We start from the raw sequence: 56,634 nt of genomic DNA, 5'->3' as shown, positions 1-56,634 counted from the left end.
CCGGCTCCTCCACCCGCGGCACGCCCACAGAACGGACCCGCATGCCTTCAGCACAGGCCCGCATGCCTGCCGCCGTGCGCTTCGGCGTCAACTACACACCCGGCCAGGGGTGGTTCCACCACTGGCTCGACTTCGACCTCGACGCCGTACGCGCCGACCTCGACGCGATAGCGGCGCTCGGCCTCGACCACATCCGGGTCTTCCCGGTGTGGCCGTACTTCCAGCCCAACCGCACCCTGATACGGCCGCGCGCGGTCGAACAGCTGGTCCAGCTCGCCGACGCGGCGGGCGAACGCGGCCTCGACGTCAACGTCGACGGCCTCCAGGGCCATCTGTCCAGCTTCGACTTCCTGCCCGCCTGGACGCAGACCTGGCACCGGCGCAACATCTTCACCGACCCCGACGTGCTCGACGGGCAGGCGGCGCTGCTGCGCACCCTCGCCGGGGCCCTCGCGGACCGGCCCAACTTCATCGGGATGACACTGGGCAACGAGATCAACCAGTTCGCGTCCGGCCCGCACCCCGACCCCGACCGCATCACCCCCGCGCAGGCCGGGGCGTGGCTGGGGCGGATGCTCGCCGCCTGCGAGGAGGGCGCCCCCGGCAGGCCCCATGTGCACGCCGGGTACGACGCGGCCTGGTACCAGGACGACCAGCCCTTCACGCCCGCGCACGCCGCCCGGCTCGGCGCCATGACCACCGTGCACTCCTGGGTGTTCAACGGTACGGCCCAGGCACACGGACGCACCGGCACGGCCACCGAGCACCACGCCGCGTACCTGACCGAGTTGTCGAAGGCCTGGGCCGACGATCCGCACCGGCCGGTGTGGCTCCAGGAGGTCGGCGCGCCTGCGCCGCTGATCCCCGCCGCCCACGCCGCCGCGTTCACCGAGGCGACCGTGGTCAACGCGCTGGACTGCGCGGATCTGTGGGGGATCACCTGGTGGTGCTCCCACGACGTGGACCGGTCGCTGGCGGACTTCCCCGAACTGGAGTACAGCCTGGGGCTGTTGACCACGGACGGGCGCGTCAAACCGGCGGGGTCCATGGTGGCCCTGCTCGCCCGGGAGTGGCGCGGAAGGGTACACGCGCCCGCGCCCCGGACCACGGCGCTCGTCGTGGACGTGGGAGACGAGGTCCTGGCACCGCGCCGTTCCGTGTGCGCGCCGAGGGGGCCGGTCTTCGAGGCGTACGCCCGGCTCGTCGCGGACGGGGTGCGGCCGGCCGTCGTGCTGGCCGGCCGGGCGGAGGACGAGGAGTACCTGGCGCTGCGGGGGATCAAGGAGGTGGTGAGGCCCGGTGCGGTGCGCTAGGGCGAGCGCGGTCGTCCGGCTGCGGGCCGGTCAGGGGCTGGTCGCCCGGTTCCCCGCGCCCCTTCGGGCCGACCGGTGTGTGCCCCTCCCACTATCCCTCGACCTGAAACGGAGTCACCCATGCGTCAGCTTCCCACCCGTCGTTCCGTCGTCCTCACCGGCGTCGGGACCGCCGCCGCCCTCGCGCTGCCGTCCGTCGCCGCCCGCGCCGCCGAAGGCCCGGCCCCCGAGCTCCAGCCCCACGCCTCCTACTGGTACCCCGACTCCCTGCCCTCCGGTACGCCCGGCCCCGGGATCACCTGGCGCAGTCTGAAGGACTGGCGGGCCGAGGACGACGAGGACCTCGCCTTCAACACCGCCTCCGTGCCGCTCGCCGCACGGTTCACCCCGGTCCCGGTGAACCGGACCGCGCGCGGCGGCCAGGCCCGTGTCCAGGCGCTCGTCTCCTTCGAGCACACCGCGGGCAACCCCTCCCAGGGCGCGCCCACCGCCGACTACTACGCGCTCAGCCACTGGGCCTACCTCGACGAACTGGTCTTCTGGGGCGGTTCGGCGGGGGAGGGGCTGATCCTCGCGCCCAACGCGCCGATCGTCGACGCGGCCCACCGCAACGGTGTGCCCGTGCTCGGCACCGTCTTCCTGCCGCCGACCGCCTGGGGCGGCGAACTGAGGTGGACCCGCGATCTGGTGCGGCGCGACGCGCTCGGCCGCTTCCCGCTGGCCGCGAAGCTGGTCGAGGTCGCCACCGTCCACCGCTTCGACGGCTGGTTCGTCAACGCCGAGACCGACGGCGGCGACGCTGCCCTCGGCGCCGAGATGCTCGCCTTCGTCACCGACCTCAAGAAGCGCGCCGAGACCGCCGGGCTGCGGATCACCTGGTACGACGCGATGACCATCGACGGCTCGGTCGGCTGGCAGGGCGCGCTCGACGGCCGCAACCAGGACTTCTTCCGCACCGCCGACGCGATGTTCGTGGACTTCCGCTGGTCGCCGCGGAGCCTGGCGGCCTCGGGCGACCTGGCGCGGCGGCTGGGCCGCGACCGCTACGAGCTGTGGGCCGGGGTCGATGTGGAGGCCCGGGGATGGAACACCCCGGTGGACTGGGACGCCATCGTGCCCCGGGACCGGCCGCACACCGTCTCCTACGGCCTCTACCGGCCCGAGTGGACGCGGAACCAACTGCCGCCCGAGAGCCGTACGCCCGGGCAGTTCCACGCGGCCGACGACCGCTTCTGGACGGGCCGTTCACTCGACCCCTCCCAGCCCGACACGGACGGCTGGCGCGCCCCGGCGACGGTCGTCGCGGACCGCTCGACGGTCGACCGGCTGCCGTTCGCGACCTCCTTCAACACCGGGCACGGGCTGCGCTGGTACCAGGACGGCGAGGTGGTCTCGGCCGCCGAGTGGAACCACCTCGGCCTCCAGGACCGGCTGCCGGGCCGCCGCTGGGTGGTCCGCTCGGCCGGACGCCGGCCGGCCGTCACCCTCGACTTCGCCGACGCCTGGCGCGGCGGCTCCAGTCTGCTGGTCGACGGTGACTTCGACGCCCCCGCCTCGGTCGAACTCCACGCGACCCGGCTGCCGCTGTCCCGCTCCACGGTCGTCGAGCTCACCCACCGGGCCGACGCGGGCACGGTCACGGTCGAGCTCGCCATAGCCCTGCGCGAGCCCGCCGGACCGGGCGAACCGGTCCCGTACGTCTACCTCCCCGCGGGCCGGCTGACGGCGGGCGGCGCCGGATGGACCACCACGGCCCTGCGGCTGAACACCCTGCCCCCGAACCTGCCGGCGCATGCCGTCCCACGCGTGAACGGACGCCTGGGCACCGTGCGTTCACTCGGCGTCCGCCTCACCGCGCACGGCCGGGCCACCTGGCGCCTGGGCGCGCTGGCGGTACGCGACCGGGCCGCCGCACCCGTGCCCGCGCCCACCCGGGCACGCGTCACCGGCTCGGCGACCGGCGCCGGGGGCACCTCGCTGCGCTTCGCGTGGCACCCGTCGCCCGGCGCGGTGCGCCACTACGAACTGCACCGGGTGCTCCAGGGAGGAAACCGCCGCTTCCTCGGGGGAACGTGCGGGAATGCCTTCTTCGTTCCCGCACTGGAGCCGGAAGGAGGCGAACGCTCGGCACGGTTCGAGATTCGGGCCGTCGACGAGCTCTACACCGCCTCCGCACCGGCCACCACCGTCCACTCCTGGTGACATCCGCCCCCGCCGCACCCGCACCCCCCGCTCGGCCCCCGACCCACGGAGCAGACCCTCATGCATGACGACCGCAGCCTGGTCGAGGCCCGCCTCAGGCGCGTCCTCGACGAGCGCATCCGCCCCGCCGTGTACCCCGAATCCGTCCCGCTGGAAGTGGCGGTGTGGCATGCGCCGGACGAGCCCGTCCCGGTCGCCGAGGGGCTGGCCCAGGACCCCGCGCCGATCGCGGTCGGGGACGCCTGGGGCGCTCCCTGGGGCACCAGCTGGTTCCGGGTGACCGGGACCGTACCGGCCGAGTGGGCCGGGAGGACCGTGGAGGCGCTCCTCGACCTCGGCTTCGACGAGAACATGCCGGGCTTCCAGTGCGAAGGCCTGGTCTACCGCCCCGACGGCACCCCGGTGAAGGGGCTCAACCCGCGCAACCAGTGGGTGCGGATCGGCGCGCCCGCGGTGGGCGGCGAGGAGGTGCGGCTGCACATCGAGGCCGCGTCCAACCCGGTCGTCCTCGACTACCACCCCTTCGTGCCGACCCCCCTCGGCGACAAGGAGACGGCGGGCACCGAGCCGCAGTACCGGCTGGCCCGCATGGACCTCGCCGTCTTCGACGAGACCGTCTGGGAGCTGGTCCTCGACCTGGAGGTCCTGGGCGAGCTGATGCACGAGCTGCCGGTGGAGGGCGCCCGGCGCTGGGACATCCTGCGGGCCGTGGGGCGCGCGCTGGACGCGGTGGACCTCCAGGACGTGGGCGGCAGCGCCGCCGCCGCCCGCGCCGAGCTGGCGGACGTCCTCGCCGTGCCCGCCGGGCCGACCGCCCACCGCATCAGCGCGGTGGGGCACGCCCACATCGACTCGGCGTGGCTGTGGCCGCTGCGCGAGACCGTGCGGAAGGTGGCCCGTACGACCTCCAACATGACGGCGCTCCTGGAGGACGAGCCGGACTTCGTCTTCACGATGTCCCAGGCGCAACAGTTCGCGTGGATCAAGGAGCACCGGCCGGAGGTCTACGCGCGCGTGAAGAAGGCCGTGTCCGACGGCCGGTTCGTGCCCGCGGGCGGCATGTGGGTGGAGTCGGACACCAACATGCCGGGCTCGGAGGCGATGGCCCGTCAGTTCGTGCACGGCAAACGCTTCTTCCTGGAGGAGTTCGGCGTCGAGAACGACGAGGCCTGGCTGCCGGACACCTTCGGCTTCGCCGCCGGGCTGCCCCAGATCATCAGGGCGGCGGGCGCCAAGTGGCTGCTCACCCAGAAGATCTCCTGGAGCCAGACCAACAAGTTCCCCCATCACACCTTCCAGTGGGAGGGCATCGACGGCACCCGGATCTTCACCCACTTCCCGCCCGTCGACACCTACAACTGCTCGATGAAGGGCAGCGAGATCGCCCACGCCGCCCGCAACTTCAAGGACAAGGGCGCGGCGAGGCACTCGCTGGCCCCCACCGGCTGGGGCGACGGGGGCGGCGGCACCACCCGGGAGATGGTCGCCAAGGCGGCCCGGCTGCGGAGTCTGGAGGGCTCGGCGACCGTCGAGTGGGAGAGCCCGGCGGAGTTCTTCACCAAGGCGCAGGCGGAGTACCCGAACGCGCCGGTGTGGGTGGGCGAGCTCTATCTGGAGCTGCACCGCGCCACCCTGACCAGCCAGGCGAAGACCAAGCAGGGCAACCGGCGCAGCGAACACCTGCTGCGCGAGGCCGAGCTGTGGGCCGCGACGGCGGCCGTGCGCACCGGTTTCCCGTACCCGTACGAGCGGCTGGACCGCGTCTGGAAGACCGTCCTGCTGCACCAGTTCCACGACATCCTGCCCGGCTCCTCCATCGCCTGGGTGCACCGCGAGGCGGAGAAGACGTACGCGGCGGTCGCCGAGGAGCTGAACGAGATCATCGAGGGCGCGCAGCGGGCACTCGCCGGTGACGGCGCCCCGGGCACCACCCTGGTCTTCAACTCCGCCCCCCACGCGCGCGACGGCGTGGCCGCGGGCGGCGCCGCGCCCGCCGCGCGCACCGGCGTGAGCCGCGTAGTCCCGCGCGAGCACGGCGGCTTCGTCCTGGACAACGGGCTGCTGTCGGTGGAGATCGACGCCCGGGGGCTCGTGGTGTCCGCGTACGACATCGGCGCCGGGCGCGAGTCGATCGCCCCCGGCAAGGCTGCCAACCTCCTCCAGATCCACCCCGACTTCCCGAACATGTGGGACGCGTGGGACGTGGACGCCTTCTACCGCAACACGGTGACGGATCTGACGGACCTCGACGAGCTCGTGGCGGTGGAGGACGCCGACGCGGCCACCGTCAGGGTCGTCCGCACCTTCGGCAGCTCCCGGGTCACCCAGCTGCTCACCCTCGCCCCCGGCGCCAAGCGCCTGGACATCGACACCGAGGTCGACTGGCACGAGACCGAGAAGTTCCTCAAGGCCGCGTTCCCGCTGGACATCCACGCCGAGCGGTACGCGTCGGAGACCCAGTTCGGCCATGTCCACCGGCCGACCCACACCAACACCAGCTGGGAGGCGGCCAAGTTCGAGGCGTGCAACCACCGCTTCGTCCATCTGGAGGAGCCGGGCTGGGGCGTCGCCCTCGTCAACGACTCCACCTACGGGCACGACGTGACCCGGACCGTGCGCGACGCCGCCGAGGGCGCGGGCACGACCACCACGGTCCGTGTCTCGCTGCTGCGCGCCCCCCGCTTCCCCGACCCCGAGACCGACCAGGGGCCGCACCGCTTCCGGCACGCGCTGGTGCCGGGGGCCGGCATCGGGGAGGCGGTGCGCGAGGGCTACCGCGTCAATCTGCCCGAGCGGCGGGTCGCGGGCGGCGCGGAGGTGGCGCCGCTGGTGTCGGTCGACGAGGACGCGGTGGTGGTGAGCGCCGTGAAGCTGGCCGACGACGGGAGCGGCGACGTGGTCGTACGGCTCTACGAGTCGAGGGGCGGCCGGGCGTCGGCCCGGCTCACCCCGGGGTTCGAGGCGGACGCGGTGGTGGCTACGGACCTGCTGGAACGCCCCTTGGCCGAGGGGCCGCGCCATGAACTGGCGGAGGGGGCGGTGCGGTTGGCGCTGCGCCCCTTCGAGCTGGTCACTCTTCGGCTGCGGCGGAGCCGGCCGGCGGCCTGACGGAGTCCAGGGCCTGTTCCAGCGTGGGAGCAGGCCCCAGGGCGGGCGCGAGGGCGGTGATCCGCAGGATCCGCAGCGTCAGCGGATGGTCGCAGACGAGCGCCCAGGAGCCGCCCCGCTCGGTCACCCGGCGGTGGGCGCGCACCAGCAGGGCGAGACCGGAGCAGTCCAGGAACCGGACGGGGCGCAGATCCAGGGCCAGCGTGCCCACCCCGTCCCCGGTGAGGGTGTCCAGGCACGGTCGCAGGGACTGGACGGCCTGGATGTCGATCTCGCCGTGCAGCTCGGCGACGGTCACTCCGGCCTGCGTGCGGACCCGGAGGAGCGGCTTCTCGTGGTGCCGAGGGGAGGCCGGCACCAGTTCGCGCGGGCTTTCCTCGACGTGTTCATTGCGGCGCACTGCCCCTCCCCCACAGGCAACGGTGGACGTGGCGACCGGGGGCTGAGGCCGCCGGGGGGAACGTTAGACGCTGCCCAGAGTGCCGGAAGTGCAGAAACAATTCACACGACCGTTTCAACACTCGATCGAGTGAAGTGAGCTGTTCGCGCTTGCCAGTTGGCCGTCCGGTACACGGGCCGACATGAACCGCGTGGTACGGCGGAGCCGGAAGCCCAGGGCCTCGTAGAGACGGATGGCGCCGGTGTTGCGCGCACCGGTGTGCAGGAAGGGGCGCTCACCGCGGTCCCTGATGTTCGCGGCGACCGCCAGGATCAGCCGGGTGCCCAGGCCCTGGCCCCGGAAGGCGTCGTCGGTGCAGACCGCGCTGATCTCCGTCCAGCCCGGCGGGTGCAGCCGTTCCCCGGCCATCGCCACCAGAACGCCGTTCCTGCGTACGCCCAGATAGGCGCCCAGTTCGATGGTGCGCGGCAGGAAGGGGCCCGGCCGGGTCCGCTCCACCAGGTCCATCATCTCCGGCACATCGGCGGCGGTCAGCGTGACCGCCTCGGGGAACGGCCGGGCGGCGACCGTGTCGTCCACGAGCTGCACACCGTCGGCCTCGAACGTCAACTCCCAGCCCGGGGGCGGCAGCAGGCTCGTCCCGAGCAACGGCACCTCCCCGTCCGGCCCGGCCAGGGCGGCGACATCGGTCCAGTCCTCGGGCCCGGGGTCGTCCGGGAGCGCCAGCCACGGCGTCACCTCGGGCGGATAGCGCAGCACCCGCCCCCGCCGCTCGGCGAAGTGGGCGTGCGGGCCGGTGAGGGAGGAACGGGCGGGGTTGTCGAGGGGATGCGGTGCGCTCACGCCGCCGCCCCGATCGGGGCCGGCGCCGGGCCGGGGTCCGGGCTCGGCCGTTCCCGCTCGATGAACGCCTCGGTCCCCGGACCGGACATCCCGGTCCAGGGACCGCCGCGGCGGGTGTACGCGTACGCCTTGGGCATCTGCCGACTCCTCGTTCTCTCAGCAGCTCCAAGGCGGCTCCCGGTGTCGCTATTCCCGGGAGCGCACACGGTTCGCTCCACACGGTCCACCCGCCCCGCCGCGAGGCTCCTCCCCCCGGCGGGGTCCGTACGGCTAGCAGTCCGGCACGTCGCCGCTCGCCCGGACGAACGCGGCGCTGGCCCAGCCGTGGGCATGGCTCAGCCAGTACCAGGTGGAGGTCCCGTCGACGTTCGAGCCATGGGTCTTGCACTCGATACGGTCCTTGCTGCCCGGGCTGAGGGCGACGGTGACGCCGGCGTTCAGGCTCGGGTTGTCTCGGACGTTCAGCTCGATGCGCGAGGTGACCGTGCCCCAGACCCGGCCGCCGTCGTGGTGGTCCCGGGAGTGACCGCCGTGGTGGTCGTCCCAGTTCCCGTCGGAGCGGTGGTCGTCCCAGCGCCATCCGCCGCCGTGGTCCTCACGGATCCAGCCGCTGATGCGGGTGTCCCAGGACCAGCCGTTGCCCTGGCCGTGATCGTGGCCGTCGCCCGGGTCGTGGGCCGGGGCCGCCGCCGCCGCGGTGGCGAAGCCGCCCAGGGCCAGACCGCACGACAACAGGGCCGCGGTGGCCGCTCGACGTATCCGTCCGGTGTCCATACCGGCTCCTTTCGTCGCTCCCGCCCCTCGTGACCAACCCTTCCATCACACACCCGGGTCGCGAGGGACGCGATGTGGGCAGGTGAGAGCCCATGAGCGGCGGCCGGGAGCCGGTTCTTCGGTCAACGTTCAACCTTTGCGGGACCGTAGAAGACCGTTCCCGTACGCGACCGACTCACAGGCCCGACAGGCGCGCCGCCTCGCGGAACACGTCGACGAGCATGGGGAGGGTGAGCCGTCCCGTGGAGGTGTTGCGCCGGCTGGGGTGGTAGCAGCCGAGCAGCCGCAGCGGCGGGTGGCCCTCCTCGGCGGCGTCCAGCACCACCTGGACGCCGTGGCCGAACCGGGGCCGGGGGCGCGGCACTTGCCAGCCGGCCGAGCTCAGCACCGGCAGCAGCGCCTGCCAGCCGAACGCGCCGAGCACCACGACCGTACGCAGCCCCGGTCCCAGCAGTTCCAGTTCGGCCGCCAGCCAGGGGCGGCAGTTGTCGCGCTCCTGGGGAGTCGGCTTGTTGTCCGGCGGCGCGCAGTGCACCGGGGCCGCCAGCCGTACGCCCCGCAGTTCGAGGCCGTCCCCGGCGTGGGTGGCCTCGGCCTGGTTGGCCAGCCCCACCTCGTGCAGCGCGGCGAAGAGGAAGTCGCCGGAGGCGTCGCCCGTGAACATCCGGCCGGTCCGGTTGCCGCCGTGCGCGGCCGGGGCGAGGCCGACGACCGCGATCGTCGCGTCGGGGGGCCCGAAGCCGGGCACCGGCCGCCCCCAGTACTCCCACTCCCGGAAGGCCGCCCGCCTGGTCGCGGCGACCTCCTCGCGCCAGGCGACCAGCCGTGGACAGGCCCGGCAGCGGATCACCTGCGCGTCCAGCGCGTCGAGACTGCGGCAGCGCGGTGCCCGGTGCGCGGGGAACGCCGCGTCGTCCGGTCCCACCGCCGCCGCCCTCGCCCCATCCGGCCCCGTCGTCCCGCGCGTCTTGTCCATGACCCCACGCTAGGGGACCGGGCCCGCGCCCGCCGTCTCGCCGGGGCGCGGAGAAGCCGCCGCAAGAAGGAGTGACAACCGGCCGAGTTTTTCGCCTGCGGTGAACCGCCGGACGCGCGGGGCCGCGGGTGCAAATTCCGTTTGCGCTGGCGGACGCCCGTAGACGCCCGGCACCCCCGCGCCGGGGCCCCCGCGACGCGGACGCAGATGCCGTTGGCAGGTACCGGGGGCCTCCTGCGCCCGGCCCCGGCGCGCACTACTGTGAAGGTCCGGCTGCAGGGGAGTGTGGTTGGGACGTGGACAGTTCGTGGAAGATCCTCGTGGTGGACGACCGTGAGGACAACCTCTTCGCCATGGAGAGTGTGCTGCGTCCCGTGGGTCGCCCGATAGTGTGCGCCCGCAGCGGGGACGAGGCGCTGAAGACCGTGCTGCGCGGTGGGATAGCGGTGATCCTGCTCGATGTGCTGATGCCGCGGATGGACGGCCTCGAAGTGGTCGAGTACCTCAAACGCCTGGACCACACCCGGAGTCTGCCGGTCATCCTGGTCACCGGCATCGGCCGCGACGACGACCTCGCGGCCCGCGCCTACCACCTCGGCGTCGCGGACTTCCTGGTGAAGCCGGTGGAGCCGTGGGCGGTGCGTTCCAAGGTCCGTGTCCTGGCCGATCTGTATGCGGAGAACCAGCTGCTGCGGCGCCGTCTCGACTCGCTGGGCGCTCCCGCGCCGCCCCTGCCGACCGTCCCGCCGCAGGCGCACCGTCCGCCGTGGCGGGCGGTGCGGGTGAGGGGGGATGGGATCAAGGGGGTGACGGACGACAGACGTTGATGTCTGCCGTCCGGTCGGCCCACGCGCCCGACGGCTCTCAGCCGGACGTCTGTTGGAGCCGGTGCAGCGAAGCCACCAGCCGGTCCACCTCCTCCGACGTGTTGTAGAGCGCCAGTGAGGCCCGGGCCGCCGACTCCAGCCCGTAGTGGGCCAGCGCCGGCTGGGCGCAGTGGTGGCCCGCGCGGATCGCGATCCCGTCGCGGTCCAGCCAGTCGGCGACGGCCGCCGGGTCATGGCCCGCCAGCGTGAACGTCAGCACCGCGATCCGCTCGGGCGCGGCGCCCACCAGGTCCAGACCGGGCACGGTGGCCATGGCTTGCTGCGCGTAAGCCATCAGCCCCTCCTCGTACGCCGTGACGGCGTCGCGGTCGAAGGAGCCGAGCCAGTCCAGCGCGGCCAGCAGCCCGATCACACCGCCGATGTTCCCGGTGCCGGCCTCCATGCGGTGCGGGACGGGGGCGAAGGTGGTGAGGCCGAAGTCCACCGAGTCGATCATGTTGCCGCCGCCCTGCCAGGGCCGCATGTCCGCCAGGACCTCCGGCTTGGCGTAGAGGGCGCCGATGCCGGTCGGGGCGAACAGCTTGTGACCGGAGAACGCGTAGAAGTCCGCGTCCAGTTCCGTCACGTCCACGGGGAAGTGAGCCACCGCCTGCGCCCCGTCCACCAGCACCTTCGCCCCGTACCGATGGGCGAGCGCGGTCATCTCCCGCACCGGCGGGACGGTGCCCAGGACGTTGGAGGCATGGCTGAGCGCGACCAGCCGGGTCCGCGAGGAGAGCAGGTCCTCGTACGCGAACCGGTCGATCTCCCCCTCGGGCGTCAGCGGGACCGGCACCACCCGGGCCCGTGTCCGCCTGGCCGCCATCTGCCAGGGGACGATGTTGGAGTGGTGCTCCAGGACCGGTACGAGGATGTCGTCGCCGGGCCCGAGGTTGTCGTGGCCCCAGCTCTGGGCGACCAGGTTGACCGCCTCCGTGGTGCCGCGGACGAACACGATGCTCGCCGGGTCCGGCGCCCCCAGGAACCGGGCGACCGCCGCCCGCCCCGCCTCGTACGCCTCGGTGGCCTCGCGGGCCATGGTGTGGGCGCCGCGGTGGATGTTGGAGTTGGCGGTGCCGTAGTACGCGGCGAGCGCCTCGATGACCTGGCGGGGCTTCTGGGTCGTCGCCCCGTTGTCCAGCCACACCAGCGGGTGGCCGTTGACCGTGCGGTGCAGGACGGGGAAGTCCTGGCGGGCGGTCTCGGCGGAGTAGGCGCCCTGCGGCCGGGGCGCGGCGGCCGACTGCCGGGACATCGCGGGCGGGCCCGCCGCCGGCGCCTCGGGCAGCTGCCGGGTGAGGTCAGGAATAGTCATGGTAGTTGGACACCTCGACGTTCTGGAGGACGGCGACGGCGTCCTCCACCAGCACGGCCGTGTTGAAGTAGGCGGTCATCAGATACGAGGTGATGCCCTTCTGGTCGGTGCCCATGTTCCGCATCCCCAGGCCCGGTTCGATCTCGTCCTGGACGTGGGAGGGGCGCAGGCCGACCACGCCCTGCTCCGCCTCGCCCATCCGCATCAGCAGGATCTCGGTCGTCCCGGAGCCCGGCCCGCCGTGGAAGCGGACCTTGTCGGAGGGCAGCAGCGGCACCCCTCGCCAGGTGAGCAGCGGGCTGCCGAACCGGGTGTCGGTGACCGGCGGCACACCCCGCCGGGTGCACTCACGGCCGAACGCGGCGATCGCCCGCGGGTGCGCGAGGAAGTACCCCGGCTGCTTCCACACCTTGGCGAGCAGCTCGTCGAGGTCGTCCGGAGTGGGCGAGCCGGTGCGGGACTGGACGCGCTGGCCCGCCGGGACGTTGTTGAACAGACCGAACTCGGGGTGGTTCAGCAGCGCCGCCTCCTGCCGCTCGCGCAGCGCCTGGACGGTGAGGTTGGACTGCGCCCGGGTCTGGTCGATGGGCCCGTTGTAGAGGTCCGCGACCCGGGTGTGGACGCGCAGCACGGTCTGCGCGAGCGTCATGTGGTACTCGCGCGGCGCGTCCTCGTAGTCGACGAACGTGCCCGGCAGATCCGGCTCGCCCACATGGCCGGAGGACAGGTCCACCGGCACCTCGGCGCCCGGCACCAGGTGGTTCCCCGCGGAGTAGTCGTCCATCGCGGCGCGGACGCCCGCGTCCCGGTCGGTCAGGGCCGCGAGCGCCCCGCGCTCGGCGACCAGGGCCACGCCCGGGGTGAGCGCCTGCACGCGGTACGGCATCGGCTCGGAGCGGGTCCAGCTGCCGAGGTCGAAGAACTGGCCGTCGCCGATGACCTCCAGGAGTGCCTCCTCGCCGTACCGTCCGGTCATACGCTTCTCGGCACGGCCGCGCACGATCACCCACAGCCGGTCGGCGGGGTCGCCGCTCTGCACCAGGACCTGCCCGGCCTCGAAGGTGACCTCGGTGAACGCACCGGCCAGCTCGGTCAGGAGGGCCTCGTCGGCGTCGGCCAAGTACGGCATCTCGCGCAGATCGCCCGGGACGACCCGGTGGGCGCCGTCGTCGTCCGCGTAGGTGGTGATCCGGTCGTCGCCCAGCACGAAGGTGCGGCGGCGGTTGACGCGGTAGACCCCGGACTCGACGTCCACCCAGGGCAGCGCGCGCAGCAGATAGCGCGGGGTGATGCCGCGCATCTGCGGCGCGGTCTTGGTGGCGGTGGCGAGTTGCCGTGCCGCGTCGGGACTGAGGGACATCCGGTCGTTCACCACGGGATACCTCCTGGAGGACAGGTGGTGCGGCGGCCGGGAGGGGCCGCCGCACAGGAACGAGGACCGATCGTCCGCTCGCCGCGGGCAGGCCGACAAGGCGCCATTCGACGGCGTGCGGAGCCCCCCGGCCGGAATCCGTTCCCTCGGTCAACGAAGCCCGGAAGAGGAAGGACGGGTTCTCCCGGGGGTCCTCCTGGTGGTTCCGGTAGGAGCGGGAACGGAACGCCATTTCCGGATTCGTTGAAATATAGTCAACTCCCCCGGAAAAGGCGGGATATGCCCCGATCGGGACTCTTTGAGCTCCTGAAAGTCCCCCTTATGCCGACTGGATCGGGTAGGGGAGCCGACGGGAACCGGACAGGTGAGACGAGTGATGTGGGGGACCGCTGCTCGGCCGTGGGACGGGAGCGGTACTGTGCGCGCACCGCCAATGGGGCGGTACGGAACAGTGGAGGATTCTGTGACCGTGATCAGAGGAACGGCGCGTCGTCGTGGAGCGCTGATAGGGGCAGCCGCCGCGGGGCTCCTCGGCGTCGGCCTCAGCGCGCTGCCCGCACAGGCGCACACCCCCGTCTGGAAGGTGACCTGCTCGGCCGTGTCGGTCGACCTCACCAGCTACTCCCGCCAGGCCACCAACACCGTGACCATCAAGACGGCGGACGGCAAGGACCTGCTCCCGACCGAGCAGTTCAAGGGCGAGTTCCACAAGGACCTCAAGCTCCCCGCCCACGACAAGGAGCTCACGCTCCGGCTCATCGTGAAGGCGGGCGACGGCGACCAGTACTCGCGCGACGAGACCAAGACGTCCCCCGTCTGCGACACCGTGCCCCCGACCAAACCCACCCCGTCGGGCAAGCCGTCCAAGCCGTCGAAGCCGACCCCGACCCCGTCGGCCAAGCCCAGCAAGCCGGCCCCGGCGCCCAGCACGTCCGCGCCGGCGGCCCCCGCGCCCCAGCCGAGCCCCAACCTCGCGGAGACCGGCTCGTCGAGCTCCACCCCGCTCGTCGCCGGTATGGGCGGCGCCGTGCTCATCGCGGGCGGCGGCATCGTCTGGGCCGCGCGCCGTCGGCGCCCGGCCCGGCACTGACCCGCTCACCCCGTGGCGACTGCGCCGGTGACCCCTCGTGGGACCACCGGCGCAGTCGCGCGTCACGCCTCGGCGCCGGGCGGCCTCAGGGGTACGAGACCACCGTCGACGGCGTCGTCGAGGTGCCCGAGGTCGGCGCCCCGGTGCCGTTGACGACGTGCGCGTACTGCCCCTGCCCGCCGAGGGAGACCACCAGCAGGTCGTGCAGACGCACACCCGGCCGGTCCGGCACCTCGAAGCCGTGGTCCTGGACGATCGTCGGATCCACGTTGTAGTAGCAGTAGCTGCCCAGCCCCCAGCCCTCGTGGGTGGTGACCGAATCGGCCACCTTGTACGCGGCGAACCCGCGCACCCCGCCGTTCTGCACGGCGGCCTGGTTGGGCGCGTCGTACGCCTTCTCGTTCTGGAAGAAGATCGTCCGGCCGCGCTCGCCGTTCCACCGCACGTCGTACTTGTTGAAGTGCTCGACGAACAGACCGGTGGCCAGGACGTCGTCGCCGTTCACGGTCAGGCCGTAGTCGGCCCGGTTGGTGTCCCAGCCGACGCCGGTTCCGTGGTCGGCGCGCCACAGCCAGGTGTGGTCCACGATGGTGTCGTCGCTGTTGATCTCCATGCTGGAGGTCGCCCGGCCCGCGCCCGCCCCGCCGATCCGCACGAACACGTCCTGCACGGTCGTCGGGTCCGCCGCGTGGCCGGCGCCGGCCCCGGGCGGCCCGACCTGGAGCAGCACGGGCGATTCGACCGGACCCGCGTCGATCAGGAGCCCCGCCAGCCGCACCCCGTCCACATCGGCGGTCCGCAGCGCGGTGACACCGTTGTCCGGCACGATCGTGGCGAGCCCCAGTCCGAGGACGACCGTGTCGGGCCGGTTGACCTCGATCGGCCGGTCGACGTGGTAGATCCCGGGCGTGAAGAGCAGGTTGAGGCCCTGGGCGAGCGCCTGGTTGATCGTCGCCGCGCTCGCGCCCGGCTTCACCACGTAGAACCGGTCGAGCGGGAGCGAGGTGCCCGGCGTGCTGCCCGACGCCCACGACACGTCCCGCGCGTTGGTGCGCTTGGCCGGGACGAACACCTTGTAGTCGTTGCCGTCGAGGTAGAGGAACGGCTTCTCGCGGGAGACCGGAGTGGTGTCGAGCGTGGTGTAGGGAGGGTTGGGGAAGCTCTGCGCGGGTGCGCCCCGGACCCCGGAGAAGGTCATGTTCCACACGCCGTTGGTCCAGCCGCCCACCGAGCTGTCACGGGTGTACCACTGCTGCTGCGAGTACGGTCCGACCGTGCCGTCGATCCTGCTGTCCGCGATGTAGCCGCCGCTGGCCCAGCCGTAGCCGTTGGGCGCCAGGTTCAGTCCGCCCTTGACGTGCATCCGCCGGAAGGGTGCCGCCTGGGCGACCGCCCAGCGGTCGGTGCCGCTGACGGGGTTGAGCGCCAGGTTCTCGGCGGACCGCCAGAAGTTCTGGGTGGCGTTGCCGTTGAACCAGCCCGCGTCCACCGTCACATCGCCGTTGATGGTCGTGTCGTCGGGGTTGAGGCCGAGACCCGCTATCGAGGTGTAGAAGCCGAGGTTGGCGTTGAGGCCGTTGTACGTTCCGGGCTTGAACAGAAGGGCGTAGCGGCCGGTGCCGAACTGCGCCGACTCCTGCTGCCGGAAGACCTGGTCGAGCCTGCCCTGGATGTCGGGGGTCGACGGGTCGAAGACCAGCACGTTGGGGCCCAGGTCACCGCCGCCGGGCAGGGTGCCCCCGCCGCTGCCGAACACCTGGAACTCCCAGAGGGAGTACCCGTATGGGGTGGCGCGGGCCGTGCCGTACATCCGTACGTAGCGGGCGGTGCCCGAGACGGGCAGGGTCTCGGTGCCGCCGGGACCGTTGGCCGTGGAGTACGCCGTGGTCCAGGCGGTGCCGTCGGTGGAGAGCTCGATGCGGTACGCCCTGGCGTACGCCGCCTCCCACTTCAGGACCACCTTGCCGAGCGCGGCCGGGGCGCCCAGGTCGACCTGGATCCACTGCGGCTCGGAGAACGCGCTCGACCAGCGCGTTCCCGGGTCGCCGTCGACGGCTGCGGCGGCCGGGGTGGAGCCGTTCTCCTGGCTGGAGGCGGTGACGGGCCGGCCCTGGGAGAGCGGCGGCGGGTCGGCGTGGGCGGCGGGCGCGGGGACGAACAGGAGCAGCGCGGCCACCAGGGCGGCGGCCACGGCGGCGGCGAGCCGGCGGGGGTGTGCGAGGGATCCTGGGGACACCGGCGAACCGGCGGGGGGAGCGTGCATCGAGCCTCGATCCTGGGTCGTGGGGGCGAGCGGGGGGGATACGGGAGAGCGCTCTCCGGCTGCACCCAGATGGTTCTCCGGCGATGCGAACACGTCAAGAGTTGTACGTGGAACGGTTGTTGGGGCAATCCACCGGTTCATCGGCCGACGCGTCCGAGGGCCCGGAGGGTCCGTCCCGGGGGCCGGGCGCCGCTGCCGGGGGAGCGCTCTCCCCGTACAGTGCCGCCATGAGCGGAGATCTGCGGGAGCACACCGGGGCGCCCACCCTGGAGGACGTGGCGCGGGTCGCCGGGGTGTCCCGGGCGACGGTGTCCCGTGTCGTCAACGGCGTCCGCAACGTCGACCCCGCCATCCAGGAAGCCGTGCGCAGGGCCGTCGAGGCCACCGGGTACGCGCCCAACCGCGCCGCCCGCTCGCTCGTCACCCGGCGGGCCGGGACGATCGCCCTGGTGGTGTCGGGTGTGGACGGCGGCCCCGCCGAGGACGACGGGCCGGACGCGTTCGCCGCCCGGGTCTTCGCCGACCCGTTCTTCGGCCGGGTGGTCGCCGGGGTGGTCACCTACCTGCGGCCCCGCGGCACGCACCCGGTGCTGATGTTCGCCGAGACCCCCGCCGACCGGGAGCAGGTCGTCCAGTATCTGCGCCAGGGCAGCGCCGACGGCGCCCTGATCGTGTCGGCGCACGGCGAGGACCCGCTGCCCGCGCTGGTCGCCGCCGCCGGGCTGCCCGCGGTGCTCTTCGCCCGCCCGGCGCGGCCGGTGCCGCTCACCCACGTCGACCTCGACCACGTGGCAGGGGGGCGGCTCGCGGCCGGGCGGCTGCTCGCCCGGGGCTGCCGGCGGCCCGCCACGATCACGGGACCGCTGGACGTGCCGGCGGGCCAGGACCGGCTGACCGGGTTCCGGGAGGTGATGGCGCTGCGGGGCCGGCCGTACGTACCGATCGTCGAGGGGCGGTTCACCCAGCGCAGCGGCGAGGAGGCGATGGCGCGGCTGCTGGCCGAACACCCGGACGTGGACGGGGTGTTCGTCGGCAACGACGTGATGGCGCGGGGCGCCTGCCAGGTGCTGGGGGAGCACGGCAGGAGGATTCCCGACGACGTGGCCGTGGTGGGCTTCGACGACAGCGCGGCGGCGACCTCCGGGCGCCTCGGCCTCACCACCGTGCGCCAGCCGGTGGAGGAGATGGCGGCGGAGATGGCGAGACTGCTCCAGGAGCACATCGAGGCGCCCGCACGCCCGGTGACCTCGGTCGTCTTCGCGCCGGAGCTGGTGGTGCGGGAGTCCGCCTGAGCGACCCTGGTGGTACGGGAGTCCGCCTGAGCGGCCCCGGCGGTGCGGGGGTCAGCGTGCGGCGCGCTCCTCGACCGAGGCCCGCCAGCCGGGCTGTTCGGCGACGGGTGGCGCCTCCCCGCCCGGCGCGCGGTGGCCGCCGCGCGCGAAGAAGTCGGCCAGGGGCAGGGTCGCGGCCCCCACGGTGACCGCGTCGGGGCCGAGCCGCCCCAGCTCGATGGTGACGCGCTCGGCGGGGTGGCGCAGGGCGTAGGCGGTGGCGTGTGCGCGCACCGACTCCAGGATGTACGGGCCGAGCTGGAGGCCCGCCCAGCCGCCGACGAGGATGCGCTCGGGGTTGTAGAGGTTGATGAGGTCGGAGAGTCCGGCGCCGAGGTACTCGGCGGTCTCGTCCAGCACGGCCCGCGCCACCGGGTCGGGGGAGCGGCGGGCGTCGTCCCCCGCGTTCCCGCCGGACCGGGTGTCCGCCCCGGCGCCGCCCTCCCGGCGGGTGTCGGCGTCCGGATAGGCCGCCGCCACCAGCGCCGACACCGCCGCCTCCTCCGCGATACCGTCCGGCAGGACCGCGCCCGCCTCGCGCCAGCGGGCGACCAGCGCCTCCGCGCCCGCGTACGCCTCCAGACACCCCGGCGCCCCGCACCGGCAGCGCCGCCCGCGCACATGGACCGTGGTGTGGCCCCACTCGGCGGCGCTGCTGTGCGCGCCCCCGTAGATCTGCCCGTCGGAGACGATGCACGCGCCGACGCCCGAGCCGAACAGCACGATCACCGCGTCCTGGGCGCCGCGTCCGCCCCCGAACCACATCTCCGCCTGACCGAGCGTCTTGGCGCCGTTCTCCACGAAGAGGCGGAAGCCGGGCGGGAGTTCGTCCGCGAGCGCGGTACGCAGCAGGGCCTCCAGGGGGACCGCGTCCCAGCCGACGGTCTGCCCGTGCACCACCGCGCCCTCGGTGCCGGTGCGGTCGACGATGCCGGGGACTCCGACGCCGATGCCGAGCAGCCGTTCGGGCGCGAGGCCGGCGCCGCGCAGGACGGTGGCCACGCCGTCGCGGATGAGTCCGACGATGTGGTCCACGTCGTAGCCGCCCGGGGCCAAGGTGAGCTCGGCCCGGGCCAGTTCGCTCATCACCAGGTCGAAGAGCTCGACGCGGACGCGGGTCTCGCCCACGTCCACCCCGATGAGGTGGCCGCTGTCGGGGGTGACGCGGAGCAGGGTGCGCGGACGGCCGCCGTCCGAGTCGACGACGCCCGCCTCCTGAAGGAGCCCTTCGGCGGCGAGCTCGGTGACCACGTTGCTGATGGATCCTGAACTCAGGCCCGTGGCGGGGCCGAGCGCCTGACGGCTGGTGGGGCCGTCGAAATACAACCGTTGCAATACCGCGGTCCGGTTGTCGCGCCGCAGGTCACGAACGGTTCGTCTGTTCGGCATGGCCATATGGCTCCCTCCCTGCGTGCAACATACCGTCGCGCGGGGCCTTGACGCGACCTTCTCTCGGGTCTTAACTCACGTCCTAAATTAAGGCGTGAATCCGTTCAAGACCTGAACCCGGCACCTCTGGAACCCCGGAAAGGGGCGATCCGCCATGCGCAGACTCCGAGCCGCGGCTGCCTTCGCGACCGTCACCGCTCTCGCCGCCACCGCGAGTGCCTGCGGGGGCGGTTCCGCCACGGGAGGAGGCGGCAACGACTCCCCGAAGTCCCTGACGTACTGGGCGTCCAACCAGGGGCCGAACATCGAGGCGGACAAGAAGATCCTGAACGCCGAGCTGAAGAAGTTCGAACAGCGGAGCGGGATCGAGGTCAAGCTGGAGGTCGTCCCCTGGTCCGACCTGCTCAACCGCATCCTCGCCGCCACCACCTCCGGCCAGGGGCCCGACGTGCTCAATATCGGCAACACCTGGTCCGCCTCGCTCCAGGCCACCGGCGCGCTCCTGCCGTGGGACCGGGCGGCGTTCGACGCCATCGGCGGCCGGGCCCGGTTCGCGGACTCCGCGGTCGCCGCGGCCGGGGCCCCGGACAAGGACCCGGCGGCCGTCCCCCTGTACTCGCTGTCGTACGCGCTCTACTACAACAAGAAGATGTTCGCCGACGCGGGGATAGCCAGGCCGCCCGCGACCTGGGACGAGCTGGTCGCGGACGGCAAGCTGCTCTCCAAGGACGGCAGATGGGGGCTGGGCGCCGAGGGCGCCAACCTCGCCAACAACATCCACCAGGTGTTCGTGCTGGGCAAGCAGCACGGCGCCGACTTCTTCGACGCGGCCGGCAAGCCCACCTTCACCTCGGACGGCGCGGTCGCCGCAGTCAAGCAGTACGTCGACTTCATGGCCAAGGACAGGATCGTCGCGCCGGGCAACGCGGAGTACGCCCAGAACCAGTCGCTGCGCGACTTCTCCACCGGCAGGACCGCCATGGTGCTGTGGCAGGCCGCCGCCTCCACCTTCGCCGCCCAGGGCATGAAGCCCGAGGAGTGGGGCGTGGCGCCGGTGCCCGTCCCGGCCGGGACCCCGGACACCGCCAGGAACGTCAACTCGATGGTCGCGGGCATCAACATCTCCGTCTTCAAGAACACCCGCAACCGCGACGGCGCCCTGAAGTTCGTGAAGTTCATGACCAGCGACGAGGAACAGAAGATCCTCAACAGGACCTACGGTTCGATCCCGCCGGTCAAGGCCGCCCAGCAGGATCCCGCCTTCGGCGCCCCCGACACCTCCGTCCTCAAGGACACCCTGCTCAAGAGCGCCGCCCCGCTGCCGCAGGTCCCCGAGGAATCCCAGTTCGAGACGGCCGTGGGCACCGCCGTCAAGGGCCTGTGGGCCGACGCGGCGGCCGGCCGGGCCGTCACCACCGAGTCCGTGAGGGCGGCCCTGGCCAAGGCCCAGCAGCAGATGCCCAAGTGAGCGCCCCCGTGACCCCGTCGACCCCCGCGCCCCCGGCCCCCGGCACGCGGACGCGGCCGGAGCACGGCGAGCGGCCGGCGCCGCACCCGGGCCGCCGCCGCTCCCGCGCCCCCGGCCGCGTCCGCCGGGCGAGCCTGCCCTATCTGCTCCTGCTCCCGGCCCTCGCCCTCGAACTCCTCGTCCATCTGGTGCCGATGGCCATCGGCGCGGTGATGAGCTTCAAGACGCTCACCCAGTTCTACATCCGCGACTGGTCCACCGCGCCCTGGACCGGATTCGACAACTACCGGATCTCCGTCGACTTCTCCGCGCCCGTCGGCAGGGACCTGCTCGACTCCTTCGTCACCACCTGCCTGTTCACGGTGGCCTCGGTGGCGCTGTGCTGGCTGCTCGGCACGGCCGCGGCGGTCTTCATGCAGGACGGCTTCCGCGGCCGGGGCCTGCTGCGCGCGCTCTTCCTCGTCCCGTACGCCCTGCCGGTCTACGCGGCCGTCATCACCTGGGCGTTCATGTTCCAGCGCGACAACGGGCTGGTCAACCACGTCCTGTACGACCAGCTCGGACTCGGCGGCGAGCGCTCCTTCTGGCTGATCGGCGACAACAGCTTCGTCGCGCTGCTGACCGTCTCGGTCTGGAAGGGCTGGCCGTTCGCCTTCCTCATCGTCACGGCCGGACTGCAGAACATCCCCCAGGAGCTGTACGAGGCCGCCGCCATCGACGGCGCCGGGATGTGGCAGCGGATCCGCCGGATCACCCTGCCCTCGCTCCGGCCGGTCAACCAGGTCCTCGTCCTGGTGCTGTTCCTGTGGACGTTCAACGACTTCAACACGCCGTACGTGCTGTTCGGGCGCTCGGCGCCGAAGGCCGCGGACCTCATCTCCATCCACATCTACCAGTCGTCCTTCATCACCTGGAACTTCGGCACCGGCGCCGCGATGTCGGTCCTGCTGCTGCTCTTCCTCCTCGTGGTGACCGCCGTCTACCTCCTGCTGACCTCCCGGGGAAGGAAGACCGCCGATGGCCGGCGCTAGCCCCACCGCACTGCCCCGCTCCTTCGTCCTGGCCCGCCGGGTCTTCCTCACCCTGCTCACCGCCTTCGTGCTGCTGCCCGTCTATGTGATGGCCAGCAGCTCCCTGAAGCCGCTGAAGGACGTGTCGGGGCGGTTCCGCTGGCTGCCCAGCGGGCTCACCGTCCGCCCCTACCTCGACATCTGGAAGACCGTCCCGCTCGCCAAGTACTTCGTGAACTCGCTGATCGTGGCGGGCGCGGCGACCGTGCTGTCCGTCGTCGTCGCGGTCCTCGCGGCGTACGCGGTGAGCCGCTACCGCTTCCGCGGCAAGCGGGTCTTCACCGTGACCGTGCTGTCCACCCAGATGTTCCCCGGCATCCTCTTCCTGCTGCCGCTGTTCCTGATCTTCGTCAACGTCGGCAACACCACCGGGGTCGCCCTCTACGGCTCGCGCGGCGGACTGATCCTCACCTACCTCACCTTCTCGCTGCCGTTCTCCATCTGGATGCTCATCGGCTACCTCGGCTCGGTCCCGCGCGACCTCGACGAGGCGGCGATGGCCGACGGCTGCGGCCCGCTGGGCGCGCTGCTGCGGGTGGTGGTCCCGGCCGCGGTCCCCGGCATCGTGGCGGTCGCGGTGTACGCGTTCATGACGGCGTGGGGCGAGGTCCTGTTCGCCTCCGTGATGACCAACGACACCACCCGCACCCTCGCCGTGGGCCTCCAGGGCTACGCCACCCAGAACGACGTGTACTGGAACCAGGTCATGGCCGCCTCGCTGGTCGTCAGCGTGCCGGTGGTCGCCGGATTCCTGCTGCTCCAGCGCTATCTGGTGGCCGGGCTCACCGCCGGTGCCGTCAAGTGACGGGCCATCAGCCACACCCTGACGAAAGGACTTTCGTGACCGAGCCCATCGACCTCGCCGCCCTCCCGGAGGACTTCGCCTGGGGCGTGGCCACCTCCGCGTACCAGATCGAGGGAGCCGTGGCCGAGGACGGCCGGGGCCCCTCGATCTGGGACACCTTCTCGCACGCCCCGGGGAAGACCGACGGCGGCGACCACGGCGACACCGCCTGCGACCACTACCACCGGTGGCGGGAGGACATCGCGCTGATGAAGGAGCTCGGCGTCACCTCGTACCGCTTCTCGCTCGCCTGGCCGCGCATCCTCCCCGGCGGCGACGGACCGGTCAACCGGGCCGGCCTGGACTTCTACTCCCGCCTGGTCGACGCCCTCCTGGAGGCCGGGATCACCCCCAACGCCACGCTCTACCACTGGGACCTGCCCCAGGCCCTCCAGGACCGCGGCGGCTGGCCCGCCCGCGAGACCGCGGAGCACTTCGCCGCGTACGCCTCGGTCGCGGCCCGTGAACTCGGTGACCGCGTCCCGCTGTGGTCCACCCTCAACGAGCCGCTGTGCTCGGCCTGGATCGGCCACCTCGAAGGACGGATGGCACCGGGCCTGACCGACATCACCGCCGCCGTCCGCGCCTCCTACCACCTGCTGCTCGGCCACGGCCTGGCCACCCGGGCGCTGCGCGCCGAAGCCCCCGGCGCCCGGGTCGGCATCGTCAACAACCTCTCGACCGTCGAGCCCGCCTCCGGCTCCGGCGCCGACCTCGCCGCCGCCCGCCGCATGGACGGCCACACCAACCGCTGGTGGCTGGACCCGGTGCACGGCCGGGGCTTCCCCGCCGACATGCGGGAGGTGTACGGGGTCGACCTGCCCGAGCGCCCCGGCGACCTCGACGCCATCGCCGAGCCGCTCGACTGGCTGGGCCTGAACTACTACTTCGGGGTGCGCGTCGCCGACGACCCGCACGGCCCCTTCCCCTTCGCCCGCCAGGTCCCGCGCCCCCGGCTGCCGCGCACCGGCATGGGCTGGGAGATCGACGCGAGCGGTATCGAGGCCCTGCTGATGCGGCTGACCGACGACTACGGGGCCCGCCGCATCCACGTCACCGAGAACGGCTCGGCCTTCCCCGACGCCGTGACCGACGACGGCACCGTCCACGACCCCGAGCGGGTGCGGTATCTGCGCGAGCACCTCGCCGCGTGCGCCCGCGCCGCCCGCAGGGGCGCCCCGCTCGCCGGGTACTACGCCTGGTCGCTCCTGGACAACTTCGAGTGGGCGTACGGCTACGACAAACGGTTCGGCCTGGTGCACGTCGACTACGCGACGCAGAGGCGCACGGTGAAGGGCAGCGGGCGCCAGTACGCGCGGATCATCGCCGAACACCGCGGTCGCGCCCCGCACGTGGCCTGAACCCGTCAGGTCCGCCCGGTCCCGGCCAGGTGCGCGGCCAGCCGGTCGAGGAAGACCCGCTGTCCCGCCACCAGCCGGGCGGACGCCTCCTCGGGCGCGAGCCAGGCGAACCGGTCCATCTCGGGGAACTCCCGCCGTACGCCCGAGCCCCGCGGCCACTCCATGGTGAAGGTGCCGGGCACGACACCGGCCAGGTCGAGGTCGCCCTCGACCGCCCAGACCGTCACCACCTTGCCGTTTGCCTGCCGCGCCTCCCCGAGCGGCACCGGGGTGCCCTCGGGGGCGGGCAGGCCGAGCTCCTCCTCGAACTCGCGCCGGGCCGCGGCCTGCGGCAGCTCCTCGGGGTCGTACTCGCCCTTGGGGATCGACCAGGCGGCTTCGTCCCGGCCGGCCCAGAACGGGCCGCCCATGTGCCCGATCAGCACTTCGACGCCGGCCGGTACGGTCCGGTAGAGGAGGAGTCCCGCGCTGCGCTTCACGGCCATGGCCACCAGTGTGCTGCCCGGCCGGGCCTCCGGCGAGAGGGCGCGCCCGGCTACGGCCGGCGGACGTACGGTGTGGTGGTGCTCAGCCGGGCGAAGCCCAGCCGGCGCAGGATCGGCTCGCTCCGATCCGAGGCGTCGACCTGGAGGAAGCGGTAGCCGCGCTCGACGGCGACCCGGGCGCGGTGGGCGACCAGTGCCCGGTAGATGCCCCTGCCGCGCCAGGCCTCGGCGGTGCCGCCGCCCCACAGCCCCGCGAACTCCGTCCCGGGGACGAGCTCCATCCGGGCCGCGGACACCGGCACCCCGTCCGCCACCGCCACGACCGCGACCAGGGTTTCGGGGGCCTGGGCGAGCTGGAGTTCCATGGCCCGGGCGAGCCTGGAGGCGTCCCCTCCGAAGGCCTGCTCGTGCACGGTCCTCATCAACGCGACCCCGGCCGCGTCGGTCACCGGCACCAGCTCCACCCCCTCGGGCAGCGCCACGTCGTGGAGCTGGTCCTCGGCCTCGGCCACCATCAGGGCCTCGGCGGGCTCGGCCGTGAACCCGGCGGCGAGGAGGCGTTCACCGAGGTCGCCCGGGGTGTCGTGGGCGTACAGCTTCCACTCGAACTCGCGGTCCAGCGCGGCGAAGTGGTCCACCTGCGCGGCGATCTCGCGCTCCGCGCACTCCTCGTCGAGGCCGGACCAGACGACGGCGTTCCAGACGGGATCCGGCCCCACATGGCGCACCACCCGGCCCACGCGTTCGAACGTGGCTCCGGGGCCGTCGGCCGGGTAGTTCCGGCGCATCTGCCGGTCGAACAGGGCCAGTACCGCTTCGTTGTCCATGCGCTCACTCCAACATCACCGGGGCCCGGTGGCAAACGACTTGTGGACCCTGCGGAGGGAGCGGGTCCGTGTACAACCCCCGCGGTAGGCGCGTGCACCGCGAACGGTTGACGCCATGCGTCTGACCTGCACCTAGGCTGCGGTCATGCGGATCCGCCCCGTCACCGCCGATGTGTTCGTCGCGCTGGCACAGACGTGTGTCGCCGTGCTGCTGGGACGGGAGGCCTCCAGCCAGGGGCAGCCACCGCTCGACCTGGTCGCATACGGGCTCGCGGTGGTCATCAACATGGCGTGCGCGTTCCGCTCCCGGGCACCCGTGGGGGTCTGCCTCTTCGTCGTCGCCACCTGGACGCTCTACATCGCCCTGGGGAACTGGCCGGTCGTGGGCAGCTACGGCGGTCTGATCGCCTGCTACACGGTGGCCGCCACCCGTCCCGCCCGCACCTCCGCGAGCTGCGCCGCGCTCCTCGGCGCCGTCTGGCTGTTCGCCGGGTTCCGTGTCGGGAGCGACTCCATGCCCAGCGTGGCCGTCCAGGCCGTCGCCGTGCCGGCCGTGATCCGGCGCTTCGGCCGGGTGGCCCGCCGCTCCACCCGGCTCGCCGAACAGCTCGCCCACGAGCAGGAGGCCCGGGCCCGGCGCGAGGTGGCGGAGGAACGCGGCCGTATCGCACGGGAGTTGCACGACATCATCGCCCACCACATGTCCGTGATATCGGTCCAGTCGGGCCTGGCGCGGTTCGTCTTCACCTCCGATCCCGCCACCGCCCGCGGCGCGTTGGGCACCATCTCGGCGACCAGCCAGGAGGCGCTGGAGGAGCTGCGGCGCATGCTGCACGTGCTGCGCGCCGAGGACCTCGACGACGAGCCGTCCGCCCCGATGCCCGGTCTCGCGCGGCTGCCGGACATGGTGGAGCGGCTGCGGGCCGGCGGTCTGCCGGTCGGGCTGCGGGTGCGGGGGGAGGCGCGGGCGCTCGCGCCCGGGGTGGACCTGTGCGCGTACCGGGTGGCGCAGGAGGCGCTGACCAACGTCCTCAAACACGCCCCCGGCGCTGTGACGAGCGTGGAAGTCTCCTACGAACGGAACCATGTCGTCCTGGCCGTCGTGAACGACAGTACGGGAGCGAATCCGGCCAGAAACCGGACGGGCGGGGGCCATGGGTTGATCGGAATGCGGGAGCGGGCCAAGCTCTACGGCGGCACGATCACCACCGGCCCGGGGCGCGAGGGGGGTTTCGAGGTCCGGCTGCTGCTGCCGACCTCGGCCCAGCCGACCGCCTGACCGGCCGTACGACACAGGGGGCAGACGTAACTGAGATGACCAGGGCACTCGTGGTCGACGACCAGTTCCTCGTACGGGCCGGTCTGGTCGCGCTGCTGCGGGCGGCGGGGGTCGATGTCGTCGGCGAGGCGAGCGACGGCGAGGAGGCCGTCGCCCAGGCCGCGCGGACCCGACCGGACGTGATCCTGATGGACATCCGGATGCCGGGGACGAACGGCATCACCGCCACCGAGCGGATCCTCGCGGACGCCGAGGACCCGGCGCCGCGCATCCTGATCCTCACCACTTTCGACCTCGACGAGTACGTGTACTCCGCGCTGCGCGCGGGCGCCTCGGGGTTCCTGCTCAAGGACGCGGGGCCGGAGCGGCTGCTCAACGCGGTCACGGCGGTGGGCGGCGGCGACACGCTCTTCGCGCCGAGCGTCACCCGGCGCCTGGTGGAGGCCTTCGCGCGGCCCGCCGAGTGCGCCCCGCGGCTCTCGTCGGACCTGGCCGCGCTCACCGCCCGGGAGACCGAGGTCCTCAAACTCACCGCGCGCGGGCTGTCGAACCAGGAGATCTCCGAGCACCTCTTCATCAGCGAGGCGACGGTGAAGACCCATCTGAACCGGGCCATGAGCAAACTGGACCTGGCCAGCCGGGCGCAGGCGGTGGTGCTGGCGTACGAGTCGGGGCTCGTCACCCCGGGCGCGGGCAGCCGCTAGCGCGCGGGCGTCAACTCCCGTCGGACGCCGTGCCGTTGTAGCGCAGGAGGTAGGCGGCGAACCGGTCGAGGTCGGCCTCCTCCCAGTCCGCGAGGCGCTCGTGGAAGGCGTGCCGGCGCAGCACCGCGGCCTCGGCGAGCTTCTCGGTGCCCGCGGCGGTCAGGTGCAGCAGCTGGATGCGGTGGTCGGCGGGGTCGCTGCGGCGCTCGATGAACCCCAGCTTCTCCAGGGCCGCGATCTGCCGGCTGATCGTCGACTTGTCGAGCATGTAGTACGCGGCGAGGTCGGTCGCGCGGCACCCCTGCTGGTCCTCCAGATGGGACAGCAGGGTGAAGGAGACCAGCGACAGTTCCGGGTGCATCCGCGCGGCGGCGGCCCGCGCGCGGCGGGCGAACGCGGTCAGCTCCCGCTGGATGGTGGTGACCGACTGGTCTCGGCTGGGCACGGCTGGTCCTCTCACTGGCTAGTTGCATAATACAACGCCAGCGTTCGCGTCGCCCGCGCACCACCCCGCCGGAGCTCTCACGCGTACGGGGCCGCCCTCACTCCTCGCCGTCCACCGTCTCCAGCGCCCGCGTCAGCCAGCGGATCCAGAACGTCTCCAGCTCGATGCCGCCGCGCAGCACGAGGTGGCGCAGCCGGTCCTGCTCGCTGTCGCGCTCCGGCGGGAAGTCCCGCTGCTCGATCGACTCGTACAGCTCCAACTGCCGCTCGTGCAGCGTCAGATGGCGGCGCAGCTCGGCGGGGAGGCCCTCCGTGCCGACCACCGCCGCCGCCCGCACCCGCAGCAGCAGCGGGTCCCGCATGGCCCGCGGGTCCTGCCCGGCGGTGGCCCACGCGGCGAGCTCCGCGCGGCCCGCGGGCAGCACCTCGTACTCCTTCTTCTGGCCGCGCGCCCGGGCCTCGGACGGCAGCGCCCGGATGAACCCGGACTGCTCCAGCTTGCCCAGCTCGCGGTAGATCTGCTGGTGCGTCGCGGACCAGAAGAAGCCGAACGACTTGTCGAACCGGCGGGTCAGCTCCAGCCCCGACGAGGGCTTTTCGAGCAGAGCGGTCAGGATCGCGTGCGGGAGGGACATGAGCGCATCGTAGGTTCTGCGGGAACCGCCGCGCCGACCGCGGCCGTCAGAGGGCCGCCGCCAGCCTGGTGCCCTGGTCGATGGCGCGCTTGGCGTCGAGCTCGGCGGCCACGTCCGCGCCGCCGATCAGATGCGCGGTGGCGCCCGCCGCGGTCAGCTCCTCGTACAGATCGCGGCGCGGCTCCTGCCCCGCGCACAGGACCACGGTGTCCACCGGCAGCACCGTGGAGGCGCCGTCGACGGTGATGTGCAGCCCGGCGTCGTCGATCCGGTCGTAGGTGACGCCCGGCACCATCGTCACCCCGCGGTGCTTGAGCTCGGTGCGGTGGATCCACCCCGTGGTCTTGCCGAGGCCCGCGCCGACCTTGGACGTCTTGCGCTGGAGCAGGTGCACCGCGCGCGGCGGCTTGGGACGCTCGGGCGCGCGCAGTCCGCCGCGCTCGCCGTAGGAGGTGTCGACGCCCCACTGCCGGAAGTACGTCTCGGGGTCCAGGCTCGCCGCGTCGCCGCCGTCGGTGAGGTACTCGGCCACGTCGAAGCCGATGCCGCCCGCGCCGACGATCGCGACCCGCTCGCCGACCGGCGCGCCGTCGCGGAGCACGTCGAGGTAGGTGACGACGCTGGGGTGGTCAAAGCCGGGGATCGCGGGGGTGCGGGGCGTGACGCCGGTGGCGACGACGACCTCGTCGTAGCCGCCCGCGGTGAGCTCCTCGACGGTCGCGGTGGTGTTCAACCGGACGTCCACACCGCGTAGTTCGAGCTGCGTACGGTAGTAGCGCAGCGTCTCGTGGAACTCCTCCTTGCCGGGGACGCGCTTGGCGATGTTCAGCTGGCCGCCGATCTCCGCCGCGGCGTCGAAGAGCGTGACCGCGTGGCCGCGCTCGGCCGCCGAGACCGCGAAGGCCAGCCCGGCGGGGCCCGCCCCGACCACGGCGAGGCTCTTGCGGCGCCTGGTGGGGGAGAGGGTCAGCTCCGTCTCGTGGCAGGCGCGCGGGTTGACCAGGCAGGAGGTGATCTTCCCGCTGAAGGTGTGGTCCAGACAGGCCTGGTTGCAGCCGATGCAGGTGTTGATGGTGTCCGGGCGCCCCGCCCGCGCCTTGGCGACGAACTCGGGGTCGGCGAGGAACGGCCGCGCCATCGACACCATGTCCGCCCGGCCCTCGGCGAGCAGCCGCTCGGCGACCTCGGGGGTGTTGATGCGGTTGCTGGTGATCAGCGGGATGGAGACGGACCCCATCAGCTTCTTGGTCACCCAGGTGTAGGCGCCGCGCGGCACCGAGGTGGCAATGGTCGGGATACGGGCCTCGTGCCAGCCGATGCCGGTGTTGATCAGGGTCGCCCCGGCCGCCTCGACGGCCCGCGCCAGCGTGACGACCTCCTCCAGGGTGGAGCCGCCCGGCACCAGGTCCAGCATGGAGAGCCGGTAGATGATGATGAAGTCCGCGCCGACCCGCTCGCGGGTGCGGCGGACGATCTCGACGGGGAAGCGCATCCGGTTCTCGTACGAGCCGCCCCAGCGGTCGGTGCGCCGGTTCACGGCGCCCGCGATGAACTCGTTGATCAGATAGCCCTCGGAGCCCATGATCTCGACGCCGTCGTACCCGGCGGACTTGGCCAGTCCGGCCGCGCGCACGAAGTCCTCGACGGTCTGCTCGACCTCCTCGTCGGTGAGGGCGTGCGGCACGAAGGGGCTGATGGGGGCCTGGAGCGCGCTCGGCGCCACCAGGTCCTGGTGGTAGGCGTACCGGCCGAAGTGCAGGATCTGCATCGCGATCCGGCCGCCCGCCGCGTGCACCGCGTCGGTGACCGTGCGGTGCTGGGCGGCCTCCGCCTCGGTGGTGAGCTTGGCGCCGCCCTCGTAGGGGCGGCCCGCGTCGTTGGGGGAGATACCGCCGGTGACCATGAGGCCGACCCCGCCGCGCGCCCGCTCGGCGTAGAACGCCGCCATCCGCTCGAAGCCGTTCTCGGCCTCTTCGAGCCCGACGTGCATGGACCCCATCAGCACCCGGTTGGGGAGGGTGGTGAAGCCGAGGTCGAGGGGGCTCAGCAGGTGGGGGTAGTCGCTCATCGGGGCGCCTCCAGATACGGCGGTGTCGTCGTCTCCAGTTGTAGAGCACGGGACGCGTGTTGTGCAACAAGTTGCATAAAGGTCGGGGCGCCGCCGAGGGACCCGGCGCCGGGCCTGAAGCGCGAGGGCCCGGCGGGAGCTTCCCGCCGGGCCCTCGTCCACGTGTCGCGGCTCACACCTTCCGGTAGCCGTACGCCTCCGAGGCCGCCGCCTCCACCGCCGCCAGCGGCGCCCCGGCCGAGGCGCTGACGACCGCCGCCACCGCGCCCTCGACGAAGGGCGCGTCGATCAGCCGCGTCCCGGGCGGCAGCTCGTCCTCGGCCAGCAGGGCCTTCACCGTGAGCACCGCGCTGCCCAGGTCCACCAGGACCGCCACGCCCGCGCCCCGGTCGACGGCCGCCGCCGCCTCGGCGATCAGCTCGGAGCTGGTGCCGAGGCCGCCGTCGGGGGTGCCGCCCGCCGCCGCGACGGGGGCGGTCGTGCCGCCGCCCACGAGCCCTCTCGCGAGCGCGGCGACGGCCGCGGCGACCTCCGCGCTGTGCGAGACGAGCACGACCCCGACGAGCCCCGCCTCCCCGCCGTCTCCGCCCGCGCTCACGCGGCGGCCTCCTCGAGCGCCTCGACCAGCAGGGCGGCCGAGGTCGCGCCGGGGTCCTGATGCCCGATGGACCGCTCGCCCAGATAGCTGGCCCTGCCCTTGCGGGCCCGCAGCGGTACGGTCGCCAGCGCCCCGTCCCGCGCCGCCGCGCCCGCAGCGGCGAACGACTCGGAGAGCGCCTCGACGGCCGGGAGCAGCGCGTCCAGCATCGTCTTGTCCCCGGCCGCGGCCCCGCCCAGCGCGGCCACCGCCGCGACACCCTCGCCGAGCGCCGCGGCGAACTCCTCGCGGCTCACCTCGGCCCGGTCGCCGAGCGCCTTGCCGGTGCGGCGCAGCAGCGTCCCGTACAGCGGGCCGGAGGCACCGCCCACCGTCGAGATCAACTGCCGCCCGGCGAGGGCGAGTACGGCGCCGGGGGTGTCCGGGGTCTCCTTCTCCGGGGCGTCCTTCTCCAGGGCGGCGCTGACGGCAGTGAATCCGCGCCGCAGGTTGGCGCCGTGGTCGGCGTCGCCGATGGCCGAGTCCAGCTCGGTCAGCCGGTCCGCCTCACGGTCCACGGCCGAGGCCGTCACGGTCATCCAGCGGCGGAAGAAAGCGGCGTCGAGCACGAGCGACTCCTTGAGAGGGCGCGGGCGGGAATACGGCAGGCGGACCTTCAGCAGCCCCACCGCAGCGCGGGCGTGTTCACGGGCGCGTCCCACAGCCGCAGCAGCTCCTCGTCTACCTGACACAGCGTCACCGAGGCGCCGGCCATGTCGAGCGAGGTGACGTAGTCGCCCACGAGCGTGCGCGCCACCGGGACGCGCCGCTCGGCCAGCACCCGGTGCACCTCGGCGGTGAACCCGTACAGCTCCAGGAGCGGTGTCGCCCCCATGCCGTTGACGAGCAGCAGGACGGGACTCGACGGCTCCAGGTCCTCCAGGACCGCGTCCACGGCGAAGTCCGCGATCTCCCCGGAGGTCATCATGGGCCGCCGCTCGCGCCCCGGCTCACCGTGGATACCGACGCCGAGCTCCAGCTCGCCGGGCGGCAGGTCGAAGGTGGGACCGCCCTTGGCGGGGGTGGTGCAGGCGCTGAGGGCGACGCCGAAACTGCGCGAACTCGCATTGACCCGGCGGGCGATCGCCTCCACCCGCTCCAGGGGCGCGCCCTCCTCGGCCGCGGCGCCCGCGATCTTCTCCACGAAGAGGGTGGCCCCGGTGCCGCGCCGCCCGGCGGTGTAGAGGCTGTCGGTCACGGCCACGTCGTCGTCGACGAGCACCCTGGCGATGGTCACGCCCTCGTCCTCGGCGAGCTCCACGGCCATGTCGAAGTTGAGCACGTCACCGGTGTAGTTCTTGACGACGAACAGCACCCCGGCCCCGCTGTCCACGGCAGCCGCGGCGCGCACCAGCTGGTCCGGCACCGGCGAGGTGAACACCTCGCCCGGACACGCGGCGGAGAGCATCCCGCGCCCCACGAACCCGCCGTGCAGCGGCTCGTGCCCCGACCCGCCCCCGGACACCAGCCCCACCTTCCCGGCGAACGGCGCGTCCCGCCGTACGATCACCCGGTTCTCCACGTCGACGGTCAGCTCGGGATGCGCGGCGGCCATCCCGCGCAACGCGTCCGCCACGACCGTCTCGGCCACGTTGATCAGCATCTTCATGGGTGCCTCCGGGTGAGCCTCGGGTGGGGTGTGCGCCGGTGAGTCGGGTGTGAACGGTGTCGATCGGGATGCTGTCCGGGCCCAGTATCGGACGAACCCCGTCGCGGGTCACGGACTTCCGCGCCGGGGCGTCGCAGTGGCCGGAGACAGCCCGTCCCGGAGGACCCGGCGGCCCTTCCCGGGGTACGGTGCCACCCTTGCCCCGGCGACCGGCAACCCCGCCCGGGCGACGTGGGGTTGGCTCCCGCTTTCCCGGCAACGCCGAGCGGGGACCCGGCTCCTGGAGACGCACCCGGGTACGGACCAATGACTCCCGGGGTTCACTCGAAGAGCCCGCTCCGTATGTGATTTAGACGACTCGCGCCAGGGGAACTGGCACCGCGTTCCATACGTTCCGTCATGCGCTGTCGCAGCTAGAGCACTTGGCAGGACACGCGCGCGGGGACGGATGTCGTATACAGCCGCTCGCCGAGGCACTGGGTGCCCCGCCCGTGGCCCTGCGTGAGGGAGTTGGCGTCGCGGCGAAGGGGGCGGTACACGGGTACGCTCCTCCTCATCAATCGCCCTGGGGGCCCGAGCTCTTCGTGCATCCCGCGGAGTCCACGACGACGTGGACCCCACCGAACGGGCCTGCGGGATCCGCAGGCCCCGAGGAAAGGGGTGGTTGATCCCGATGGCGAAGAAAAAGAAGCCAGAGGGGCACTGCTGCTGCAAGCGGGACCGGCCGTACCGGGCGGCCCGCTGGATGGGCCCGCTCTACACGATCTACAAGGTCGTGAGGGACAACTGGCCCTTCTGACGCGCAAAGCCCCGACCTGACCGGTCGGGGCCGCGCTGCAGTCGGTGTGCTGAGGAGGCCTCACCTGGGAGCTTGGCCGGCGACCGGTGGGGCCTTCCTTGCGGCCGAATGCGGTTACCGTCACGTACGCAAGGAGAACGCCCAGAGTGTGATACCGATCACACTTCCCCGCGACAGTGCCCCCATCTTGCCTTGTGTTGCGCCGGTTGTGCACCAGCTAGCCGTATGTCGATCAGCGCAGTTGAACGCCCGGAATCGGGCAAGCGGGCAGGGTGACGTGCAATCTTCCCATGAAGAGTGACGCAGATCACACCTGTAAGGGTGAGGCAACACACACCTGACCGGGTGATGTTTTGCGGCAGTTTGCCGGGGGTTCACATCCCCGGGGCCGCTGGAATGGAGGCCTCCGGTTGTGCGGGAAGCACTGTACCCGCGCTGACTGACAAAGCGCGCCAACCCGAACGTCTGGAACAGAAGTGCGGGTCACCATGGGCAGCGCCCGGCCCTCCCGGCCCCGGACGGCCCCTGCGTGTCGGCCACTTGGGGGTGCGGCGGGCGCGCGTCGGACGGTCGGGGTGCCGTGCCCGTGAGTATGGGGGCCGGGCCAGGAGAGGTACAGGGCATGAAGAAGACTTGCCACCCGCGGCGGTGGTGGCGGGCGACCGCCGTGACAACCGCGCTGGGGCTGGCCGCCGGTGCGGCCGGGGCGCCCCGGGTGGCCGCCGCGGATCGCGGGGAGACCGCCCGCCACGCGGCGGCGGGCCCGGGTTGGGGTGGGCCGCGCGCGGCAGTGGATGGCTCGCTCCCGGGCGAAGTGCGCACAGCGGGGGGCAACAGTCCGGGCCCCCGGGAACCGCGCACAGCGGGGGTCGGCCGGGGCCCGGGAGAACCACGCGCGGTAGGGGACAGCCCGTCCCCGGGTGAACTGCGCGCCGCCGAGGCGTGGTTGGCGCGTGCCGTTCGCCGTCCCGGTGACCTCGGCCTCCTCCTGCGCGAGCTGCCCAAGGGCGGCGACCTCCACCACCACCTCGGCGGCGCCGTCCCCGCGGAGTCGCTCATCGCCTACGCCGCCCGCGACCGCAAGTGCGTCGACACCGCCACGTACGTCGTGGTCCCGGGGCCGGAGCCGTGCGCCCCGAGGCAGCGGCCCGCCCGGGACGCCACCCGTCCCGGACCGTTCCGCGGCGAGGTCGTCCGGGCCTGGTCGATGCGCGGTTTCGTGCCGCCGCCCGACGGCGACCCGCAGCCCGGCCACGACCACTTCTTCGCCACCTTCGGGAAGTTCGCCGAGGCCGAGGCGGGCCATGACGCGGACATGCTGGCGGAGGTGGCGCGGGCCGCCGCACGGGAGCGGACCGCGTATGTGGAGACGCTGGTGACGGTGGCCGCCGAGCCGCTGCGCCGGCTGGTCGACCGGGTGCTCCCCGCGGACCCCGGCCCGTCCGGCCTCGCCGGGTTCCACCGGCTCCTCACCCGCGACCCCCGCTTCGAGGAGATCGTCCGGCGGGCCGCCGCCGAGTACGACCGGGCCTTCACCCGCTACCGCCGACTCCTCGGCTGCGGCCGTACGTCCGCGCCGCCCGCCTGCTCCGTCGTCATCCGCTTCGACTACCAGGTGGGCCGCGCCCAGCCCGCCCGCCATGTCTTCGCCCAGCAGATCCTCGGCTTCGCGCTCGCCCGGCACCGGCTCGGCCACGTCGTCGGCGTCAACCTGGTCCAGTCCGAGGACGCCCCCGTCGCGCTGCGGGACTACACCCTGCACATGAGGATGACCGGCTTCCTGAAGTCCCGCGCCCCGTCCGTCCACGTCAGTCTGCACGCCGGTGAACTCGTCGCCGGCCTGAACGGCGTGAGCGGCCGGGACCTCGCCTTCCACATCGCCCAGGCGGTCGACCTGGCGGGCGCCGACCGTGTCGGACACGGTGTCGATCTCCTCCACGAACGCGACCACCGGGCCCTGGCCGCCCGGATGCGCGAGCGGCATGTGCTCGTCGAGGCCCCTCTCATCAGCCACGCCCAGATCCTCCGCGTCACCGGCGACCGCCACCCCCTGCACACCTATCTGGACGCCGGTGTACCCCTCGCCCTGGCCACCGACGACCCGGGTGTCAGCCGCAGCGACCTCACCGACGTCTACCGGCTCGGCGTCACCGACCAGCGCCTGTCCGTCGCCGAGTTGCGCACCTCCGCACGCGCCTCGCTGGACCACGCCTTCGTCGAGGGAGCCAACCTGTGGAGGGAGCAGGACCGGTACGACACCTTCGCCGCGCCCTGCCGCTACGACACCCCCGACCCGGACCACCGGCCCGGCGCCGGCTGCCGCGCGTTCCTGGCGGCCAGCCCCAGAGCGACGCTCCAATGGAACCTGGAGACGGAGTGGCGGGCGTTCGAACGCCGCTGCGCACGCCGCCGTTGAGCCTCGCCGGAATAACAGAACAATTCGGGCACAATGCCGCCCATGACTCTCATCGACCGGCGGCCGTCGCGGCGACCCGCGCGACGGCCGGCCCTGCGGCTGGGCCTCGCCGTCGCCGCCTCGGGCGCGCTCCTGCTGACCGGCGCGACCCCCGCCGACGCGGCGCACGCGCCCGGCACGGACCGTGCGGGGGAGGAGACCGCTCCCCGCGGCGAGACCTGGTCGGACGCCGACGTCCTCGGCTTCTGGACCGCGGGACGCATCGCCTCCGCCACCGACCCCGGGCGCCCCGGCCGCGACGGAAGCACCGCCGGAACGCCCGGGCCTCCGGCCGCCGCCCCCGGGATGCCGAGCGCGGAGCACTTCCCCGGGATCGCCTCCGTCGGCGTCCTGTTCACCTCCGCGGGCACGGACCCGACGACCGGCGAGCTGCGTGCGCACAAGTGCTCGGCGAGCGTGGTGGAGAGCCCGGGGCCGAGCCTCGTCCTGACGGCCGGTCACTGTGCGGGCAGGCGCGCGGTGTTCGTCCCCGGATACCGGCCGCGCACCCGGCTCGCCGACCAGCCGTACGGCTTCTACCGGGTCACCGACTGGTACGTGGACGACCAGTACGTCCGCAACAGCAAGAAGGCCGTCTCCGACCTGGACTACTCCTTCGGGCGCCTCGCGTCCTCACCCGCGGGCGAGGACGCCCAGGACGTGGTGGGGGCCAACCACCTGGCCCAGACGCCCGGCTACCGCCAGGACGTGACGATGCTGGGCTATCCCCGGGTGGGCCGCAATCCGGCGGACACCCCGGTGCGCTGCGCTGCGCGGTCGGGGCGGCTGGCCGGGTTCCGGCAGATGCGGGTGGAGTGCGCCGGAATGTGGGGCGGTGTCTCCGGCGGCCCGTGGTTCTCCGACGTCGACTGGGACGCCGGGACCGGCGAGATCATCGGGAACGTGGGCGGCTACAACGGCGGCGGCATGGACGTGCCCGAGTCCGACCCCCGCTACCACCGGATCACCTACAGCCCCGTCTACGGCGAGCGCTTCTTCCGGCTCTACGCCGACGCCCGCGAGGGCCGCCGGCCGCACTACGGCACGTACCGCTGACCTCGCTCGGTCGGTAGGAGACAGGGACGGAGCCGGAGCCGGTCGTAGCCGGCGCCGGAGTTGGGCGGGCGGCGGGTGGAACCGGTACACCGTTTCCACCCGCCGCCCTGGCCGCACCGCGGCCCGCTGCCATGGGTACCCTCCGGGCTGCCTGGCGGGGGCGCAGGAGCCAGCAGGGGGCGGGGTCACGACACGGCCGTACCGGGGGCGGGCGGAGGCGCCCCGGGAGGATTCCCGGCGGGCCCCCGCCGCTGCGGTACGGGCGTCAGACGACTTCCATCGTCGCCATCATGCCCATCGACGCGTGGTCGAACATGTGGCAGTGGTAGACGTACTTGCCCCGGTAGCCGGTGAAGGTGGCCTGCACCTTCACCTTCTCGCCGGGCATCAGCCGGACCGTGTCCTTGAGCCCGGCCTCGGGCCCGGACGTCACCGGTACGCCGTTGCGCTCCAGCACCCGGAACTGCACCAGGTGGATGTGGAAGTTGTGCGGCACCCGCTGATTGACGTTGGAGACGGTCCACACCTCGGTGTCGCCGTACTTGATGGTGGTGTCGACGCGCTTGTCGTCGTACACCTTGTCGTCGATGTACCCCATGCCGTCCGCGACGTTCTCGTCCACCCGCAGCACGACATCGCGGTTGACGGTCGGCACCGCCGGCGCGGGCAGGGTCCGCAGCTTGGCCGGCACCCGGCTGTAGTCCGCGGCCTTGCGGGTCACCCGGAACTGCAGGACCGGGATGGGCGGGACCCCCACGGGCACGTTCTCCGTGTTGACGATCTGGACGGTGGTGCCCACCGGGTACTTGGAGAAGTCGATCACCACGTCGGCGCGCTCGCCGGACGTCAGCGAGATGGTGTCGGTGGTGACCGGTGCCTCCAGCAGACCGCCGTCGGTGCCGATCTGCTGGACGGTCGAGCCGTCCGACAGCTTCAGCGTGAAGAACCGCATGTTGGCCGTGTTGTACAGCCGGAAGCGGTACTTGCGCGCCGCCACCTCGAAGTAGGGCCAGGCCTTGCCGTTGGCGAGGATGACGTTGCGGCCCCGGAAGTCGTTCATCTGGTAGATGAACTGGCCGTTCTCGTCGAAGCGGGCGTCCCGGATGGAGATCGGGATGTCGTACGCGCCGGACGGCAGCCCCAGCGCCTTCTCCGGCAGGTCCATCAGCGTGTAGATGCCGGTCAGACCGCGGAAGACGTTCTCCGACTCGATGTGGTGCGCGTGGTCGTGGAACCACAGGTTCGCGTTGGGCTGGCTGTTGGGGTAGGTGTACGTCTTCTCGCCGCCCGGCTGGATGAGGTCCATCGGGGCGCCGTCGCTGGACTCCGGGACGTGGCCGCCGTGCAGATGGATCGAGGTCGGCGTGGGCAGGTTGTTCTTCTGCGTGACCACCACGCGGTGCCCCGAGCACGCCTTGATCCACGGACCCGGCCAGTGGCCGTCGAAGGTGCGGACGGTCGTCTGCTTCCCCGGGATGATCTCGGTCTGCACCTCCTGCATCTCAAAGCTGTAGTAGGAGGTGGTGCCCGATATCCGGTCCGGACGCAGGACCTCCGGAACCGTCATCTCCTGCGCGAACTTGGGGATGGTGGTCGGGTCGATGTCCGACGTGGTCCGGGCCTGCGCCTCGCCGCCCAGTGCCGGAAGCAGCAGGCCGGCGCCCCCCACGGCGCCGGTGAGCGCGACACCGGCCTTCATCGCATTCCTGCGTGTGATCATCAAGAACTCTCCCAGCGAAACATGCTGAGGACGCCCCCGCGGCGTCCTGGCAGTGATCGTTCGGGCGGCGTACGGACGTTCCCGCAGGCGCCGCCGGCCCGTCACGCGGTCCGGCGAGTGGATCGGCTCGCCGCCGCCTGACCGGCAGTCCCGGGGAACAGCCCCACCTGGTTCATGAAGCTCGGCCTCGGGGTGTCACATGGTGCTCCGGCGCCCTTCCGGGGTGGGGCCCGGCGCGACGCGGCAGATCTTGCCCCCCAAGTCTCGTGGGGGCGCTCTGGCCGAACAAGACACTCTGGTTTCAGGGTTGTGTCAGATTTCGCAGATTACTTGCCAGTTGTGTAGGGGCTCTGGCATCCGAACGTCAGACTCCGTCAGGCACCCGAGGATGGGCGGCACGGGGGCAGGGAGCTATCGTCGGAAGTCCGGATCGGTCGCGCGTCCGGAGAGTGCGGGCGGCCCCGACCGTGAAGGGCCGGTTCCGCGTGGACGAGGGGGGGCGGTCGGGCGATGGAGCAGGACGATGCCGTGATCGGCTGTACCGGCGAGGTGCTCATCGGCACCCGTGGCCCCGGCGGCCCCGGCGAGGTCCTGGTACGGGTGCGCGGTGGCTCGGAGGCCTTCCTCGCCTGGTCCGAGGAGCCCCTGCCGCGCGGTGCGCGGGTCCTGGTCGTGGAGTCGCGCGGCACCCGTCAGATCGACGTCATCGCGTGGTCCGACCCGTTGGACGAACTGGACCTCGGCACCGGCTGAGACCGTCCGGTCCCTCGGGTCCGTTCAGCAGTACACCAAGCAACAGACAAGGGAGACCCCGATGTTCGGTTACCGCGTGCCCGCCCCCGACGAGGCGATGCTCATCTCGGGCGGCAGACGAGGTCTGGGAGGGGCGCCGTTCCAGGTGGTGACCGGGCACGGCAAGTTCGTGCTCCCCGTCTTCCGCAAGACCCGCTTCCTCACCCTCGCCATGTGCGAGTCCGAGGTCACCGAGACCTGTGTGACCAAGCAGGGCATCGCGCTCACCGTACGGGCGGTCATCGCCTTCAAGGTCGGCAACGACACCGAGTCCATCGTCAACGCCGGACAGCGCTTCCTCTCCGACCAGGACCAGATGTCGGTGCTCACCGGCCGGATCTTCGCCGGTCATCTGCGGGCCATCATCGGCTCGATGACCGTCGAGGAGATCGTGACCGAGCGCCAGAAGCTGGCCGCCGAGGTCCTGGACACCTCCAAGTCGGAGATGGCGAAGATCGGCCTGATCGTCGACTCGCTCCAGATCCAGTCGATCGACGACGGCGACACCGGCTATATCGAGGCGATGTCGGCCCCGCACAAGGCGGCCATCCAGCGCCAGGCCCAGATCGCCCAGGCGCAGGCAACCCAGGCGTCGGTGGAGGCCGAACAGGTGGCCGCGCGCAACCAGGCCGAGTACGCCCGTCAGACCGCCGTCGTCAAGGCCGAGTACTCGGCCGAGGTCGACCGCGCCCAGGCCCAGGCCGCCCAGGCCGGACCGCTCGCCCAGGCCCACGCCCAGCAGGAGGTCCTGGCGGCCCAGACCGAGCTGGCGCTGCGCCAGGCCGAACTGCGCCAGCAGCAGCTGGTCGCCGAGATCGTCAAGCCCGCCGAGGCCGAGGCCGAGCGCATCCGGGTGCTGGCCGTGGCCGACGCCGAGCGGATGAAGATCCAGGCCGAGGCGGCGGCCTCGTACGACCGCGTCGCCCTCGACCGGATGCTCATCGACCAGCTGCCGCAGATCGTCAAGGAGGCCGCGGGCGGCCTCGCCGGCGCCAATGTGAACGTGCTCAACGGGGCGGACGGCCTCGGTGAGATCGCCGCGGGCCTGGTCGGCCAGGGCCTGACGATCCTCGACTCGGTACGCCAGAACCTGAGCGGATCCGGCCAGCCCCAGGACCGGCGTGAGGGTTCCGCGAAGAGCGCGCTGCCGGAGCTGCGGAGCTACTCCGAGGACTCCCAGAAGGCGGCCGAGGACGCGTCGGCCGGACAGCGCGCCCCGCGGCCCAGGACCGGTGAAGGCCCTGTCACCCTGGACTGATCCCGTTTCCGGGCCGCTCGGGCACGGATTGGCCAAGCGGCCTCCCGATCGGTGTGCGGGGGGTGTCCTGCGGGTGAATCGTGCGCGAGGATGGGGCCATGACCGCGGCCCATCGCGCCATGGCTCAGTTGGAGACATGGCCGAATCTGGTAAGTGGCGCGCCCCGGTGCGCCGTTGGGCAAGCCTTCCGTACGACGGAGTACGAGGTGGTGCACTTCCACTCCGACCATGCCGCCGATCTGCATCTCACCCACCCCGCGATCGAGCGGCTGCTGCCCGAGCTGGGGCGTACCAGCGCGATCCGGCTGACGCCCGGATCCGCCTGGCTCACCGTGCTCCTGGACTGCGACGCGGACGTCGAGCTGCTGCTGAGTCTGATCAGTGTGGCGCTGAAGGCGCACGGCGACGCCCGTCCGCGTCAACCGGGCGCGCCCTGCGAGTGGTACGGCCCGCCCGGGCCCCCGCAGTTCGCCGCGGTCGAGGTGGCGGCGGGCGCCGCCCCGGCGGCCCCGCACGGTCTGGTGCCCGCCGCCCGGCGGGCCATGGGCCGCTTCATCCCGCACGGCCACCGGTCCGGCTGACGCCACCGGCGCCTCAGTAGTCGGCGTGGACCGGCGTCTGGTTCCGGCGCTTCGCCGTGGGCTGGATCACGCGCGCTTTCGGGGTGGAATCGGTGGATCATTGTGCGAACCCGCCGGTGAGAGGCCCGGGGCGGATGCGAGGATGAGCGCGCCATGACTGCCACCGACGCCTGCCGCACCGTGCGGGCCGCGATGTTCGCGGCCCTCTGTGTGCTGCTCACCGCGCTCGGACACGCCCTCATGTCACAGGCCCCGGTGCCCTGGTGGGCCCTGGCGTGCGGTTTCGCCGCCACCGGTGCCACCGCGTGGGCCCTGGCCGGGCGCGAGCGCGGGTTCGCCTCCGTCGTGGCGGTGGCCGTGGGAGCGCAGGCCGGGCTGCACGAGCTGTTCTCGTGGGCCCAGACCACCGCGCGCCCGGCCGCACAGCCCATGGACATGCCGATGGCCGGGATGCCCATGGCTCATATGGGCCAGATGGGCCAGATGGATCCCATGGGCGACATGGGCCGCACGGGTCACCTGGAACACGTGGGCTCCATGGGCTTCATGGGTTCCATGGGCCACGACATGGCGGGCATGCCCTGGGGGATGTCGTCCACCGGCATGCTCGCCGCCCACCTCCTGGCCGCCCTGCTGTGCGGGCTGTGGCTCGCCCACGGCGAGCGGGCGGCCTTCCGTATCCTGCGGGCCTTCGCCGGTTGGCTCTTCGCCCCGCTGCGGCTGGTGCTCACGGCCGTGCCCCCGCGGCCCCCGCGCCCGTGTGCCGGGCCGGAGCGCACGGCCCGCCGGCCCCGGCGGCTCTTCCTCGTCCACGCGATCACCTCACGGGGCCCGCCCGCCGGGACCGCTGTCGTCTGACGACAGCCGGTTCCCCGCGGCGCCCCCGGAACCTCTCCGGCGCCCCGGGCATCGGCCGCACCTCCCGGTGCCGCCGTACCCCTTCACCGGACCCGCCGCCTCGTCCGGCCGGTCCGGGTCCCGGATTCCCGAGAAGGACACCAGGTGATCACTCCTGCCCTGCCCCGCTCGCGCGATGCCTCGACGGACCAGGCGATAACGGCGTGGGCGCTGGCCGCCCGCGGCGGCGACCCCGAAGCCGTCGAGCTCTTCGTCCGCGCGCTCCACCTCGACGTACGCCGTTACGTCAGCTACCTCGGCGCCGACCCGCAGGCCGCCGACGACCTCGCCCAGGAGACCTTCCTGCGGGCCCTCGGCAGCCTGCACCGTTTCGAGGGCCGCTCCTCCGCCCGCACCTGGCTGCTGTCGATCGCGCGCCGCGCGGTCGTCGACCATCTGCGGTACGCCGCCGCGCGACCGCGCCTGTCCGACACCCACGACTGGCAGTCGGCCGCCGAACGGGCCCAGCCCCGGGGGCTGCCCGGCTTCGACGACGGGGTCGCCCTCGCCGATCTGCTGGCGGCGCTCCCGGACGAGCGCCGGGAGGCCTTCGTCCTCACCCAGCTCCTCGGGCTGCCCTACGCGGACGCGGCCCACGTGAGCAACTGCCCGGTGGGAACCGTGCGCTCCCGGGTGGCCCGGGCCCGCGCCGCCCTCGTCGAGCGGCTGCGCGCGGCCGAGTGCGCGGAGCCGGCCGCCGTCCCGGCCTGAGTACGCGGAAGGCCCGGACCGTGCCGGTCCGGGCCTTCCCTCCGTACGCGGCGCGCCGGGTCACTCCCCGGCGGCCGAGGCCTCCGGTTCGCCCTGGAACGCGCTCAGGATCCGCTCCGCCGCCAGCGTCGCCGTCAACTCGCCGTCGCGGACGCGTCGCTCCAGCGCCGGGGCCAGCTCGCGCACCCGAGGATGCGCGCGCAGCCGGCCCAGCAGCTCGTCCTGGACCATGGTCCAGGTCCAGTCGACCTGCTGGTCACGGCGTTTGGCCGCCAGCCGCCCGGTGGAGTCGAGCAGCGTACGGTGCTGGTCGAGGCGCTCCCAGACGGTGTCCAGGCCGCTGGACTCGCGGGCGCTGCAACACAGCACCGGCGGGGTCCAGGCCGCGTCCGCCGGGTGCATCAGCCGCAGCGCGCCCGCCAGTTCGCGCGCCGCCGACTTCGCGTCGCGCTCGTGCGGGCCGTCGGCCTTGTTCACGGCGATCACGTCCGCCAGCTCGAGCACGCCCTTCTTGATGCCCTGGAGCTGGTCGCCGGTGCGCGCGAGGGTGAGCAGCAGGAACGAGTCGACCATGTCGGCGACCGTCGTCTCGGACTGGCCGACGCCGACCGTCTCCACCAGCACGACGTCGTACCCGGCCGCCTCCATCACCACCATCGACTCGCGGGTCGCCTTGGCGACGCCGCCCAGCGTGCCCGCGCTCGGCGAGGGCCGCACGAACGCCGCCGGGTCCACCGCGAGGCGCTCCATCCGCGTCTTGTCGCCGAGGATGGAGCCACCGGTACGGGTGGAGGACGGGTCGACGGCGAGCACCGCCACCCGGTGGCCCAGCCCCGTCAGCATCGTGCCGAAGGCGTCGATGAAGGTGGACTTGCCCACTCCCGGCACCCCGCTGATACCGATCCGCCGGGCCTTTCCGGCGTGCGGCAGCAGCTCGGTGAGGAGCTGCTGCGCCAGCGTGCGGTGGTCGGGCCGGGTGGACTCGACGAGCGTGATCGCCCGGGCCACGAAGGACCGCTTCCCGCCGAGCACACCCTTGACGTAACTGTCGAGATCGATGCGCACGGGCGGCTACAGCTCGTCGTGGCCCAGCGCCGCGCCGAGCCGCGTCACCAGGTCGTACGCCGCGTCCGGGATGACCGTCCCCGGCGGGAAGACCGCCGTGGCGCCCATCTCCAGCAGGGTCGGGACGTCCTGCGGCGGGATGACACCGCCGACGACGACCATGATGTCCTCCCGGCCCTCGGCCGCCAGCTCCTCGCGGAGCGCCGGTACGAGGGTGAGGTGACCGGCGGCGAGCGAGGACACACCGACGATGTGCACGTCCGCCTCGACCGCCTGCCGGGCCACCTCGCCCGGCGTCTGGAACAGCGGGCCGACGTCCACGTCGAAGCCGAGGTCGGCGAAGGCCGTGGCGATCACCTTCTGGCCGCGGTCGTGGCCGTCCTGGCCCATCTTGGCGACCAGGATGCGCGGACGGCGCCCCTCGGCCTCCTCGAAGCGGTCGACCAGCGTGCGGGTGCGGTCCACGGAAGGCGACTGTCCTGCCTCGTTGCGGTACACGCCGGAGATCGTACGGGTCTGCGCCGCGTGGCGTCCGTACACCTTCTCCAGGGCGTCCGAGATCTCGCCGACCGTCGACATGGCGCGGGCCGCGTCGACGGCCAGCTCCAGGAGGTTGCCGGTGCCGGAGGCGGCGGCGTTCGTCAGCGCGCGCAGCGCGTCCTGGCAGACCGCCTCGTCGCGCTCCTCGCGCAGCCGCCGCAGCTTGGCGATCTGCTGGGTGCGCACCGAGGAGTTGTCGACCTTGAGGACGTCGATCTGCTCGTCGGTCTCCACGCGGTACTTGTTGACGCCGATCACCGGCTGCCGCCCGGAGTCGATCCGCGCCTGGGTGCGGGCGGCGGCCTCCTCGACACGCAGCTTCGGGATGCCCGCGTCGATGGCCTGCGCCATGCCGCCGGCCGCCTCGACCTCCTGGATGTGCTGCCAGGCCCGGCGCGCCAGGTCGTAGGTGAGCTTCTCCACGTACGCGCTGCCGCCCCAGGGATCGATGACCCGGGTGGTGCCCGACTCCTGCTGGATGAGCAGCTGGGTGTTGCGGGCGATACGCGCCGAGAAGTCGGTCGGCAGGGCGAGCGCCTCGTCGAGCGCGTTGGTGTGCAGCGACTGGGTGTGCCCCTGGGTGGCGGCCATCGCCTCCACACAGGTGCGCGTGACGTTGTTGAAGACGTCCTGCGCGGTCAGCGACCAGCCCGAGGTCTGCGAATGGGTGCGCAGCGACAGGGACTTGGTGTTCTTCGGGTCGAACTGCTTGACCAGCCGCGCCCACAGCAGCCGGGCCGCCCGCATCTTGGCGATCTCCATGAAGAAGTTCATGCCGATCGCCCAGAAGAAGGAGAGCCGGGGCGCGAACGCGTCGACGTCGAGTCCGGCCTCCTGTCCGGCCCGCAGGTACTCCACACCGTCCGCGAGCGTGTACGCCAGCTCCAGGTCGGCCGTCGCGCCCGCTTCCTGGATGTGGTAGCCCGAGATGGAGATCGAGTTGTAGCGCGGCATCTTCTGCGAGGTGTACGCGAAGATGTCGGAGATGATCCGCATCGAGGGCTTGGGCGGGTAGATGTAGGTGTTGCGGACCATGAACTCCTTGAGGATGTCGTTCTGGATGGTCCCGGCCAGCTTCTCGGGCGGTACGCCCTGCTCCTCGGCGGCCACGATGTAGAGCGCGAGAACGGGCAGCACCGCGCCGTTCATCGTCATCGACACCGTCATCCGGTCCAGCGGGATGCCGTCGAACAGCTGGCGCATGTCGTAGATGGAGTCGATGGCCACGCCCGCCATGCCGACGTCACCGGTCACCCGCGGGTGGTCGCTGTCGTAGCCGCGGTGCGTCGGCAGGTCGAAGGCGACCGACAGGCCCTTCTGCCCGGCGGCGAGGTTGCGCCGGTAGAAGGCGTTGGACTCCTCGGCCGTGGAGAACCCGGCGTACTGCCGGATCGTCCAGGGCTGGTTGACGTACATCGTCGGGTAGGGGCCGCGCAGATACGGCGCCACGCCCGGGTACGTCCGGAGGAAGTCCAGGCCCTCCAGGTCGCGCGCGGTGTAGAGCGGCTTGACCGCGATGCCCTCCGGGGTCTCCCACAGCAGTTCGCCGTCGGCCTTCCCGGTGGACTCCTTCACGGCGGTGCGCCACTGGTCTTCGGAGCCGCCGGCGCCGGCGCCCGGAGCCAGCGGCAGCTCCGAGAAGTCGGGGATCGTCATGACGCCACTCCCATACGGTCGAGGGCGGAGGAGAGCACGGCCACCGCGTCGCAGCCGGCGAAGACGTACTCGTCCACTCCGGCGAAGTCGCCGCGGCCGGCGAGGTAGACATGGCGCGCGCCGGCCGAGCGCAGCGCGGCGGCGACCGCCTCGGCCTGCTCGGCGTAGAGCGCGTCGCTGGAGCAGAGGCAGGCGACGGTGGCGCCGCTGGCGGCGAACGCCTCGGCGGCCGTCTCCGCGTCGACCGACACCGGGTCGTGCACGGGCTCGATGCCGCCCGCCTGGAACAGGTTGGAGGCGAAGGACGCCCGGCCGGTGTGGGCGGCGGCCGGGCCGAGCGCGGCGAGGAAGACGCGCGGGCGGGTGCCGGTCGCGGCCAGCTGGGCGTCCGAGCGGGCGCGCAGCTCCTCGAACGCCTCGTCGCGGCGGACCTTCGGCAGTCCGCCCGAGGGCTCGGCGGGGGCCGGTTCGCGCTCGACCGGGCGCTCGGCGAGGGAGGGGAACTCGCTGACCCCGGTGACCGGTTCGCGCCGTCGCGCGAGCTCGGCGCTGCGGGCCGCCCAGGTGGCGGCGAGCCGCTCGCGGACCAGGCCCGAGCGGAGCGCGGCGGCCTGGCCGCCCGCCCGCTCGATGGTCTGGAAGAACTCCCAGGCGCTGTGGGCGAGTTCGTCGGTGAGCCGCTCCACGTACCAGGAGCCGCCCGCCGGGTCGATGACCCGGGCCAGGTGCGACTCCTCCAGCAGGATGGAGGAGGTGTTGCGGGCGATCCGGCGGGCGAAGGCGTCCGGCAGACCGAGGGAGTGGTCGAAGGGCAGCACCGTGACGGCGTCCGCGCCGCCGACGCCCGCGCCCAGACAGGCCACCGTGGTGCGCAGCATGTTCACCCACGGGTCGCGGCGCGTCATCATCACCGGTGAGGTCACCGCGTGCTGGCGCTGTGCTCCGGCGGCGGGGGCCCCGCTCGCCTCGGCGACCCGCGCCCACAGCCGCCGCGCGGCGCGCAGTTTGGCGATGGTCAGGAACTGGTCGGCGGTGGCCGCGTAGCGGAACTCCAGCTGGGCGCAGGCGGCCTCGACGGACAGGCCCGCCCCGGTGAGCGCGCGCAGATAGGCGACCGCGGTCGCCAGTGAGGCGCCGAGCTCCTCGGCGGCCGAACCGCCGGCCTCGTGGTACGGCAGGGCGTCCACGGTGAGTGCGCGCAGCTGTGTGAACCGCTCGTCGCAGAGCCGGGCGAGGCCGACCGCGGACGCCGGGTCCAGCGCCTCACCGGTCCGGGCCTCGTGGCCGAGCGGGTCGGCGCCGAGGTTGCCGCGCGCGGAGCCGTCCGGGACGCCGCGCTCCTCGTACAGGCTCAGCAACGCCCGTGCGGCGGGCTCGGATTCGGCGCCCGCGTCGAGGACGACGGGCGCGAGGTCGAGGTAGACCCCGTCGAGGGCGCGGGCGAGCGAGGAGACCGGGACGCCGCCCCGGCCCACTGTCAGCCAGAGCGAGGTGACGCCGTTCTCCAGATCGGCCAGCACCGCCTCGTTGACCCGGGCGGGGTCGGTTCCGGCGTGGCGCTGGCGTACGCCCCAGCCGTCGGCCGCGTTGCCCTCGGCCCGGCTTCCCCGGACAAAGGGGGCGAAGCCCGGATATCCGGCATCGGGCGCGGAGTCTCGCGCGGTGTACAGGGGCCGGGTGGTGAGCCCGGCCTCGACCGGGGTGGACAGTGCCTCCTCGGCAGCCGTGCCCGAGACATCTTTACCCGATTTGCGCAGCACGCCTTCCACGAGGCGCTGCCACTGCTCATGGGTTGCATCAGGGAACTCGGCGGCCAGCGAAAGCCCGTCGTCAGGCAGGACCGTCATGCTCAGATGTTAGGGCAGCCGCCCAAAGGCGCAGCAGAGGGAAAGGCTGTGACCTTGCCCTCTTCGGAACGCTCTTGATCCGTTACGGACGGTGCCGTATCCGGCGCGGGCGAGCGTTCGTGGTCGCAACGGCCCGTACCGGCCTCTTGGGACGTATCGCCCCTCTCGCGCCGACCTCTTGACCGCACCCGAAGGGCACTGGTTCAGTGGCTCAGCCACTGATCCACTCATGGATCACCGCATCACGGCCCTGGGGAGGGACTTCGTGGAGACGCTGCCCCGCGAGACCATCGTGGACGTACTGGAGCACCGGCTGCGCGAGGACATCCTCACCGGCCGCCATCCGGCGGGCAGCTATCTGCCCCCCGAACGCAGCCTCGCCGACGGCTACGGCGTCACCCGCACCACCCTCAAGCACGCCTTCGGCCGGCTGGTGCAGGCCGGACTCCTGGAGACCCGCCACGGCGTCGGCACCCGCGTCCGCGACTACGCGCGCCTGGGCGGCGCCGATCTGCTGCCGATGCTGGTGCGCCACAGCCCCGACTGGATCGGCGAGGTCTTCGAGGTGCGGCGCGGCGTCGGCGCGCTCATCGCCGAACGCGCGGCGGCCCGCCGCGACACCGGGGCCGTCACCGAACTGCGCCGGCTGCTCGAAGCCGTACGGGAGGCCGAGGGCGGCGACGCGGTGCAGCTGGCCGACGCCGAGGTGCACCGGGCGCTGGCGCGGGCCACCGGCAACCGGGTCTACGTCCTGCTCACCAACACCCTCTTCAACGCCTATCTGCCCGTACGGGCCGCGCTGGCCGGGCCGTTCACCGACCCGGAGGCGGCGTACGCGCGGCTCGCCCCGGTCGTCGAGGCGGTGGAGGCGGGCGACCGCGCCGCGGCACATGCGGCGGCGGACGCCTATCTGACCGCCACCGAGCGGATCATGCTGGAGGACCTGGCGTGAGCGGGCGGGGCACCGAGTTCCGCGAGACACTGCTCGGCACGTTCCGCCTCTACGGCGAGGGCCGCACCCGCGCGGCCCGCCTCGACCTGCGGGCCGTCGCCGACACCGTCCCGCACCCGGCCGGAACGACGACCGCACGCCTCACCGGACGCGTCCGCGTCGAGGGCCGGGCCGACGACCCGCACGCCACCGGGGAGTTGGAGATCTCCCCGCTCAAGCGCCGCCGTATCCGCTACCGCCTCGCCTTCACCGTCGACGGGCGCCGCCTCACCCTGGACGGCTGGAAGTCCCCCACCCCGCTGCGCCCGGTCCGCTCGATGACGGTCCTGCCCTGCACGCTGTACGAGGAGGGCGCGCGGGTGGGCGTGGGCACCCTCCGCTTCCCCCTGTCCTCCCTGTCCATGGGGCTGGTCCCGTTCCTGGCGAGCTTCCGCTTCCCGCGCCGCGAGGACGCCGACGCCCTGGTCGCCCCGCGCTGGAGGGGCGAGCCGGGCCGTACCGAGGTCTGGTACACCACCGCGACCGACCCGGTCACCGGCGACGGCCTCTGGCTCCACCACGAACTGGTCGCCCCCACGGACGGCTCGGCCGCCCGCGCCCACGGCTGGGTCGCGGTGTTCCCCAAGGACGGGCCGGTCGAGCACGCCCGCTTCGGGCCGGGACCGTGGCAGGCGGGCGCCGACGGCTTCGGCACCGAGGACGTCTCGGTCCGGCCGGGCCGGCTGACCGGCCGGGCGGGCCCGTTCAAGTGGGACCTGGCCGAACGCGCCGAGGACACCCCGCTGTTCACCTTCCCGCGCTGGTCCTGGCGCCGCCCGCTGCTCCCCGCCGCGCAGATCCTGCCGGCCGCCCGCGCCACGTACGACGGCACGGTCACCCGGGACGGGCGGACCCTGACGCTCCGGGGCGCCCCGGGCGCGTCCGCCCGTATATACGGACACGGCAACGCCCACCGCTGGTCCTGGCTGCACGCGGACCTCGGCGGCGGGGACGTCCTGGAGGTCGTGGCGGCGGTCTCCACGCGGCCGGTGCTGCGCGCACTGCCGCCCCTGGTCTTCCTGCGGCTGCGCCGGGGCGGGCGCACCTGGCCCCGCCGGCCCGGACGGACGGCCCTCGGATGGGCGGGCGCGGGCCGGTTCCGGGCGGAGCTCGGACTGCCGGTGTGGACCGTGACCGGCCGCTGCGGACCGCGCCGCATCCGCGTCGAGGTGACCCAGCCGCCGGACCGCACCCTGACCCTCGACTACACCGACCCCGACGGCAGCGGAGCGCTCTGCCGCAACAGCGGGGCGGCGGACGCGGTCGTACGCCTGGAGCGCTGGTGGGGCCGGTGGCGGCCGGAGGCCCGGTGGACACTGGAGGGCACGGCCCACGCGGAGGTGGGCGGCCGATGAACGACCACGGCAGCCGGACCGCGGCCGGGCTGGTGGGCGCGCTCCTCGCCGACGACGGCACCCGGCCCTGGACGGCGACGGCGGCGCGCAGGCTCGACGACATCCTCGCCTCGATGCCCGCACCCGCCCGGGCGGGGCTGCGGGGCGCGGCGGCGGCCGTCGACGCCTACGCGTTCGCCCGCACGGGACGGCGGCTGGCGGCCCTCGGCCAGCAGGAGCGCGAGACCGTCATGGCGGCGCTCGGCGCCCGCCCCGCCCTCGCCCCGCTCCTCGACCTGCTCAAGGTCCCGGTCCTGCTCGCCGCCGGGACCGAGCGGATGCTGCACGAGGGGGCGCGCGAGCCTGCCCCGGCGCCGCCGGACGATCCGCCGCTCGACTGCGTCCCGGCCCGGGAGTGGCCCGCGCGCACCACCGCCGACGCCGTGGTGATCGGCTCCGGCGCAGGGGGAGCGATGGCCGCGCGGACCCTCGCGCGGGCCGGGCTGCGCACGCTCGTCCTGGAGGAGGGCCACCACCACACCACCGCCTCCTTCGGCAGGCGCGCCCCGCTCGACCGGTTCGCCGAGCTCTACCGCGACGGCGGGGCGACCGTCGCGGCCGGCCGGCCGCCCCTGCTGCTGCCGACCGGGCGGGCCGTCGGCGGCACCACGCTGGTCAACTCCGGTACCTGCTACCGCACTCCGGACCACGTCCTCGACCGCTGGCGCACCGCCTTCGGCTTCGGTCTCGCGGAGCGCATGCCGCAGCGCCTCGACGAGGTCGAGCGGACCCTGCGGGTCGCCACCCAGCCGCTCGACGTCCTGGGCAACAACGGTCTGCTGGCGCTCACCGGCGCGCGACGGCTCGGCTGGCGGGCCGCGCCCCTGCGCCGCAACGCCCCCGGCTGCAAGGGCTCCTGCCAGTGCGTGGTGGGCTGCCCGTCCGGCGCCAAGCAGAGCGTGCAGCTCTCGGTGCTGCCGGACGCGTGCGCGGCGGGGGCCACGATCGTGACGGGCGCGCGGGTGCGGCGCATCCTGGTGGACGCCGACCGGCCGGGCGGGCCGAGGGCCGCGGGGGTGCGGGTGCGGCGGGCGGACGGCAGCGAGCTGGAGATCCTCAGCCCGCTGGTGGTGCTCGCCGCGGGCGCCCTCCAGTCCCCGCCGCTGCTGCGCCGCTCGGGCCTCGGCTCCCACCCGGGCGTCGGCCGCAACCTCAGCGTGCACCCGGCGACGAGCGTGGCGGGCCGCTTCCCCGGGCCGGTCACCGCCTGGGAGGGGGTGCTCCAGAGCGTCGGGGTGGAGGAGCTGCACGGCCAGGGCGTCCTCGTCGAGGCGACGGCGACCCCGCCGGGCATGGGCAGCTTCGTCCTGCCGGGCGTGGGCCGCGAACTGCGCCGCGAGCTGGACGGCGCCGGGAACCTGGCCACCCTCGGCGCGATGATCGCCGACCGCCCCTCGGGCAGCGTCCACGGCCGCGACCGCACCCTGATCCGCTACGACCTGCATCCCCGCGACGCGCTACGGCTGATGACGGCGGTGCGCGCCATGGGCCGGCTCCTCTTCGCGGCGGGCGCCGAGGAGGTGCTGACGGGCGTCCCGAGGGCCCCGAGGGCGCGCGACGCACGAGAACTGGACGAGGTGCTGGCCGGGGTGACGGCACGTCAGCTGCACCTCTCGGCCTTCCATCCCACCGGTACGGTCGCCGGGGGCGGCGACCCGGCCCGCTTCCCGGCGGACGGCCAGGGCCGCCTGCGGGGCGTCCACGGTGTGCTGGTCGCCGACGCGTCCCTGCTGCCGGGATGCCCCGAGGTGAACCCCCAGCTCAGCGTGATGGCGACGGCGTTGGGCGTGGCAGACGGTTGACGGGCCCGGTCGGCGGCACCGGCGCGGGGCGCGCACGAGCCCGGGACGTCGCAACACGAGCCGCTACGGCGAGCAACTCGTCGAACCGGGCGGCTCCCGCAGTCGGCCGGAGCCCGCGGCCGGCCGGGGTCAGAGCAGGGCCCGCAGCGCGGACCGGTCGACGAGCCCCACCGCGTGCCCGTCCCGCACCGCCACCGCCAGCTCCTCGCCGCGCTCCTCCAGCTCGGCGAGCACCGCTCGCGCCCCCTCGCCCACCCCGAAGTGGGGGAGCGGGGCGGCGAGATGGTCGCGTACCGGGTCGTCCGGCTTCAGCGAGCCGTCCTCCAGGGCCGCGGTCAACGCGTCCAGCCGGAGGGAGCCCGCCAGCTCCGGGACGGTCGGCGCCCGGTCCGGGCCCACCGGGCACGGTCCGGCCGGGGCGAGCGCCGGCAGACCCCGCTCGCGCAGGGCCCGCAGCACCGCCAGCGCCTGCGCGGCCGTGCTGAGCCGGTTCACATACGGCAGCGGCTCGGCCCGTACCGCCGGGGCCACCGCGTCGCCGACCCGGGCCGTGCCCTCCTCGCCGTCGAGGAAACCCAGCCGCAGCAGCCACGCGTCGTCGAAGTACTTCGACAGGTACTGGCGCCCGGAGTCGGGCAGGATCACCACGACCAGTGACTCCGGGCCGAGCCCGGCGGCCACGCGCTCTGCCGCGGCCACCGCGAGACCGGCCGAGCCGCCGACCATCAGACCCTGCTCGCGGGCGAGTCGGCGTACCGCAAGGAGCGCCTCGCGGTCGGCCACCGGGATCAGCTCGTCCACCACCTCCTGCTGGTAGGAGCTGGGCCAGAGGTCCTCCACCGTCTCGGGGTGGCGCACATGCCCGGTCGCCTCGACGAAGTACGGCCGGCCGTCGCCGCCCGAGTACACCGACGCCACCGGGTCGGCCCCCGTCACCCGCACCGCGCCCCCGCTGACCTCCTTGAGATAGCGGCCGGTGCCGCTGATCGTGCCGCCGGTGCCGACGCAGGCCACCAGATGCGTGACCCGGCCGTCCGTCTGGCGCCAGATCTCCGGGCCCGTCGTGGCGTAGTGCGCGGCCGGGTTGGCCGGGTTGTCGTACTGCCCGGCGAGCCAGCTGCCCGGCCGCTCCGCGGCGATCCGCGCCGCCGTGTTGAAGACGTTGTCCGGGTCCTCGGCGGGAAGGCCGCTGCGCCGCACGACCACCTCCGCGCCGAACCCGCGCAGCGTGGCGATCTTCTCGGCGCTCGTCTTGTCGGGGACGACCAGGACCGCGCGGTACCCCTTCACCGCCGCCACCATCGCGAGCCCGGCCCCGGTGTTGCCGGAGGTCGCCTCGACGACGGTGCCGCCCGGGCGCAGCAGCCCCTCCCGCTCCGCCTGCTCGATCATGTGCAGACCGATGCGGTCCTTCACACTGCCGCCCGCGCTGAGGTATTCGAGCTTCGCGTAGAGCGCGGCCGACTCCTCGCCGCCGGGCGTGCGCAGCCGTACCAGCGGGGTGCCGCCGACGAGTTCGAGCACTGATTCGTGAACGTCCATACCGGCGAGCTTACGAGGCACCGGCGGGGCGGAGGATCCGCGTGCCCGGCCGCGTACCGTACGCGGCCGGGCACGTGGTCCCCGGCGGAGGGGTTACGCGTCGAACGTGTAGAACTTCTTGTGGTCCAGCATGTCCGCCGGCGTCACGTTGTTCCACGGGCGCATGGTGTCGCGCAGGTCCACCACGTTCGCCGTCCCGGCGGCCGGGAGGTACGGCGAGGCGGGGTGGCGCTCCTGCCACTGCGCCCACAGCTTGTCGATGAAGGCGTGGTGCAGCCAGAACACCGGGTCGTTGGGGGAGACACCGGTGGCCATCTGGCCGCCGACCCACACATGCACCCGGTTGTGCAGGTTGACCCCGCGCCACCCCTCCAGGTGGTTGCGGAAGCCGTCCGAGGCGCTGTTCCAGGGGGCCATGTCGTAGGTGGTCATGGCGAGCACGCTGTCGACCTCGGCCCTGGTGGGCAGCTGCGCCACGCTCGCGCCGAGCGCGCGGCGCAGGTAGTTGCGGCCGTCCACCCGGACGTTGATGGTCCACCGGCCGCCGCCGGAGGCGAACGGGCCGTCCATCACCTGGCCGTCACGGCTGCGGCCGGTGCCGCCGAGGAAGTCGGCGGCCCAGAGCGAGGAGGCCGTGGTGCGGTCGGCGGTCCAGTCCCAGTAGGGGAGCGCGACGGTGGAGTCCACCGCCTGAAGGGCCTGTTCGAACTCCAGCAGGAATCTGCGGTGCCACGGCAGGAACGACGGCGAGCGGTGGCCGACGCGGTCGGTGTCGTCGTTGTCGCTCATGATGAAGGCGTTGTGCGTGGTGACGAACGCGTCGTACGTCCCGTTGCGCTTCAGCGTCAGGATCGCGTTGACGAAGCGCCGCTTCTCGTCCGCGGTGAGCGTCGCCTGGTTCTTGCGTACGGTCATGGAAGGGCTCCAGATTGTGGTCTGCGCGGGTGCGGTGACGGGACGGGGTCAGGCGAGCGGGACGAGGGTCGCGCCCTGGAGCTCCACCACGGCCGCACGGGCCACGGCGCGCGGGTTCGCGAACGTCTCGTAGTGGTTGACCACGCTGATCCAGGTGCCGTCGGCGTTCCGCATCACGTGCAGCTCCTGGCCGTCTATTCGCACCGCGTAGCCCCCGTGGTGACCGGCGTGACCGCCGCCGTGCACGGGCTCGCCCTGTATCCGGCGGCCCTGGTAGACCTCGTCGAACGAGGCGGGCACATCGTGGCCGGTGTGGTCCATGGTGCCGGTGTGGCCGGTGTGGCCGTCGCCCGCGGCGGGGACGACGCCGTTGGCGTGCTCGTCGGCGGTCGCCGCGTACGCGGTTCCGGCCAGGCCCAGGCCGGCCACCGCGCTCGCGGTGAGGCCCAGCGCGCTGCGGCGGGTGAGTCGGGACATGGGTAACCCCCTGTGGTCGGCGGTGCTCGGTAGTGGTCCAGCGGTGTCGGGGGCGCGAAAGGTGAAGTCGCCGCCCGGCCGACGCGCTTGACGGGTCGTTGACGGACTGTCGTCCGGCTGGTCAGGGCCGGACGTCCGGCAAACCGTCCTGGCAAATGCCTACAGGCCGGCAACGGAACGGCAAAGCGCCGCCCAAGAGGTTGGGCTCAATGCGGACATGTCCAGATTCGAAGTGCAATGTTGAACGGGAATGATCTTGCTGTTCGGGGCTGTCGAGCCCGCCGAAAGTGGAGATCCTTCATGGAATCTGTCGATCCCGTGAAGATTTTGCTGTTCAGGTGGCGGCGGTGTGGTGGCCCTCACGTGCGAAACCTGGCCGGTTTCGCTTGCCGTGCACGGGAGGTGACGGGGTGTGAGATGACCAGGTCATGACAGTAAATCGGGCCCGCGCGTGTGGTGTGCCGTCTGCGCGGATCCGTCAGGCCAGGCCGAACAGCTGCGTCCAGTACGTGCCCGCGCGCCCGCCGCCCGCGAAGCCGACGCCGATGTGGGTGAAGTCGGGCTTGAGGATGTTGGCGCGGTGGCCCGGACTGTTCATCCAGCCCTCCACCACCTCGGCCGCGGTGCGCTGACCGCACGCGATGTTCTCGCCGATGCCCCGGTGCCCGGCCCCGGCCGCCCGGGCCCGGTCCCACGGCTCCAGGCCCTCCGGTGAGGTGTGCGAGTAGAAGCCGCGGGCCGCCATGTCCGCGCTGTACGCCTGGGCCGCCGAGGCGAGGCGGGTGTCGTCCGCCAGCGGGCGCAGCCCCGCCGTGGCGCGGCGGCCGTTGGTGAGCGCGACCACCTCGGCCACCGTCCGGCGCAGCCCGTCCGCGCTGAAGGGTCTCGCCCACAGCGCCGTCCAGTACACCTCGCCGGTGCGCTCGTCGGTGGCGCGGCCGATGCCCGCCTCGGTGAAGGCGGCGTCACGCAGCGGGCGGCGGGTGTGGGCGTCCTCCAGGCAGTACGCCAGGAACTCGGCCGGGGTGCGCGGGCCCGAGACGAGATGCTCGGCGATGCCCAGATAGGCGTACCCCCGTGTGGTCACGCGCTGGAAGACCGACACCCCGTCCGGGCTCTCCACGCTCAGGCGTCCCTGGGCGGCCATGGTCGCGGCGTGCGCCCCGGCGGCCGAGGCCAGCCGTGCGTCGACCGTCACCGCCGGGGTTCCGGCCCGCGCCCGCTCGGCGTTGACCAGCGCGCCGAAGCCGTCGGCCCGTTCGGGCCCGGGGCGCCGCGCGGCCGGGACCGCCGCGGCCGGCGTGGGCAACTGGACGGTGGGTGCGTGCGGCGGTGGGTCCTCGTCGGCCACGTCCACCCCGAAGTCGCGGGCCACCCCCGCCAGGCCGTCCGCGTACCCCTGCCCCAGCGCGCGCACCTTCCAGCCGGTGCCCCGGCGGTAGATCTCGACCAGCAGCAGCACC

General features: G+C 73.1%; 48 protein-coding genes (1 of these 48 cut by a window edge). 23 read left to right on the top strand and 25 right to left on the bottom strand.

The genetic code is table 11. The features are described from left to right. Positions 1 to 62 precede the first annotated feature (62 nt). The 3 genes from ACZ5ID_RS02530 to ACZ5ID_RS02520 all read left to right on the top strand — a co-directional run bounded on the left by ACZ5ID_RS02530 (position 63) and on the right by ACZ5ID_RS02520 (position 6,623). On the top strand, positions 63 to 1,313 hold the full coding sequence (locus tag ACZ5ID_RS02530; protein ID WP_468893155.1) for a glycoside hydrolase 5 family protein: 1,251 nt from the start codon (positions 63 to 65) through the stop codon (positions 1,311 to 1,313). A 120-nt stretch (positions 1,314 to 1,433) separates the two neighbouring features. Further along, positions 1,434 to 3,515 carry an endo-beta-N-acetylglucosaminidase gene (locus ACZ5ID_RS02525; RefSeq protein WP_468892713.1) on the top strand — a complete coding sequence of 694 codons (2,082 nt, stop codon included), beginning with the start codon at positions 1,434 to 1,436 and terminating at the stop codon, positions 3,513 to 3,515. A gap of 60 nt (positions 3,516 to 3,575) precedes the next feature. Beyond that, positions 3,576 to 6,623 carry an alpha-mannosidase gene (locus ACZ5ID_RS02520; protein ID WP_468892711.1) on the top strand — a complete coding sequence of 1,016 codons (3,048 nt, stop codon included), beginning with the start codon at positions 3,576 to 3,578 and terminating at the stop codon, positions 6,621 to 6,623. On the opposite strand, the gene ACZ5ID_RS02515 is transcribed toward ACZ5ID_RS02520, so the two are convergent. The 5 genes from ACZ5ID_RS02515 to ACZ5ID_RS02495 form a co-directional block, all read right to left on the bottom strand. Then, positions 6,586 to 7,023, bottom strand: a complete 438-nt coding sequence (locus ACZ5ID_RS02515) for an STAS domain-containing protein (protein WP_468892710.1) — start codon at positions 7,021 to 7,023, stop codon at positions 6,586 to 6,588. The two genes, ACZ5ID_RS02520 and ACZ5ID_RS02515, sit on opposite strands and share 38 nt — an antisense overlap. Positions 7,024 to 7,137: 114 nt before the next feature. Further along, positions 7,138 to 7,866, bottom strand: coding sequence for a GNAT family N-acetyltransferase (locus ACZ5ID_RS02510; protein ID WP_468892709.1), 729 nt, complete (start codon positions 7,864 to 7,866; stop codon positions 7,138 to 7,140). Then, positions 7,863 to 8,003 carry a hypothetical protein gene (locus tag ACZ5ID_RS02505; RefSeq protein WP_468892708.1) on the bottom strand — a complete coding sequence of 47 codons (141 nt, stop codon included), beginning with the start codon at positions 8,001 to 8,003 and terminating at the stop codon, positions 7,863 to 7,865. The genes ACZ5ID_RS02510 and ACZ5ID_RS02505 overlap by 4 nt, the downstream gene beginning before the upstream one ends. A gap of 133 nt (positions 8,004 to 8,136) precedes the next feature. Next, positions 8,137 to 8,640, bottom strand: a complete 504-nt coding sequence (locus ACZ5ID_RS02500; RefSeq protein WP_468892706.1) for a hypothetical protein — start codon at positions 8,638 to 8,640, stop codon at positions 8,137 to 8,139. Positions 8,641 to 8,815: 175 nt separating this feature from the next. Beyond that, positions 8,816 to 9,616: a uracil-DNA glycosylase gene (locus ACZ5ID_RS02495; RefSeq protein ID WP_468892705.1), complete on the bottom strand. Its 801-nt coding sequence runs from the start codon at positions 9,614 to 9,616 to the stop codon at positions 8,816 to 8,818. A 296-nt stretch (positions 9,617 to 9,912) separates the two neighbouring features. Between ACZ5ID_RS02495 and ACZ5ID_RS02490 the strand changes: the two genes are divergently transcribed. Further along, complete coding sequence (locus tag ACZ5ID_RS02490) at positions 9,913 to 10,443, top strand: response regulator (RefSeq protein ID WP_468892703.1); 531 nt, start codon at positions 9,913 to 9,915, stop codon at positions 10,441 to 10,443. 37 nt (positions 10,444 to 10,480) lie between these two features. On the opposite strand, the gene ACZ5ID_RS02485 is transcribed toward ACZ5ID_RS02490, so the two are convergent. Both ACZ5ID_RS02485 and ACZ5ID_RS02480 read right to left on the bottom strand, forming a co-directional pair. Then, positions 10,481 to 11,797 (bottom strand): SufS family cysteine desulfurase, encoded by a 1,317-nt coding sequence (locus tag ACZ5ID_RS02485; protein WP_468892702.1) that lies wholly within the window; start codon positions 11,795 to 11,797, stop codon positions 10,481 to 10,483. Beyond that, positions 11,784 to 13,169, bottom strand: a complete 1,386-nt coding sequence (locus ACZ5ID_RS02480) for a family 2B encapsulin nanocompartment shell protein (RefSeq protein ID WP_468893153.1) — start codon at positions 13,167 to 13,169, stop codon at positions 11,784 to 11,786. The genes ACZ5ID_RS02485 and ACZ5ID_RS02480 overlap by 14 nt, the downstream gene beginning before the upstream one ends. A 463-nt stretch (positions 13,170 to 13,632) precedes the next feature. Between ACZ5ID_RS02480 and ACZ5ID_RS02475 the strand changes: the two genes are divergently transcribed. Next, the gene (locus tag ACZ5ID_RS02475) at positions 13,633 to 14,259 is read left to right on the top strand and encodes an LAETG motif-containing sortase-dependent surface protein (protein ID WP_468892701.1); all 627 of its coding nucleotides are present in this window, start codon (positions 13,633 to 13,635) and stop codon (positions 14,257 to 14,259) included. 85 nt (positions 14,260 to 14,344) lie between these two features. On the opposite strand, the gene ACZ5ID_RS02470 is transcribed toward ACZ5ID_RS02475, so the two are convergent. After that, complete coding sequence (locus ACZ5ID_RS02470) at positions 14,345 to 16,522, bottom strand: discoidin domain-containing protein (RefSeq protein ID WP_468892699.1); 2,178 nt, start codon at positions 16,520 to 16,522, stop codon at positions 14,345 to 14,347. A gap of 227 nt (positions 16,523 to 16,749) precedes the next feature. On the opposite strand from ACZ5ID_RS02470, the gene ACZ5ID_RS02465 reads away from it, so the two are divergent. Next, the gene (locus tag ACZ5ID_RS02465; RefSeq protein ID WP_468892697.1) at positions 16,750 to 17,814 is read left to right on the top strand and encodes a LacI family DNA-binding transcriptional regulator; all 1,065 of its coding nucleotides are present in this window, start codon (positions 16,750 to 16,752) and stop codon (positions 17,812 to 17,814) included. A gap of 51 nt (positions 17,815 to 17,865) precedes the next feature. Here ACZ5ID_RS02465 and ACZ5ID_RS02460 read toward each other — a convergent pair whose 3' ends face one another. Continuing rightward, on the bottom strand, positions 17,866 to 19,248 hold the full coding sequence (locus ACZ5ID_RS02460; RefSeq protein WP_468892695.1) for an ROK family transcriptional regulator: 1,383 nt from the start codon (positions 19,246 to 19,248) through the stop codon (positions 17,866 to 17,868). Between the two features lie 148 nt (positions 19,249 to 19,396). On the opposite strand from ACZ5ID_RS02460, the gene ACZ5ID_RS02455 reads away from it, so the two are divergent. From ACZ5ID_RS02455 to ACZ5ID_RS02440, 4 genes are read left to right on the top strand one after another with little or no spacing between them, the layout of a single operon-like run. Continuing rightward, positions 19,397 to 20,710: an ABC transporter substrate-binding protein gene (locus ACZ5ID_RS02455; protein WP_468892693.1), complete on the top strand. Its 1,314-nt coding sequence runs from the start codon at positions 19,397 to 19,399 to the stop codon at positions 20,708 to 20,710. 8 nt (positions 20,711 to 20,718) lie between these two features. Further along, a complete protein-coding gene (locus ACZ5ID_RS02450; RefSeq protein ID WP_468892692.1) occupies positions 20,719 to 21,741 on the top strand; it encodes a carbohydrate ABC transporter permease in 1,023 nt (340 codons plus the stop codon). Next, positions 21,728 to 22,585 carry a carbohydrate ABC transporter permease gene (locus ACZ5ID_RS02445; protein ID WP_468892690.1) on the top strand — a complete coding sequence of 286 codons (858 nt, stop codon included), beginning with the start codon at positions 21,728 to 21,730 and terminating at the stop codon, positions 22,583 to 22,585. The genes ACZ5ID_RS02450 and ACZ5ID_RS02445 overlap by 14 nt, the downstream gene beginning before the upstream one ends. Positions 22,586 to 22,620: 35 nt before the next feature. Further along, positions 22,621 to 23,985, top strand: coding sequence for a GH1 family beta-glucosidase (locus tag ACZ5ID_RS02440; RefSeq protein ID WP_468892688.1), 1,365 nt, complete (start codon positions 22,621 to 22,623; stop codon positions 23,983 to 23,985). Between the two features lie 5 nt (positions 23,986 to 23,990). Here ACZ5ID_RS02440 and ACZ5ID_RS02435 read toward each other — a convergent pair whose 3' ends face one another. Both ACZ5ID_RS02435 and ACZ5ID_RS02430 read right to left on the bottom strand, forming a co-directional pair. Continuing rightward, complete coding sequence (locus tag ACZ5ID_RS02435; protein WP_468892687.1) at positions 23,991 to 24,470, bottom strand: NUDIX hydrolase; 480 nt, start codon at positions 24,468 to 24,470, stop codon at positions 23,991 to 23,993. Positions 24,471 to 24,520: 50 nt separating this feature from the next. After that, entirely contained in the window at positions 24,521 to 25,297 is a 777-nt protein-coding gene (locus ACZ5ID_RS02430; protein WP_468892685.1) for a GNAT family N-acetyltransferase, read from the bottom strand. A gap of 145 nt (positions 25,298 to 25,442) precedes the next feature. Between ACZ5ID_RS02430 and ACZ5ID_RS02425 the strand changes: the two genes are divergently transcribed. Next, positions 25,443 to 26,576, top strand: coding sequence for a sensor histidine kinase (locus ACZ5ID_RS02425; protein WP_468892683.1), 1,134 nt, complete (start codon positions 25,443 to 25,445; stop codon positions 26,574 to 26,576). 35 nt (positions 26,577 to 26,611) lie between these two features. Further along, positions 26,612 to 27,280: a response regulator gene (locus ACZ5ID_RS02420; protein WP_406554376.1), complete on the top strand. Its 669-nt coding sequence runs from the start codon at positions 26,612 to 26,614 to the stop codon at positions 27,278 to 27,280. A gap of 10 nt (positions 27,281 to 27,290) precedes the next feature. Here the strand turns inward: ACZ5ID_RS02420 and ACZ5ID_RS02415 are convergent, their stop codons facing one another. From ACZ5ID_RS02415 to dhaK, 6 genes are all read right to left on the bottom strand, one after another. Further along, entirely contained in the window at positions 27,291 to 27,725 is a 435-nt protein-coding gene (locus ACZ5ID_RS02415) for a MarR family winged helix-turn-helix transcriptional regulator (protein ID WP_468892682.1), read from the bottom strand. Between the two features lie 97 nt (positions 27,726 to 27,822). Then, on the bottom strand, positions 27,823 to 28,359 hold the full coding sequence (locus tag ACZ5ID_RS02410; protein WP_468892680.1) for a PadR family transcriptional regulator: 537 nt from the start codon (positions 28,357 to 28,359) through the stop codon (positions 27,823 to 27,825). Positions 28,360 to 28,405: 46 nt separating this feature from the next. Next, positions 28,406 to 30,427: an oxidoreductase gene (locus ACZ5ID_RS02405; RefSeq protein ID WP_468892678.1), complete on the bottom strand. Its 2,022-nt coding sequence runs from the start codon at positions 30,425 to 30,427 to the stop codon at positions 28,406 to 28,408. Positions 30,428 to 30,599: 172 nt separating this feature from the next. Then, positions 30,600 to 31,025 (bottom strand): PTS-dependent dihydroxyacetone kinase phosphotransferase subunit DhaM, encoded by a 426-nt coding sequence (locus tag ACZ5ID_RS02400; RefSeq protein WP_468892676.1) that lies wholly within the window; start codon positions 31,023 to 31,025, stop codon positions 30,600 to 30,602. Continuing rightward, positions 31,022 to 31,633, bottom strand: a complete 612-nt coding sequence (gene dhaL, locus ACZ5ID_RS02395) for a dihydroxyacetone kinase subunit DhaL (protein ID WP_468892674.1) — start codon at positions 31,631 to 31,633, stop codon at positions 31,022 to 31,024. Before dhaL ends, ACZ5ID_RS02400 begins: the two co-directional genes overlap by 4 nt. 47 nt (positions 31,634 to 31,680) lie before the next feature. After that, a complete protein-coding gene (gene dhaK, locus ACZ5ID_RS02390; RefSeq protein ID WP_468892672.1) occupies positions 31,681 to 32,673 on the bottom strand; it encodes a dihydroxyacetone kinase subunit DhaK in 993 nt (330 codons plus the stop codon). Positions 32,674 to 33,346: 673 nt separating this feature from the next. On the opposite strand from dhaK, the gene ACZ5ID_RS02385 reads away from it, so the two are divergent. The 3 genes from ACZ5ID_RS02385 to ACZ5ID_RS02375 all read left to right on the top strand — a co-directional run bounded on the left by ACZ5ID_RS02385 (position 33,347) and on the right by ACZ5ID_RS02375 (position 36,983). After that, entirely contained in the window at positions 33,347 to 33,472 is a 126-nt protein-coding gene (locus tag ACZ5ID_RS02385; RefSeq protein ID WP_468892670.1) for a hypothetical protein, read from the top strand. A 946-nt stretch (positions 33,473 to 34,418) separates the two neighbouring features. Next, a complete protein-coding gene (locus ACZ5ID_RS02380) occupies positions 34,419 to 35,888 on the top strand; it encodes an adenosine deaminase (protein ID WP_468892668.1) in 1,470 nt (489 codons plus the stop codon). Between the two features lie 42 nt (positions 35,889 to 35,930). After that, positions 35,931 to 36,983 carry a trypsin-like serine peptidase gene (locus tag ACZ5ID_RS02375; protein ID WP_468892666.1) on the top strand — a complete coding sequence of 351 codons (1,053 nt, stop codon included), beginning with the start codon at positions 35,931 to 35,933 and terminating at the stop codon, positions 36,981 to 36,983. 265 nt (positions 36,984 to 37,248) lie between these two features. Here ACZ5ID_RS02375 and ACZ5ID_RS02370 read toward each other — a convergent pair whose 3' ends face one another. Continuing rightward, positions 37,249 to 38,703, bottom strand: coding sequence for a multicopper oxidase family protein (locus ACZ5ID_RS02370; protein ID WP_468892664.1), 1,455 nt, complete (start codon positions 38,701 to 38,703; stop codon positions 37,249 to 37,251). A gap of 510 nt (positions 38,704 to 39,213) precedes the next feature. On the opposite strand from ACZ5ID_RS02370, the gene ACZ5ID_RS02365 reads away from it, so the two are divergent. The 5 genes from ACZ5ID_RS02365 to ACZ5ID_RS02345 all read left to right on the top strand — a co-directional run bounded on the left by ACZ5ID_RS02365 (position 39,214) and on the right by ACZ5ID_RS02345 (position 42,942). Next, a complete protein-coding gene (locus ACZ5ID_RS02365) occupies positions 39,214 to 39,456 on the top strand; it encodes a hypothetical protein (RefSeq protein ID WP_468892662.1) in 243 nt (80 codons plus the stop codon). 61 nt (positions 39,457 to 39,517) lie between these two features. Beyond that, positions 39,518 to 40,753, top strand: a complete 1,236-nt coding sequence (locus ACZ5ID_RS02360) for an SPFH domain-containing protein (protein ID WP_468892660.1) — start codon at positions 39,518 to 39,520, stop codon at positions 40,751 to 40,753. A gap of 98 nt (positions 40,754 to 40,851) precedes the next feature. After that, positions 40,852 to 41,334 (top strand): luciferase domain-containing protein, encoded by a 483-nt coding sequence (locus ACZ5ID_RS02355; RefSeq protein WP_468892658.1) that lies wholly within the window; start codon positions 40,852 to 40,854, stop codon positions 41,332 to 41,334. A gap of 153 nt (positions 41,335 to 41,487) precedes the next feature. After that, positions 41,488 to 42,192, top strand: coding sequence for a hypothetical protein (locus ACZ5ID_RS02350; RefSeq protein WP_468892656.1), 705 nt, complete (start codon positions 41,488 to 41,490; stop codon positions 42,190 to 42,192). A gap of 144 nt (positions 42,193 to 42,336) precedes the next feature. Continuing rightward, the gene (locus tag ACZ5ID_RS02345; RefSeq protein ID WP_468892654.1) at positions 42,337 to 42,942 is read left to right on the top strand and encodes a sigma-70 family RNA polymerase sigma factor; all 606 of its coding nucleotides are present in this window, start codon (positions 42,337 to 42,339) and stop codon (positions 42,940 to 42,942) included. Positions 42,943 to 43,002: 60 nt separating this feature from the next. On the opposite strand, the gene meaB is transcribed toward ACZ5ID_RS02345, so the two are convergent. From meaB to mutA, 3 genes are read right to left on the bottom strand one after another with little or no spacing between them, the layout of a single operon-like run. Continuing rightward, the gene (meaB, locus tag ACZ5ID_RS02340) at positions 43,003 to 44,007 is read right to left on the bottom strand and encodes a methylmalonyl Co-A mutase-associated GTPase MeaB (RefSeq protein WP_468892652.1); all 1,005 of its coding nucleotides are present in this window, start codon (positions 44,005 to 44,007) and stop codon (positions 43,003 to 43,005) included. A 6-nt stretch (positions 44,008 to 44,013) separates the two neighbouring features. Then, positions 44,014 to 46,203: a methylmalonyl-CoA mutase gene (scpA, locus tag ACZ5ID_RS02335; protein WP_468892650.1), complete on the bottom strand. Its 2,190-nt coding sequence runs from the start codon at positions 46,201 to 46,203 to the stop codon at positions 44,014 to 44,016. Then, the gene (gene mutA / locus ACZ5ID_RS02330) at positions 46,200 to 48,050 is read right to left on the bottom strand and encodes a methylmalonyl-CoA mutase small subunit (protein ID WP_468892648.1); all 1,851 of its coding nucleotides are present in this window, start codon (positions 48,048 to 48,050) and stop codon (positions 46,200 to 46,202) included. Before mutA ends, scpA begins: the two co-directional genes overlap by 4 nt. A gap of 265 nt (positions 48,051 to 48,315) precedes the next feature. Between mutA and ACZ5ID_RS02325 the strand changes: the two genes are divergently transcribed. Genes ACZ5ID_RS02325 through ACZ5ID_RS02315 form a run of 3 tightly spaced genes read left to right on the top strand, consistent with a single transcriptional unit; the run spans position 48,316 to position 52,237 of the window. After that, a complete protein-coding gene (locus tag ACZ5ID_RS02325; RefSeq protein WP_468893151.1) occupies positions 48,316 to 49,002 on the top strand; it encodes a FadR/GntR family transcriptional regulator in 687 nt (228 codons plus the stop codon). Beyond that, on the top strand, positions 48,999 to 50,396 hold the full coding sequence (locus ACZ5ID_RS02320) for a hypothetical protein (protein ID WP_468892646.1): 1,398 nt from the start codon (positions 48,999 to 49,001) through the stop codon (positions 50,394 to 50,396). The genes ACZ5ID_RS02325 and ACZ5ID_RS02320 overlap by 4 nt, the downstream gene beginning before the upstream one ends. Further along, positions 50,393 to 52,237: a GMC family oxidoreductase gene (locus ACZ5ID_RS02315; RefSeq protein WP_468892644.1), complete on the top strand. Its 1,845-nt coding sequence runs from the start codon at positions 50,393 to 50,395 to the stop codon at positions 52,235 to 52,237. The genes ACZ5ID_RS02320 and ACZ5ID_RS02315 overlap by 4 nt, the downstream gene beginning before the upstream one ends. A 129-nt stretch (positions 52,238 to 52,366) precedes the next feature. On the opposite strand, the gene ACZ5ID_RS02310 is transcribed toward ACZ5ID_RS02315, so the two are convergent. The 4 genes from ACZ5ID_RS02310 to ACZ5ID_RS02295 form a co-directional block, all read right to left on the bottom strand. Beyond that, a complete protein-coding gene (locus ACZ5ID_RS02310) occupies positions 52,367 to 53,779 on the bottom strand; it encodes a pyridoxal-phosphate dependent enzyme (RefSeq protein WP_468892642.1) in 1,413 nt (470 codons plus the stop codon). A gap of 93 nt (positions 53,780 to 53,872) precedes the next feature. Continuing rightward, positions 53,873 to 54,694 (bottom strand): tyrosinase MelC2, encoded by an 822-nt coding sequence (melC2, locus tag ACZ5ID_RS02305; protein ID WP_468892640.1) that lies wholly within the window; start codon positions 54,692 to 54,694, stop codon positions 53,873 to 53,875. Positions 54,695 to 54,742: 48 nt separating this feature from the next. After that, a complete protein-coding gene (melC1, locus tag ACZ5ID_RS02300; protein WP_468892638.1) occupies positions 54,743 to 55,171 on the bottom strand; it encodes an apotyrosinase chaperone MelC1 in 429 nt (142 codons plus the stop codon). A 478-nt stretch (positions 55,172 to 55,649) separates the two neighbouring features. Beyond that, positions 55,650 to 56,634, bottom strand: partial view of a CAP domain-containing protein gene (locus tag ACZ5ID_RS02295; RefSeq protein WP_468892636.1) — the 3' portion only. Its footprint extends 356 nt past the window's final position; only the last 985 of its 1,341 coding nucleotides appear in the window; its start codon lies beyond the right edge, outside the window; its stop codon occupies positions 55,650 to 55,652.

It is taken from the genome of Streptomyces sp. NPDC031670, assembly GCF_055580545.1.
The sequence above is the reverse complement of the archived record's forward strand: the minus strand, read 5'-3'. Positions and strand labels throughout refer to the sequence as shown.

Bases quoted from the DNA above. Each gene is read 5' to 3' on its own strand.
- ACZ5ID_RS02500 (WP_468892706.1), bottom strand. From the start codon at position 8,640: ATGGACACCGGACGGATACGTCGAGCGGCCACCGCGGCCCTGTTGTCG.
- ACZ5ID_RS02405 (WP_468892678.1), bottom strand. From the start codon at position 30,427: ATGAGCGACTACCCCCACCTGCTGAGCCCCCTCGACCTCGGCTTCACC.
- ACZ5ID_RS02445 (WP_468892690.1), top strand. From the start codon at position 21,728: ATGGCCGGCGCTAGCCCCACCGCACTGCCCCGCTCCTTCGTCCTGGCC.
- ACZ5ID_RS02355 (WP_468892658.1), top strand. From the start codon at position 40,852: ATGACCGCGGCCCATCGCGCCATGGCTCAGTTGGAGACATGGCCGAAT.
- ACZ5ID_RS02385 (WP_468892670.1), top strand. From the start codon at position 33,347: ATGGCGAAGAAAAAGAAGCCAGAGGGGCACTGCTGCTGCAAGCGGGAC.
- mutA (WP_468892648.1), bottom strand. From the start codon at position 48,050: ATGACGGTCCTGCCTGACGACGGGCTTTCGCTGGCCGCCGAGTTCCCT.
- ACZ5ID_RS02315 (WP_468892644.1), top strand. From the start codon at position 50,393: ATGAACGACCACGGCAGCCGGACCGCGGCCGGGCTGGTGGGCGCGCTC.
- ACZ5ID_RS02455 (WP_468892693.1), top strand. From the start codon at position 19,397: ATGCGCAGACTCCGAGCCGCGGCTGCCTTCGCGACCGTCACCGCTCTC.
- ACZ5ID_RS02530 (WP_468893155.1), top strand. From the start codon at position 63: ATGCCTGCCGCCGTGCGCTTCGGCGTCAACTACACACCCGGCCAGGGG.
- ACZ5ID_RS02365 (WP_468892662.1), top strand. From the start codon at position 39,214: ATGGAGCAGGACGATGCCGTGATCGGCTGTACCGGCGAGGTGCTCATC.
- ACZ5ID_RS02495 (WP_468892705.1), bottom strand. From the start codon at position 9,616: ATGGACAAGACGCGCGGGACGACGGGGCCGGATGGGGCGAGGGCGGCG.
- ACZ5ID_RS02350 (WP_468892656.1), top strand. From the start codon at position 41,488: ATGACTGCCACCGACGCCTGCCGCACCGTGCGGGCCGCGATGTTCGCG.
- scpA (WP_468892650.1), bottom strand. From the start codon at position 46,203: ATGACGATCCCCGACTTCTCGGAGCTGCCGCTGGCTCCGGGCGCCGGC.
- ACZ5ID_RS02410 (WP_468892680.1), bottom strand. From the start codon at position 28,359: ATGTCCCTCCCGCACGCGATCCTGACCGCTCTGCTCGAAAAGCCCTCG.
- melC1 (WP_468892638.1), bottom strand. From the start codon at position 55,171: ATGTCCCGACTCACCCGCCGCAGCGCGCTGGGCCTCACCGCGAGCGCG.
- ACZ5ID_RS02375 (WP_468892666.1), top strand. From the start codon at position 35,931: ATGACTCTCATCGACCGGCGGCCGTCGCGGCGACCCGCGCGACGGCCG.
- melC2 (WP_468892640.1), bottom strand. From the start codon at position 54,694: ATGACCGTACGCAAGAACCAGGCGACGCTCACCGCGGACGAGAAGCGG.
- ACZ5ID_RS02425 (WP_468892683.1), top strand. From the start codon at position 25,443: ATGCGGATCCGCCCCGTCACCGCCGATGTGTTCGTCGCGCTGGCACAG.
- ACZ5ID_RS02525 (WP_468892713.1), top strand. From the start codon at position 1,434: ATGCGTCAGCTTCCCACCCGTCGTTCCGTCGTCCTCACCGGCGTCGGG.
- ACZ5ID_RS02435 (WP_468892687.1), bottom strand. From the start codon at position 24,470: ATGGCCGTGAAGCGCAGCGCGGGACTCCTCCTCTACCGGACCGTACCG.
- ACZ5ID_RS02420 (WP_406554376.1), top strand. From the start codon at position 26,612: ATGACCAGGGCACTCGTGGTCGACGACCAGTTCCTCGTACGGGCCGGT.
- ACZ5ID_RS02460 (WP_468892695.1), bottom strand. From the start codon at position 19,248: ATGGCCATGCCGAACAGACGAACCGTTCGTGACCTGCGGCGCGACAAC.
- dhaK (WP_468892672.1), bottom strand. From the start codon at position 32,673: ATGAAGATGCTGATCAACGTGGCCGAGACGGTCGTGGCGGACGCGTTG.
- ACZ5ID_RS02360 (WP_468892660.1), top strand. From the start codon at position 39,518: ATGTTCGGTTACCGCGTGCCCGCCCCCGACGAGGCGATGCTCATCTCG.
- ACZ5ID_RS02465 (WP_468892697.1), top strand. From the start codon at position 16,750: ATGAGCGGAGATCTGCGGGAGCACACCGGGGCGCCCACCCTGGAGGAC.
- ACZ5ID_RS02520 (WP_468892711.1), top strand. From the start codon at position 3,576: ATGCATGACGACCGCAGCCTGGTCGAGGCCCGCCTCAGGCGCGTCCTC.
- ACZ5ID_RS02485 (WP_468892702.1), bottom strand. From the start codon at position 11,797: ATGACTATTCCTGACCTCACCCGGCAGCTGCCCGAGGCGCCGGCGGCG.
- ACZ5ID_RS02370 (WP_468892664.1), bottom strand. From the start codon at position 38,703: ATGATCACACGCAGGAATGCGATGAAGGCCGGTGTCGCGCTCACCGGC.
- ACZ5ID_RS02470 (WP_468892699.1), bottom strand. From the start codon at position 16,522: ATGCACGCTCCCCCCGCCGGTTCGCCGGTGTCCCCAGGATCCCTCGCA.
- ACZ5ID_RS02430 (WP_468892685.1), bottom strand. From the start codon at position 25,297: ATGGACAACGAAGCGGTACTGGCCCTGTTCGACCGGCAGATGCGCCGG.
- ACZ5ID_RS02505 (WP_468892708.1), bottom strand. From the start codon at position 8,003: ATGCCCAAGGCGTACGCGTACACCCGCCGCGGCGGTCCCTGGACCGGG.
- ACZ5ID_RS02310 (WP_468892642.1), bottom strand. From the start codon at position 53,779: ATGGACGTTCACGAATCAGTGCTCGAACTCGTCGGCGGCACCCCGCTG.